The organism is Gordonia sp. G4 (genome assembly GCF_057770005.1).
This window is the reverse complement of sequence record NZ_CM173442.1, coordinates 807,401-864,450: the sequence shown is the minus strand read 5'-3', so window position 1 is coordinate 864,450 and position 57,050 is coordinate 807,401. Positions and strand designations below refer to the sequence as shown.

The window sequence follows — 57,050 nt, the reverse complement described above, 5'->3', positions numbered from 1 at the left end:
CATCGAGGAGGTTGCGGACGGCGTCCTGTGGGTCGACATGCCGGTTTTCGCGGACGGCCAGAAGCTTGGTGTAGTCGGCGGCGTCCGAGGAGAAGGGCTGGTCGAGTCCACCTGCGTGCTCCCAGACCAGAGGCGACCATTTGCCAGATGAGGGGTCGCGGAAGTACACGCGTCGAACATCGCCGCTGTCTATGTGGATTGGCCATTTTCTAGCCTTCGGACCACCGAAGTTGGACTTGCTATTCCGGTAAGGGTTGAGCGCCGCGCCATCGTATCGGCGCCCATCCACTTCTATGCCATAGTGCTGGATCGTGCGCCACTCCACATTGAGAAACTCGTACGCAAGGTCCGGTGAGGACGGGATGGTGAGTCCACCGGCGCGAGCCAGGCCGATCTCGTACATTTCGAGCGGTGATAGCTCGAGGCCGGGCGTCTCAGGGAGACACAAGCCTTCGTGTTTCGACCGGTGGTACACCCGAGCTGTCCACTCGCGAATTATCGACTCAAGCTCGGCGACGTAGTAGAACGCTTGACTCTCAATGTCTTCACCGCGGTGATAGACGTCGGGTCCCTTGTAGCCCGGCAGTTGCTGAAGCAGGCCGAGCCGAATGGTCTTGAAGAAGCGTTCGACAGTTGGCTTGTCTGACGCCTTCTTTACGATCGCAGGCTGAATCGAGATTCCGAGTCGCGCACAGGCGGATCTGACATGGTGCGAGAGGTAGATCTTGCCATGGTCAACAACGATTGACTCGGGTAGGCAGCCTGGGATGCTCGGAGTGGCATCGTCTGCGGTCGGGTCGTCGCGTTCGATTGCGATCGAACTAGGCACGCCGTGAAACGGCCACGCTCCGTCGTCGACCGGTTCTTGGGGCGTGACCGACTGGTGTAACACATTGGCCACGTCGATTGCCTTGGTTGAAATCGGGGTCAGGCGCAGACCGACAATGCAGCGTGTATAGAGGTCTTGCGCCACAGTGAGTTCGACCGGCACCCAACGCAGCGTGATCGGCTCCATCGCGAACACGTCGAGGCGCGTTGTGTCGAGTACGAAGTACTCTCCGGGGCGCGTGGCGCGCAAACGGCCATACGGGGCCTCCGGCCGGTCGGCGGCGATTCGCCGTGCCTTTCCGCTGCCAAATGAATAGCGACCCTTGGAGAGCTCGTCCAGCCAGCGGTAGGCGGTCGCATTGGATGGGGTGGGCGCCAGATCGGCGCCACACCGCTCGGTCAGCAGATTGTTGGCCTGGTCGATTACTATGTTTCTGCTGGGTGTGGATTCGCGTGTGTACCGATTGAGTACGTCGAGGCACGCCTCCCGCCAGAGTGGGTCGATCGGCGAGCGCTGCTTCCTTGCTTCGACGAGGCCGGCTGGTCCTGACTCTTGATACGCCTTCACCCAGCGTTTGACGGTGCGGTCAGACATGTTGTGTGCGAGAGCGACCGTTTCGGAGCTGCGACCGATAGAGTCGCCGCTGTTGTGATGCATCTCCAGTACTGCTTCGACGACGGCGAGCCGTGCGTTGTAAGTCTCTTGCTGTTTCTTCGTAAGATTCGAAAGCAGTTGTCCGGACGTCTCGCAGGGCCTGCGAGGTGCGTCGAGCGGCTGAGAAGACCTCACGAGGTGTGGAGTGCTCACCGCTCGTGTGCCGCGATCCGATTCGACTATCGACCGACTGTCGCTGATCTCGACTATGCGGACCACGGATCCGTCGATCCACACCCGATCGCCAACAGCAAGTCGATAAGTGTTGCTCATACGGCCTCGGCTCGATGGATCAAGGTGTTGTCGCCGAATGGCCGGGTGAGATCGGCCGTGAAGGTGCCCGTCCACAGAAGCTCGAGGACGATGTGTCGAGGCCGTGCAATCCGCTCGGCTGCGAGTGTGGCTTCAGCGTGCGCGATTGAGAGCTCCTCTGGAAATCGTTCGAGCACCGTCTGGAACAGGGCCGCGCGCGACTCGCGGCGAGCCTGAGAAGCGAATCTGATGTTGTTGATCAACGCCGAGTCCTCGCCGGTCCAAACCTCATAATCGGCGGAGAGGCGCTTGGACACCACCTTGGTCCACGTGAACACGGCCTTGACCTCGTCTTTCTGCGCGATTCGTGGATTCTTGACGTCCACGACCAAATATGACCCATCAGCCCGCGTCAGTAGGAGATCGGGACAGTGGCGTCGGCCGGTACCTCTGTCGTCGCCGGTGATCCAGAAAGGTTGCGCCGTGATCCAAACGACTTCGGGATCGAAGTCGGCAAGCAAGATGCGGTCGCGTTCGAGAAGGCTTTCGTAAACCACGTGGTCGGCTGTTGTACGGGTCCAAAAAAGACCTGGATAGTGGCGTTGGCCGGCGTGGGACGGTGGCAGGCGCACTGGCTGGGCTCGGGCCATCGAGCTGATCGAGTGATCCCTGACCTGACTGATGGTCTCGTCACCGGCTTCGGTAACGAAGCGAATCTCGGTCGCACCGATCTGATCAGGCATTTTGCTATCGTGCCGCATGACAGCCCGATGAGAACGATGACACGCCTATGACAAGCCGATGAGAAAATGACACGTTCGGTGAGAAGCTACAGGCCCCGTTCGCTCCTGGCATAAATCGCTCGGGAACAAGATTCCTGCCACCTGGGTTGAGTCGGTCAGACTTAACTCTGGAGGTTTCATGTCGAAGACATATTCACTACCGGTTCTCTTCGTCGCCGACGTCGTCCTGCTGCCCGGCATGGTCGTGCCCATCCCGCTCGACGATGCCGCCCAGGCCACGGTCGACGCCGCACGGGCGAGCGAGACCGGAAAACTGCTGGTCGCGCCGCGTCTGGACGACCGGTATCCCACCTACGGTGTCATCGCCTCGATCGTCCAGGTCGGACGCATCCCGGGCGGCGGCCTCGCGGCTGTCGTCAAGGGTGAACAGCGGGCACAGATCGGGACCGGAACACCCGGCCACGGTGCCGCGCTGTGGGTCGAGGTGACCGAGGTCGACGCCGTAGACGCCACCGACGAAGACCGTGAACTCGCCGGCGAGTACAAGAAGCTCGTGCTGGCGATGCTGCAGCGCCGCGAGGCGTGGCAGCTCATCGACGCCGTCAACAAGATGTCCGAGCCTTCGGATCTCGCCGACACGTCAGGCTATGCGGCGTGGCTGACCGACGAACAGAAGCGCGAGCTGCTCGAGACGCCGGTGACCGCCGAGCGGTTGCGTCGGCTCATCGAATGGACCGGCGATCACCTGGCCGAGTCCGAGGTGACCGAGAAGATCGCCGAGGACGTCCGGGCGGGCATGGACAAGCAGCAGAAGGAATTCCTGTTGCGTCAGCAGCTCGCCGCGATCCGCAAGGAACTCGGCGAGGACGAGCCCGAAGGAGCCGACGACTACCGCGGCCGCGTCGAAGAGGCCGACCTGCCGGAGAAGGTGCGCGAAGCCGCGCTCCGTGAGGTGGGCAAGCTCGAACGCGCCAGCGACCAGTCGCCGGAGACCGGATGGATCCGCACCTGGCTCGACACCGTGCTCGACCTGCCGTGGAACACCCGCACCGAGGACTCCACCGACGTCAAGGGCGCTCGCGAGATCCTCGACGCCGACCACCACGGCCTCGATGACGTGAAGGACCGCATCGTCGAGTACCTGGCGGTGCGTGCCCGTCGCGCCGAACGCGGCCTGCAGGTCGTCGGCGGACGCGGGTCGGGCGCTGTCATGGTGCTCGCCGGTCCTCCCGGCGTCGGCAAGACGTCGCTCGGTGAGAGCGTCGCCCGGGCGCTCGGCCGCAAGTTCGTGCGTGTCGCCCTGGGCGGTGTGCGCGACGAGTCGGAGATCCGTGGTCACCGCCGCACCTACGTCGGCGCGCTGCCCGGCCGGATCGTGCGGGCCATCGGCGAGGCGGGATCGATGAATCCCGTTGTGCTGCTGGACGAGATCGACAAGGTGGGGTCGGACTACCGGGGCGACCCGGCCGCCGCGCTGCTCGAGGTCCTCGACCCCGCGCAGAACCACACCTTCCGGGATCACTACCTCGATCTCGATCTCGACCTGTCCGACGTCCTGTTCCTGGCGACCGCCAATGTCATCGAGAACATCCCGTCGGCCCTGCTCGACCGCATGGAACTCGTCACGCTCGACGGCTACACCGAGGACGACAAGGTCGCCATCGCCCGCGACTACCTGCTGCCCCGGCAGGCCGAGCGTGCGGCCCTGACGCCCGACGAGGTGACCGTCACGGATGCGGCGTTGCGCGAGATCGCGGCCAACTACACCCGTGAACCCGGTGTGCGACAGTTCGAACGGTTGCTGGCCAAGGCGCTCCGCAAAGCGGCGACCAACCTCGCACAAGGGACCGCGACGGCGCCCGTCACCATCGACGAGCCCGAGCTGCGCGACTACCTCGGCCGTCCGCGCTTCACGCCGGAATCGGCGGAGCGCACGGCGGTCCCCGGTGTGGCAACGGGTCTCGCGGTCACGGGAATGGGTGGCGACGTCCTGTTCATCGAGGTCAACGCCACCGAGGGTGAGCCGGGTCTGAAGCTGACCGGCCAGCTCGGCGACGTGATGAAGGAATCGGCACAGATCGCCCTGTCGTACGTGCGGGCGCACGCCGAGCAACTCGGCGTCGATCCGAAGGCGCTCGACAAGACCATCCACGTGCACGTTCCGGCCGGAGCGGTGCCCAAGGACGGTCCGAGCGCGGGCGTCACCATGGTCACCGCGCTGGTGTCGATGGCCACGGGACGCCAGGTTCGCAGCGATGTCGGTATGACCGGTGAGGTCACGCTGAACGGGCGCGTCCTTCCGATCGGCGGGGTCAAGCAGAAACTGCTTGCCGCACAACGCAACGGGCTGAAGACCATCTTCATCCCGCAGCGCAACGAGCCCGACCTCGACGACGTGCCGGCCGAGGTGCTCGACGCCCTCGACGTCCGCCCGATGACGGACGTGGCGGAGATCGTCGCGCAGGCATTGGAAGCCGCTTCCGACGCGCAGTGGACCGCGGCCTGACGGTGCTCGAACGATGACACCCCGGCGGGTGCGTGGATCGTCCACGCGCCCGCCGTTGTGTTGTCGTCCGTCGGAACGGCGGTGGGTCGTCGTCGTGGTTGGTCGCTCGATGGTGGGCCGCCTCCGACCGGGCATGTCGATTCGCTTCGCGCTGTGCCTGGTTGCGGGCACGTTCTTCTCGCCGCTTCGCGTGTTTCGCGGCGGTTCGTTCGGTGATCGTGCGTGGTTGTCGGCCGTGCCGGTCGGGCACGATGACCCGCGGTGTCGGTGGGGCTTTCGCGGCTTGCTCGAATCGGATACGGCGCAGGTTGGGGAAGAGGTCTTCGAGGGTTTCGGCCTCGCCGGGGATCACAAACCCCTCCGGCGTCACGAATTCGGTGACCAGCCGGCCATGCTCGTCGCGATACTGCACGTCAGTCCAGTCACCGTGGGTTTTGTGGAGATGCCCGGCACGACATTTCGCGTTGAGGTTCTCACTCGACGTCGCACCGCCACGGACGGGGCGGGCGTGGTCGTACTCGGCGACGTGATCGACATCGGCGGTGAACGCCGACCGCGTGCATCCGGGTTCGGTGCAGTAGCCGTCGCGCACCCGCACGAACTCCGCACACGCACTGGTCGGCCGATACGGATCACCCGGCAACGCACCCGGGAACACGATCACACTGGCGGCGTCCGGCCGTGGTGCGGCGGCATTCGCGGTCCGCGTGCTCACATCGTCTGCGGCGACGACCCGGGCGGGTGGTGTGCGTACTGGGGTGACCGGAGCCAGGGTGGCGTCGTGCCGGGCGGCGAGATCGCGCACATGCTCATCGCAGATCACCCCGTGCCCGTCGACCCACCCGGGCCCGGACCCACCGGCCAGCGTGGCGGCGTCGGTCACGACGTGAATCACGATCTCGGTGCCCGCCGCCGCGGCGGTCGGGGCAGGAGGTGGTGCGGTGCAGTCGGATTCGCCACATGCACACGCGAACGCAGTTCGGGTCAGCAATGCGCACATGGCATCGGACTTACGTTGACCCAGGGTGCGCCCATCCCGATCACACACCGATGCGGCAAGCGCGCGCACCGACGCCTGGCAGGCCCGAACGTTCTCGGCGGCCATGACCGCGGTGATCTCGGCGGTGCCGTCGCCATGGTTCTCGGTCCACACGCCACGGTTGTCGAGCGCTTCGCGGCGCCGTTCGCGGACCGCGTCGGCATCGTGGCCGAAGACCAGACGGTCGATCATGTCGCGCAGACCCGACGTCGACCACGACCCGCCCCGACCGCGTAGCAAGTCGGCGATCGCTTCGTCGAGAACCTCGATGATCCGGCGACTGTCGGGGTCGTCGGGATCGAGATGGTGATCGTCGGACACCAGGTGGGTTCGGCTGATGATCTCGCGGATCTGGTGCGGGGCGATGATGCCGTCGCGCAACGTTTCCAACACCCGCGGCAGTCGATCACGAAGACACAGCGCGTCGTCGACCAGCGCCGCCGCACGGTAGCGGGTGATGCCCGCTTCGCGGGCCACCCGGGCGACGATGTCGCCGAATCCATCAGAGACGTAACTGGACCCGGTCGGGGTCAACAATCGGTCGCACAGCACCAGGATCGTCTGGTAGCGGCACCACGCCAGATACGACTCCCCAGCCCGGACAGCACCCAGGCGTTGCATGTGTGAGACCGTGTCGGCTTCGGCCGGGCGGGCAGCATCGACCCCGGCGAGGAACTCGCCCGGTAGATCCGTCCACGCCCCCACAGTGCCCCCCAGAGACGCTGCAACCCGATCGAATCGACCGGTCCGACTGAATGCTTCCAAGGTAAACCCGACCACCGACAAGAATGCTTCGCCATCCGCTACGTGAGCCCGCCGGTGCGGGCGGCCTTCTCCGACAACAGGTACAGCGCATAGGCGAAGTACGCCACGATCGCGGCGGGCAGGAGCCACAATGCGGCAACGGCCGCAACGAGACTCGCCGCCCACTGTCGTCCCCACAGCGGTGCGGCGACGAAGATCATCAGCAGTGAGAGCGCGAGCGAGACCGCCGGTGACGACGTCGGCCACGGCCAGCCGAAGAGCAGTGCCCCAGTCGAACCGACAGCCGCCGAGATGCCGACGACGCTCAGCAGCAGCCACACGACCACACTGAGGCGTCGCCATCCGCCGGCGACCCACCGCGTGCGGAGCGCCACCGCCGACCACATGATCCACCGTCTAAGCCAGGGCACGCCGGAGGTCCGCATCATCTCGCGGAAGAAGCGATCGGACAGCGTGTCGCTTCCGAGTGCACCGGAGTTGACGGTGCCCGTGATGAGTTCGTCGTGTATGAGTGCTGCGAGTGAATGTCTGCCGTAAGGGTTTTCGAACCAGCGCAGGAACCGGGGGATCGAGGCGAGGTCGGTCGGGTTGTCGTCGCGGGGGACGAACGTTCGGGCTGTGTCGACGGCCCGTCGTGCGTCGGCACCCGTAGAACCCCGCTCGATCAGCTGTCCGACCATGTACTCCTCGACATCGGGATCGTGGAACCGAAACGCATTGCGCACGAGAAACTGTCGTTCATCGGTCTGTGCGATGTCGACTTCTCCGCGCCCGGTCGGATCGTCGACGACGAAGCCCGATTCAGGTGCCACCCGCCATGACACCCATCGCTCGTCGCCCGATGTGTGCTCGGCCATCACCACCTCCGCGTCGAAGGGATGTATCGACGGTAGCGCTGATGTTCCGCGGGAGGGTGCGGAATGCCCGGCTCACCCGGTGGTGCGGTCGAGCAACGCCTCCACCAACTGCTTCCCGGTCTCGATGGGGGCGGTGGATCGGGCCATCTTCGACCCCGACAGCGCGCCGTCGTAGACCACCTGGATCTGCCGCGCGATCACGTCGGGTTCGGGAGCGCCGAGTGCGCGCAGGTTGTCGCCCAGGGTGTCGAGCAGCCACGCCCGGTGCGCGGCGATGGGTGGTAGGTCGGTGTCGGGGAACTCCGTCGCGGCGTTGGCGTACTGGCAGCCCCGGAAGTTGCGGGTCGGGGCACCGGCGATGGCGAGGTCGAAGAACGCGAGGATGCGTTCGCGGGGGCCGGCAAGGGTCTTGGTGGCCTCGAGCCATCGGTTTTGATCAGCCTGATCCAAATGGTCGAGGTAGGCGACCACGAGCCCGTCCTTGGAGCCGTATGCGGAGTAGAGGCTGGCCTTGGCGACCCCGGACTCGCGCAGGATCTGATCTATGCCCACTGATCTGATCCCTTGTGCCGCAAAGAGTTTGGATGCAACGGCAAGGAGTCGTTCGGCCGGGGTGTTCTTCCCGGTCGCGTTCGACGCGCGCCGGGCGCTCGCTTGGGTGGGAGTGCTCACGTCGCCAAGCGTAGACCACGATCCGACATAGACAGACCGGTCTGTCTATGCCAGGGTCGGTGCGGTCACCAGCGGGCACACCGACGCAGAAAGGCTCACCCATGGCGCTCTTCCTCTACGAACTCGAACCTGCCGACAAAGATGCGGGCAAGGTCGAGGAACTCATCAAGGGGCTCGACGCGCACCTGCGGACCGCGGGCGGCGAACTGATCGAGACGCAGGTGACCGAAGGTGCCGGCCGACTGTTCGTGATCGCGGAGTTCGAGGGGTGCCGCGCCGCGGGACTCGACGACGTCGAGGCGTTCACGGGACTCGTCGCCGCCGGACCGGACGAGGTCCGGCTCGTCGGCGCGGATCTGGAGGAGCTGAAGAAGGCACGCCCGACCGCCGGCTACCTCGTCGAGTGGGACATCCCCGAAGCCATCGACATGGACACCTACCTCGCCCGCAAGAAGGCCAACTCCCCGAAATACGCCGACGTCCCCGAGGTCAGCTTCCTGCGAACCTACGTCCGCGAGGACACCGACAAGTGCCTGTGCTTCTACGACGCCCCGGACGAGGCGGCGGTCCGTCACGCCCGCGCGGTCGTCTCGACCCCGGTGGACCGCCTCCACCGTCTGCAGGGCTGAACGACGTGGTGCCGACGCTGACCGGTGAGCTCGATGAGGTGGTCGCCTCCGTGGCCGATCGCGCCCGCGACCTCGACGCCGGGCACGCCGACACCCGGGTCGACATCACCGCGGCCGGTGCGGCCGGTCTCCTGGGGAGGGGAGTGGTCGACGGTTCGCTCGCGTCGATGATCGAGGTCATCGAACGTGTGTCGTCGGTGAGTCTGTCGGCCGGGTTCTCGCTGTGGGCGCAGCGGATGACGATCGAATACGTGGCTCGGTCACCGGAGCCGTTGCGGGAGAAGCATCTTGCGTCCCTACTCAGCGGTGAGCGGATCGGTGTCACGGCAATGGCGGCGGGTCTGAAGCAGGTTGCCGGGCTCGGCGAGGTGCCCATCACCGGGCGTCGCGGCCGGGCAGGTGTCGTCGCGAGCGGACCCATCCGCTGGGCGTCGAACGTCTACGACGAGTCGCTCATCGTGCTGCCGGTGCGCACCGAGGGCACGACTCTCGTCGCGGTCGTCGACGCGGATGCGCCCGGCGTCGACATCCGTTCTGCGCCGGACCTGATCGGGCTCGGGTCGACCGCATCGACGTCTCTCGAACTCACCGAGGTCACGATCCCGGACGACAACGTGATCTCCGCAGACTTGACCGCGTTCGTCCGGGGGATTCGTCCGGTGTTCCTGTTACTGCAGTGTGCGTTCTGCAGCGGAGCGATCGGCGCCGCCCTCGACGGTGCCGCCGAGTCGCTGGCCGGCGTCAACGAGGTGTTCCGTCCCGAGTTCGACGAGCGAACGGCCGAATTCGACTCGATACGTTCGCGTCTCGCGGTGTACGCCGCCGAGCCGACGACACCGTCGCCGGCCGATCTGATCCGGTTGCGCCTCGATGCTGCCCGAACCGCGGTCGCGGCCTCCCGGCTCGAGGCGACCGTGTGCGGCGGTGCGGGTTATGCGACCGGAACCGCCACCAACCGGCGTTTCCGGGAGACAGCTTTCATCCCCATCCAATCACCTTCGGAAGGACAGCTGCGGTGGGAACTCGCGCAGTTCGAATAACCGGTGGCCGGAAGGCCTTTCGTGGCACGACGGTGCTGTCGGGAATCGACCTCACGGTCGACGACGGCGAGTTCGTCGCCGTTCTCGGGCGCAGCGGCAGCGGAAAGACCACACTTCTGCGTGTGCTCGCCGGTCTCGAGACGCTGAATTCGGGAAGCCTGGAGTGGCAGGACGAATCGGGCGGGGAGCGGCCACACACGGGGGTGGTCTTTCAACGCGCCCTGCTGATGCCGTGGCTGACCGTCGAAGAGAACATCCGGTTCGGCCGACGATTCGCCGCCCACCGTGCGTCGTTCGAGAACGAGTACGCGCTCGGCCTGTTGCGTCGGTTCGGGCTCGACGGTCTCGCCGACCGGTACCCCGATCAGCTGTCGGGCGGTCAGGCGCAGCGAGTGGCGATCATTCGTGCGGCGGCGATCCGGCCCCGGCTGCTCCTGCTCGACGAACCGTTCAGCGCACTGGATCCGGCCGTGCGCGGTGAGTTGCGGGGTTGGCTGGCAGAACTGGCCGGTGAACTGGGGATCACCGTCGTCCTCGTGACCCACGACGTCGACGAGGCGCTCGAACTCGCCGACCGGATCGTCCTGCTGTCCGAGACCGGACGTATCGGCGGGGAATGGGGCACCGGCTCGGGCGTCGATCGAACCGATTCGGAGCGGCGCGCGGAGATCCTGATGCACTTCGGCCGACAGGTGGGGCAGCAGGTGTGAACGCGCCCATCTCACGCCGACTCCTCCTCGCCGGGGTCGGTGGGCTCACCGTGGCGGGCGGCATCGGAGGCGTCGTCGGCCTCGGCCGGGCCGCGACGGAAGCGCCGCCGGGTGCCTCCGATGCGCTGCGGGTCGGTTACCTCCCCATCACCGATGCGGCGCCGCTCCTCGTCGCACATGCCGCCGGACTCTACGACCCGTCTGCGGTGAGCTCGACGAAGCCGGTGCTGTTCCGGAGCTGGTCCTCCCTGGCGGAGGCCTTCGTGACGCGCAAGGTCGACGTCGTCCATCTGCTGATGCCGATGGCGGTGGCACTTCGGTACGCGATGAAGAGCCCGGTGCAGGTGCTGGGCTGGAATCACACCAACGGATCGGCGTTGACCGTGGCGCCCGACGTCGTCGACCTCGAGCAGCTCGCCGGCGCGCAGGTGGCCATTCCGGCGTGGTGGTCGATCCACAACATCATCCTGCAGCGGATGCTGCGCACCCACGGATTGCGACCGGTCATCCGTACCGGGGCATCGCGTGGCGACAAGACCGTCGAACTGGTCGTGATGAGTCCCTCGGACATGGTGCCGGCGCTGGCCAACGGATCGATCGGCGGCTACGTCGTCGCCGATCCGTTCAACGCGATGGCCCAGGTGCGTGGGATCGGCCGCATCCACACCTTCCTCGGCGACGTCTGGCGCCAGCACGCGTGCTGCGCGCTCCTCGTCCACCAGTCGGCCATCGACGAACGCCCGGCCGCGGTGCAATCCCTCGCCGACTCCGTGGTCGCGGCCCAGCATCACATCGACCTCGACCGTCCCCGGGCCGCTGTGGAACTCGCCGGCGGGTACCTCCCGCAGCCGAAACCGGCCATCGCCAAGGCGCTGACCTACGACCCGGCCGACTTCGCCGTGAGCAACGCCGAGTGGCAACCGCAGCGACTCGGATTCCAGCCCTTCCCGTTCGCGAGTTTCACCGAGCGGCTCGTCACCGAGATGGACAACACCCTCGTCGACGGCGATCGCCGATTCCTCGCGCGCCTCGACCCGGCAACCGTCCATGCCGACCTCGTCGACGATCGATTCATCCGTAGCGCCATCGGATTCCGTGGTGGCGCAGCCGCTCTCGGACTACCCGCCGACCTCACGAGAACCGAACAGGTGACGTCATGACGCTGCTGACCCAGGACGAGACCGCGACGGCCCCGCGCCGGCGATCCGGTTCTGCCCTCGCCCCGCCGCTGGTCGCGATCGCGGTGCTGGTCGCGATCTGGTGGGCGACGACGACAGTCGTCCCCGCCGAGGACTCCCTCGCCCGCCAGTTCGCTCCCCAGCAGGTGTTCCCGGCGATGTGGGAACTCCTCGACCGCGGGGTGTTGCTGCCCGACATCGGACTGAGCCTGTGGCGGTTGCTGATCGGTCTGCTGATCGCGGTCGTGCTGGGCCTCCCGCTGGGTCTGCTGATCGGTCTGAGTCTCACCGCGGAGCGCGCCGCGAATCCGATCGTCGCCTTCTTGCGGATGATCTCGCCGCTGTCGTGGGCTCCGGTCGCGGTGATGGTGTTCGGCATCGGCAACGAACCGGTCATCTTCCTGATCGCGATCGCGGCGATCTGGCCGATCGTCATCAACACGGCCGCCGGGGTGAAGTCGATCGACCCCGGCCTCGTCGAGGTCGCGCGATCGTTCCACGCCACCCGTACCGAAGTCCTCACGGCCGTGGTGATCCCCGCGATCCGCGGCAACGTGCAGACCGGTGTCCGCGTGGCACTCGGGATCGCCTGGGTGGTCCTGGTACCCGCTGAGATGCTCGGCGTGCGCTCGGGCCTCGGCTACCAGATCCTCAACGCCCGCGATCAGCTGGCCTACGACCAGGTCGCCGCCCTGATCGTCGTGATCGGCATCCTGGGCTTCCTGCTCGACGCGGCAGCCCGCTTGTTGCTCACCCGACGACGGTGAGCACTGGTCCGTGACGTCGGTCACCTGGGTAGTTCCTGGTGAGCGGCTGATGATCCGTATGACGGTGCGCCCGGAATCCGGGCACACCGTCATACGCATCTGTGGTCTCGTCGGGACTGAGCGGCATCCGCTCAACTTTTTTCGACGACCCGGGAACAATCCGCCGATGAGGCCCGTTACACACTTCGAGAAACCTGAGTGATGTGGACTCAAGTAGGTTTGACTCGGACCCACTTTTTCAGTAGGACATGAGTCGGACGCACTGAAGTCCGGTCCCGCAGAGTTTCGCCACGACATCCCCGCGGTCGCGAGACCTCGGGACAAGGACTCGGGTGCACACCCACAAACTAGGAGGAAGCCAAACATGTCTCGTGCTGTTGGAATCGACCTCGGTACCACCAACTCGGTGGTCGCCGTGCTCGAAGGCGGCGAAGCCGCCGTCATCGCCAACGCCGAAGGCGCGCGGACCACGCCGTCGGTGGTCGCGTTCGCGCGTAACGGCGAGGTGCTGGTCGGTCAGCCCGCGAAGAACCAGGCGGTCACGAACGTCGACCGCACCATCCGCTCCGTCAAGCGCCACATGGGCGAAGGCGACTGGACCGTCGAGATCGACGACAAGAAGTACACCCCGCAGGAGATCAGCGCGCGCACGCTCATGAAGCTCAAGCGCGACGCCGAGTCATACCTGGGTGAGGACGTCACCGACGCCGTCATCACGGTGCCCGCGTACTTCAACGACTCCCAGCGTCAGGCCACCAAGGAAGCCGGCCAGATCGCCGGCCTCAACGTGCTCCGCATCGTCAACGAGCCGACCGCGGCCGCCCTGGCCTACGGCCTGGACAAGGGCGAGAAGGAACAGACCATCCTGGTCTTCGACCTCGGTGGCGGTACCTTCGACGTCTCGCTGCTCGAAATCGGCGACGGTGTCGTCGAGGTCCGCGCGACCTCCGGTGACAACCACCTCGGTGGTGACGACTGGGATCAGCGCGTCGTCGACTGGCTCGTGGAGAAGTTCAAGAGCCAGAACGGCATCGACCTGACCAAGGACAAGATGGCCCTGCAGCGTCTGCGTGAGGCCGCCGAGAAGGCCAAGATCGAGCTCTCGAGCTCGCAGAGCACCTCGATCAACCTGCCCTACATCACCGTCGACGCCGACAAGAACCCGCTGTTCCTCGACGAGCAGCTCTCGCGCAGCGAGTTCCAGAAGATCACCTCTGATCTGCTGGAGCGCACCCGCGCACCGTTCCAGGCCGTCATCAAGGATGCGGGCATCTCCGTCGGCGACATCGACCATGTCGTGCTCGTCGGTGGTTCGACCCGTATGCCGGCCGTCACCGACCTGGTGAAGGAACTGACCGGTGGCCGCGAGCCCAACAAGGGCGTCAACCCGGACGAGGTCGTCGCCGTCGGCGCCGCACTGCAGGCCGGTGTGCTCCGCGGTGAGGTCAAGGACGTGCTGTTGCTCGACGTCACCCCGCTCTCCCTCGGCATCGAGACCAAGGGCGGCGTGATGCACAAGCTGATCGAGCGCAACACCACGATCCCGACCAAGCGGTCGGAGACCTACACCACGGCCGAGGACAACCAGCCGTCGGTGCAGATCCAGGTCTATCAGGGTGAGCGCGAGATCGCCTCGCACAACAAGCTGCTGGGCAGCTTCGAGCTCGGCGGCATCGCCCCGGCACCGCAGGGTGTCCCGCAGATCGAGGTGACCTTCGACATCGACGCCAACGGCATCGTGCACGTCACCGCGAAGGACAAGGGCACCGGCAAGGAGAACTCCATCCGCATCCAGGACGGTTCCGGCCTGAGCAAGGACGAGATCGACCGCATGATCAAGGACGCGGAGGCCCACGCCGACGAGGACCGCAAGCGCCGCGAGGAGGCCGAGACCCGCAACCAGGCGGAGTCGCTCGTCCACCAGACCGAGAAGTTCCTCAAGGAGAACGAGGACAAGGTCCCGGCGGAGGTCAAGGAGAAGGTCGAGGCAGCCGTCTCCAACGCGCAGGAAGCGTTGAAGGGCACCGACACCGCCGCGATCAAGACCGCGATCGAGAAGCTGTCGGAGGAGTCGCAGGCCCTCGGCCAGGCGATCTACGCCAACGCCGCGGCAGAGTCCCCCAACGGTGAGGCTGCCGGCGCCGACAGCGATCCCGACGTCGTCGACGCCGAGGTCGTCGACGACGCTGACACCAAGGAGAACAAGTGACCGCAGGATCCCATTCGACGAATGGGTCCGGCGAGGAGCCGGTGACGGTGACCGACCGTCGTCGCATCGACCCGGAAACGGGTGAGGTGCGCGACGAGCCGGCCGCCGGACCCGGCCCGGCCGACGCCGGACCGGTCGTCGACGAGTCACAGGTCGGCGAGGAGCAGGCCGACGCCGCACCCGACGAACCGGATGCACGCGTCGCCGAACTGACGGCCGACCTCCAGCGTGAACGCGCCCAGTTCGCCAACTTCCGACGGCGTGCCGCCGAGGAGAAGCAGGGCTCGGTCGCCTACGGCAAGCAGATCCTGATCGACAAGCTGCTGCCGGTCATCGACGACCTCGACCGTGCCCGCGAGCACGGCGATCTCGACAGCGGGCCGCTGCGTTCGGTCGCCGACAAGCTGGCCGGTGTGCTGGCCGCCGAAGGTCTCGTGGCCTTCGGTGCGTCGGGTGACGAGTTCGATCCCGAACTCCACGAAGCCGTGCAACACGACGGCACCGGAGCACATCCGGTGATCGGATCGGTGTACCGATGCGGCTACCGCCTGGGCGAGAAGGTGATCCGCACCGCGATGGTGACGGTCACCGATCCCGCTCCCGCGGGTGACCAGACCGGTGCACAATAGAGCGAACACCGATCCCTGAGGTGCGAGGAGCGCAGACCGCGAACCTCGCACCTCAGGTTCTTCGCAAGACATTCATCCAGACAACAGAACTCAGAGGAGGTGACGTCTGGTGGCACCACAACGTGAGTGGTTAGAACACGACTTCTACAAGGACCTGGGCGTTGCTTCTGACGCTTCGGCTGAAGAGATCAAGAAGGCCTATCGCAAGCTCGCGCGCGAGCTGCATCCGGATGCCAATCCGGGTGACACCGCGGCCGAGGAGCGCTTCAAGCGGGTGTCCGAAGCCCACAGCGTGCTCGGCGACTCCGAGAAGCGCAAGGAATACGACGAGACACGCGCCATGTTCGCCGGCGGACGATTCCGCGGCGGCGGCAACGGCTTCCCGGGCGGATTCCCCGGCGGCGGAACGACCTACACCACCGGCGGTAACGACTTCGACCTCGGCGATCTGTTCGGCGGGGCGCAGACCGGCGGCGGCGGGGGCGGTTTCGGCGACATCTTCGACGGACTGTTCAACCGCGGCGGCGGAACGCAACGTACTTCGACGGCGAGCCGTCCGCGTCGCGGCAAAGACCTCGAGACCGAGACGACGCTCTCGTTCTCCGATGCCGCGCTCGGCACGACCGTCCCCCTGCGGGTGACCAGCCCGTCCCCCTGCACCACCTGCCACGGTTCGGGCGCCAAGCCCGGAACGAGTCCGCGTGTGTGCGCGAACTGCAACGGTTCGGGCTTCGTGAGCCGCAACCAGGGCGCGTTCGGTTTCAGTGAGCCCTGCCAGGACTGCCAGGGCACCGGTTCGCGGATCGACGATCCGTGCACCGACTGCGACGGAAGCGGAGTGAAGGTCCGCGCACGCACCATCAACGTGCGGATTCCCGCCGGCGTCGAGGACGGACAACGCATCCGGCTCGCCGGACAGGGCGAGGCCGGGCGGCGTGGGGCCCCATCGGGTGACCTGTACGTCGTCGTGCACGTGACCCCGCACAAGCAGTTCACCCGCAGCGGCAATGACCTTCGGGTGCAGTTGCCGGTGCGGATCTCCGAACTCGTTCTCGGAGCGACTGTCTCGGTCCCGACGCTCGAGGGCTCGGTAGGGGTGAAGATCCCGCCGAACACCACCGACGGCCGCACCCTGCGGGTGCGTGGTCGCGGTGTGCCCAAACGGTCCGGCGGTGCGGGCGACCTGCTCGTCACCGTGAAGGTCGCGGTGCCGAACAAACTCGACGAGGCAGCGGTCGAGGCGATGCGCGCCTACGATCAGGCCGAGCGGGCAAGCGGTTTCGACCCGCGGGCGGACTGGGGGCGATGAGTGATGGCCGGTCAGAAGAACTTCGACGCCGACGGCGCGACCTTTCTGATCTCGGTCGCCGCCGAACTCGCCGGCATGCACGCGCAGACCCTGCGGACCTATGACCGTCTGGGGCTGGTCACCCCGCAGCGGACGAGTGGTGGCGGTCGCCGCTACTCGTCCCGAGACGTCGAACTCCTGCGGGAGATCCAGCGTCTCTCGCAGGAGGAGGGCGTCAACCTCGCGGGCATCAAGCGCATCATCGACCTGAGCAATCAGGTGGAGGCTCTCCAGCACCGGGTTCGCGAGCTCACCGACGAGGTGCAGGCGTCGCGGACCCGCCGCGGTGGCGAACTCGTCCCGGTGCCGCGCACCAACGCCCTGGTCGTATGGCAGCCGCGACGTAAGCGCACCACCGACTGACTCATCACACCCCTCGCCGGGCCCGACATCCGATCGGGCCCGGCGTCGTGGCGCCCGGGCGCAGTTTTCGACGCGAGCCGGTCGACGTGCGTAACGTTGACCGCATGGCTTCCGAACCCGTCACCACCGTCGACTCCGGTCCCCACAAGGTCTCGCGTCGGGTGGTGGTGAACGCCCCGGCCGCCGATGTGTTCGCGCTCGTGTCGAACCCCCATCGCCATCCCGAACTCGACGGCTCCGGCACGGTGCGCGACACCCCCGTCAGCGGGCCCGAGACATTGACCCGCGGCGCGCGTTTCAGCGTCGGGATGAAGCAGTTCGGCGTGCCGTACAAGATCACCTCGACCGTCACCGACTTCGAACCCGACCGGGTCGTCGAGTGGCAGCATCCGATGGGCCACCGCTGGCGGTGGGAGCTCGAATCGACCTCGCCGACCACCACCGCCGTCACCGAGACGTTCGACTACTCGACACTCCGGGTGCCGAAGGTCATGGAACTCATCGGCTACGACAAGAAGAACGGCAAGGGGATCGAGGGCACGCTCCGGGCGCTGGCGGCCCGGTTCGCCTGAACCCCGGCCGCAGATGGACTCCTCCGCCGACTCGCCGGCTCAGCCCGTCGTCGTCCTCGGCATCGTCGGAGCGCCCGGCCAGGCCATCGGTCTCGCGCGCAAACTCGTCGATGACGGTCTGACCGAACACGTCCAGACGACGTTCCCGGGCGCCCGATGGCAGATCGAACTCGTCGAGGCCGGACTCGTGCAGCCGCCGGCCGGCGACGCCGAGATCGTCGATGCCACGAGAGACCTTCTGCTCGAACGTGAATGGGACCTGGTGGTCCACCTGACCGACCTTCCGCTGCACGTCGGCAAGCGCCCGGTCGTGGCGCATGCCAACGCCGTGCACGGCGTCGCGGTCCTCTCGGTGCCCGCGCTCGGCGCGACCGGCGTGCGACAGCGGACCCGCGCGATCATCACCGGACTCGTCGGGCAACTCCTCGGCGCCGACGCCGACGACCTTCGCGAACACCAGAAGTCGCCGGCGCGATCGGCGTTGCGCCACCGTGTCCGTCAGCTCGGGACCGACGTCGACGACGAGGGCACCGCCTTCACCGCGCGCGTCCTGACGGGCAACCTGCGCCTGCTCACCGGCATGGTGCGGGCCAACCGCCCGTGGCGTCTCGCACTCGGCCTCACCCGCGCGCTCACCGGAGCGATCGCGGCCGGGGTCTTCGCGTTGGTGACCGCCGACATCTGGCTGCTCGCAGACACTTTCGGCGGGATTCGACTCACCGGTGTCGCGCTCGGATCCATCATCGCCATCACCGCGACGCTGATCATCGGTGCCGACCTCTGGGAACGCGGCTGCTCTCGACAGACGCGAGAACAGGTGGCGCTGTTCAACATCGTCACCGTGATCACGGTGGCCCTCGGTGTCGCAGCCCTCTACGCGGCACTGTTCGTGCTGTCCGCGCTCGGCGCGATGTGCCTCGTGGTGCCGGAGGTGTTCAGTTCGACCCTCGGACACCCGGCCGGCTTCACCGACTATCTGGAGGTCGCCTGGCTGACCTGCTCACTCGCGACCGTCGGAGGAGCCCTGGGGGCGGGCCTGGAAACCGACGAGGCGGTCCGCGTCGCCGCCTACACCCAGCATGCCGCCGAGCCGATCTGAGCAGTACACCGGACACGGTCGGGTGCCCCCCTCTACACGCCAGCCGCTAGGCTAGCGGGTCAGGACGCCGCAGCAGGCCGGCGACGGGAGGTGAACCATGTCCGAGGTACCGGGAACCGGTCCGTTGCCAGGGTTCGTGGTTCTGGGCATCTCCGTCGTCGACGACCAGATCAGCTCGGTGGTTCGTGACGCCGACGGACACATCCTGGCGAGCAACCTCGTGGACCTCCCCGACGCGTCGGCCGCCGGTGCCGAGGCCGCCATCGTCGAACTCGTCGACTCCGTCCCGGTGGAGGTCGATCGGATCGGCATCTCGGCGTCGCGTGCGGACGTCCGCGATCATCTGGCCCGGGTCTTCGCGCCGGGCGCGGCCACGGGGCCGTCCTGGAGCGACAAGGTCGTCGTCACCGGATACGCCGCGGCACTGGCCGAGATCGCCTGCACCTACTCGACCCGCGGCGGTGTGGTCGCCGTCGTCGACCTCGATCGCAACGCGGCACCCGCGGCCGGCACGACGCTGGCGACCGTCGACACCGCGTCGGGCGCGGTCCTCGGCACCGCCGACTTCGCGCCGGGTGAGATCGCCTCGGTCACCGACCCCGACGCCGCGTCGCGGCTCGCGACGACGGTCAGCGGGCTGCCGCGTGGTCGAGACGTCACCTCGGTGATCGTGGTCGGCCCGGGTGCGCAGCTCCCCGGGATCGCGCCGGCGTTCGAGTACGCGGCGCAGCGCCCGGTCACGGTCGCGGACAACCCGTCTCTCGCCTCTGCCCTCGGCGCGGCCGACGCCGCGGTGGTCGCGCCGGCCACGGCCGTCGCCACCCGGACGTCGACCGGTCGCCGCTGGTGGTTCGTCGGCGCCGCGATCGGTGCCGCCGTGTTCCTGGGTGCCGTCGGGATCACCCTGCTCCTGACCGCCGAGTCGAGCATCGCCGAACCCGCCGCCCCCGTCACGGTGACCGAGACGCCGGCGGCGGTCACCTCGACCGAACAGGCGACGGTCACCGAGACCGAGACGGCGACCGACGTCCGCACGACGACCGTGACGAGCACTCCCCGCCCGGTCACGCGGACGGAGACGGTGACCGAGTCGGCTGCCGAGACGGAGACCGTGACCGAGACCGAGACCGTCTACTCGGCTCCGGCCGGTGGCGAACCGAGTCTCGAAGTCCCCTGAGCGGCCCTAGAACACGGGGTCGTGCTGGATGCGGCTGGCCCGCACACCGGCGATGATGAGGGTGCGTCGGGTGTTCTCGATCATCTGGGGTGACCCCGCGATCAGGACCTGGCGGTCCTCCCAGTTGCCGGACCGGGCCACCGCGTCGGCGAGTGTGCCGATCTCGTGGTCGACACCGAGTTCGGCGGGCGTCGCCACCGCGTTGATCCACCACGGATCGGTCTGCTCTTCGGACACGGCGGTGACGCGCAGCCACGGATTGGTCGACGCGATGCGGCGCAGCACCGTCAGGTCGTACAGCTCGCCCGGGTAGCGCATCCCGTAGAAGATGTGCGTCTCCGGCGAGTCGGCGCGTGCGGACATCTCGATCAGCAGTGCGCGCAGGGGAGCGAGTCCGGTGCCGCCCGCGACCATCAGGACCTTGCTGTCGCGGTCGACGTGCAGCGTGCCGTGCCCTTGGGCGAGGGTCCACACGTCGCCGACGCTGGTCTCGCTCACGATCGCGGTGCTCACCGTTCCCCGGGGGACCGCGCGGACGTGGAACTCCAGTTCGCCCGCAGGGTTGGGCGGGATGGCGGGGGAGAAGTTGCGCCACTGCTTCGGCCACTGCGGGGTGTGCACCTCGAGGTACTGGCCCGTGTTGAACGTCAGCGGCGAATGGGCGAGGAGCCGGACGACCGCCAGGTCGCGGGTGATCCGGTACTTCTCGACGACTTCGGCGGTCCAGCGCGCGGGATGGGTCGCGCTCTCGGCGGCGCCCCGCATCACCCCGGTCACCAGCATCATGGCCTGCGAGATGGTCTGTTCGGTCTCGGCGTCCCAGTAACCGGCCATGAGGCTGCCGAACTCGCCCATCAGGGCCGCGTACATCACGTGGTAGTGCTCGGGCTCGACCCCGAATTTGCGATGGTCGCGTCCGAGCTGCGCGAGGAACTCCACGAGTTCGGCATGACCGGACTCGGCCGGGATCGCTTCGAGGACATGGTCGATGACGCGATGGAAGGCTATCCGCTGGGCGGCCATCGACACACCGAACAGCTCCCGCAGGTCGGGGTCGATCGCGAACATCCGGGTGTAGACGTTGGTGACGAACCGGTCGGGCTGCCGATTGACTGCCGTCCGCAGCTGATGCAGCGCATGGCGCGAATGTGTCGCCATATCGAAAAGATCACACCTCCGTCGCGGCTCGTTTCCCCACCCGGTTCAAGAGACCCACACTAGTCCTTCGGTGCGTCCGAATTCAGGATCCGGCATCGTATGTCGAGCGGTTGTGAGGTGTGGCAAGGTACCGGTATGACGTCCCTCGAAGGGGTCCTCACGGGCATCGTTGATGCCCATGTGCAGCACTGGAACCCGCGGCGCACCCCATGGGCGGCCACGCGCGCGTCGAGGCTGTACGGGTTCGTCCCCACATTGGGCGACCGGGTTTTCCCCCTCATCGTCTCCCGCGCCGACCGCGAGTACATCCTGACCCCGCGCACCGTCGCCCGGGCCTACGAGCCGCGACAGTACGCCACCGACGCGGCGCTGGTCCCGACCGTGGTGGGAGTGCCCATCGACACGGTCGTCCACGTCGAGTCGCATTGGCGTCGCGAGATCCCCGACGCCACGGGGCCCCCGGTGGACAGCACCGCGGTGGAGGAGACGCGGTACCTGGAGAGCCTGCCTTTCGGCCAGGCCGGCACCCCGCGTCTCGGCGCGATCATCTCGCACGGCGACCCGCGGACCCGGACTTTCGCGGACATGCTCGACGAGCAGTTCGCGGCGTCGTCGCGATTCCGCGGCATCCGCATCGTCGCGTCTCGGCATCCCGATCCACGTGTCCGCGACGGCGGGGACACCGACAACCTGCTGTCCTCGACGTCGTTCCTGGAGGGATTCGCCGAGCTCGCGAGCCGCGGTCTCGTCTTCGAGGCCTCGGTGTACTCACACCAGCTCTACGACGTCATCCTGCTGGCGCGGGAGTATCCGGAGACGACGATCATCCTGGACCACTTCGGCATACCGGCCGGGGTCTTCGGCCCGGTGGGTATGCGGACCGGCGCGACAGCCGCTGCGCGCGCGGACATCTGGCGGCTGTGGCGCGAACGGATGACGACCCTCGCGAACTACCGCAACGTGGTGGTCAAGCTGTCCGGTCTGGCGATGCCCATCCTCGGCTATGGCCACGAGCGGTGGGGCAACATCGGTGGTCAGGCCACTCTCGCCGAGATGATCGGTCCGTTCGTCGAGCACGTCATCACCCATTTCGGGTCCGATCGCATCATGTTCGGGACCAACTACCCGATCGACCGGCCCAACGCCGCGATCGACGTCCTCGTGGGCGCACTCCTCGACTGCGTGTCCCAGTGGGGGTCCGAGGCGTTGCGAAAGGTGTTCCGCGACACAGCGGTTCGCGTGTACGCGATCGACGGTCCGAGGAGCTGACCGCTCATCGGGTCCGTGGCCACCACGCCGAGCGCTTCTCCGGTTCCGGCACGGGCACGTCGCGCATGAGCCGGTTCAGGATCTCCACGAGTTCCGTGCACGAGGAGTACCGGTCCTCGGGAGACTTCGCCAGGGCCTTGGCGAAGATCGAGTTCATCGCCGACGGCAGCCATGGCCGGCGTCGGGTGAGTTTCGGCGGGTCGTCGTTGAGGTGCGCATAGGTGATCGCGAAGGCGGTGTTGCGTGGATACGGCGGTGTACCGGTGATGAGTTCGACGAGCGTGCAGGCAAACGCGTAGAAATCGGTTGCCGGCGTGAGTTTCTGCGCCTGCAGGAGTTCGGGCGAGGCGTAGCCGATGGAACCCTGTACGCGGCCGTTGCGCGCGAGTGGCCGCGTGTCGTCGAGGAATTGGGCGATCCCGAAGTCCGACAGGTAGGCGTCGACCGGACCGGCGCCGTCCGATCGTGGGCCGGGGGTGCGGGACAGGAGGATGTTCGCGGGTTTGACGTCGCGGTGCAGGATGTCCTGGGCGTGCGCATGGTCGAGTGCATCGGCGATCTGCGCCGCCACACGCAGGACGGTGTCCATGTCCGGCTCGTCGCCACGTTCCGGGATGAGTGCGGTCGCGGCCGGTCCGCCGATGTACTGCATGGTCAGCCACATCGACGGCAGGTGCCGCGGGCCGAGCGATCCGCGCGGTGGCTCGATCTCACCGTGCGAGAGCATGCGCACGATGTGGGGATGGTCCAGCAGCGACGCGATGCCGAATTCTCGCTCGAAGCGCTCGCGGACCCGCGCGTGGTCGGAAGCGTTCGGGTGCAGGACCTTCAGCGCGACGGACCCGTCGCGTCGGTCGTGCCGAAGGTCCGACGGGTCCCCGTCGCTGCCGGTGCGATGGACCCGGAACACATCCGCGCTCGCCCCGCCACCGAGGAATTCGTCGATGGTGAAGCCGGCCACGCTCTCGCCAACCTCGAACACGCTTCTCACAGTAGATGCGTCGACGGACCCGCGGCGGGAACCGGCGGGGTCAGCGAGCCGGTGTCAGGCGGAAGATCGGGAATCGGCGGCCCTGAGCGGTCTCGGTGTACTTCAGGAACTGCTCGGAGGCCTCGATGAACTTCTGCCACGCCGGTTCCCAGTCGTCGCCTTCGACTTCGCTCACCGCGGTGTCCAGACGCTCGATGCCGTTCTCCGACGGTGCCTCCACGGCGACCGACTCGGGGTGGGCACGGAGATTGTGCACCCAGTCCGGGGTCTTCGGCGAGCCGGCGAACGACCCGATGATCAGCCAGCTGTCGCCGTCGGGAAGCGCGAACAGAGGACTGATCCGCGGCTCGGCGGATTTGGCGCCCAGCGTGTGCAGGAGCACGAGATTCTTGCCGAAGCCGGCGGTCTCGACATGGCCGTTGTTGGATCGGAACTCGTTGATGACGGTCGCATTGAAATCGTTCACGACGTCCATTGTTCCGGTACGGGGTGAGTCCGGCCATGTTTCCCAGTGCAAACCGTGGTCGTCGGCCCGGCGAATACTCTGAACAGATGAGTGCCGACCCGAGTTCGCTCGCCGATTCCCTCCCCGACGGCATGGTGGTCACCGACGCCGACATCCTGGCCGGCTACCGGCAGGACCGCGCCGCCGACCCGACGGCGGGCACTCCGCTCGCACTGGTGCGGCCAACGACCACCGAACACGTACAGATCACCGTCCGCTGGTGCGCGGCCAATGGTGTCCCGATCATCACGCGGGGTGCCGGCACCAGCCTGTCCGGAGGATCGACGGCGGTGGACGGCGCGATCATGCTCTCGACCGAGAAGATGCGCGACATCGAGGTCGACCCGGCGACACGGACCGCGGTCGTCCAACCCGGCCTGTTCAACTCGGAGGTGAAGGCGGCGGCCTCGGCTCATGGGCTCTGGTACCCGCCGGACCCCTCGTCGTTCGAGATCTGCTCGATCGGCGGGAACGTCGCCACCAACGCCGGCGGGCTGTGCTGCGTGAAGTACGGCGTCACCACCGATTACGTCCTGGGTCTGCAGGTGGTGCTGGCCGATGGACGCGCGGTCCGGGTCGGGGGCAAGCAGCTCAAGGACTCCGCAGGCCTGCCGCTGACCAAACTGTTCGTCGGGAGCGAAGGGCTCCTCGGGATCATCACCGAGGTCACCCTGCGGCTCCTGCCGCCGCAGGGTCCGGCGAGCACCGTTGTCGGAGTGTTCGGTTCGGTGCACGAGGCCAGCCGGGCCGTCTTGGCAGTGACCGCCGAGATCCGTCCGGCGATGCTCGAGTTCATGGATTCGGTCGCCATCAACGCCGTCGAGGACCTGATGCGGATGGGCCTCGACCGAGAGGCCGGCGCCCTTCTCGTCGCCCAGTCCGACGCCCCGGGTGCCGCCGGCGCGGCCGAGGTCGAGTTCATCCAGAAGGCTTTCGAGAGCAACGGTGCGGGGGAGGTCTTCGCGACCGACGATCCCATCGAGGGCGAGGCATTCACCGCCGCCCGACGTGCGGCGATCCCGGCCGTGGAGAAGCTGGGATCGTTGTTGCTCGAGGACGTCGGCGTGCCGTTGCCGTCCCTGCCCGATCTCATCGACGGCGTGGCGGAGATCGCCGCCGACAATCGGGTGATGATCTCGGTGATCGCCCACGCGGGCGACGGCAACACGCATCCGCTGATCGTGTTCGACCCCGCCGACCCGGCCGAGGCGCAACGCGCGCAGGTCGCGTTCGGCCAGATCATGGACCTCGCGATCCGGTTGGGCGGCACCATCACCGGCGAGCACGGTGTGGGACGCCTGAAGAAGGGCTGGCTGCCCGACCAGGTGGGATCCGACGTCATGGAACTGACGGCGCGGATCAAGCAGGCTCTCGACCCCGACGGTCTGCTGAATCCGGGGGTGCTCCTGTAGCCGGCCCGAAGGTGGGGCGGCCCGCCACCACGTAGGTGCCGCGCCCAGCGGCCTTGGCGTCGAACAGCGCGTCGTCGGCGACCTCGAACTCGTGCCGGATGAACGCGTTGGCGTCGGCAGAGGACATGTGGCCCGCCGGGGTGACACCGACGGCGATGCCCAGGCTGACGGAGGCCGTCGCGCCTTTCCGGGTGGTGATGAGCTGCGTGCGGATGCGTTCGGCGAGAGCCCGCACCGAGGTCTCGTCCGCGAGCGCCGCGATCGCGAACTCGTCGCCGCCCAACCGCGCGACGATGGCCTGTCCGTCCGTCGCCCCCTGCAGGATCGCCGCGACGCGCTCGAGGACGTCGTCGCCGGTCGCGTGGCCGTGCTCGTCGTTGATGCCCTTGAATCGGTCGACATCGGCGGTGAGGAGGGCGAACGGGCGGGCGGGGCTGCGTCGGAGCATCGTCGCCGTCGCGTAGAGGAATCCGCGGCGATTCAACAAACCGGTCAGCGAATCGGTGTTCGCCATGATCAGCTGATGTTTCAGCGAGCGCTGGAAGTCGGAGGTGTAACTGCGATGAAGAGCCGTCGTGCCATTGGTGACGACCAATAGCGCAAGCGTCGTGAACACCACACTGAGAATGGGGGTGCCATTCGACCACGAGAGGATTCCCAGGGCGCCGACGGCAATGCTCGAGTAGATCATGTGCGCGTACGCGACCGGGCTCCGTACGAAATGAGCCACATATGAACCGACGACCGCGAAGATCGCCGCGCAGAACTGGGCGAGGGTGATGTCGGTGATGGCGAGGAGGGCCACGGTCAGCACGGCGTCGGCCCACAGGACGAATGCGGTGTTGAATCCTCTGAGCGAGGACTGCTTGGTCCACCAGATCACCCCGAGGTGGACCCGGCTGACGGCGAAGGCCATCGGGATCGTCGTGGCCACGGCGATGCCGAGCGCGATCGAGCGCGGGGCGGAACCCTGCGTGCCGCTCGGTGTGAAGAGCGCGATGGTCCCGAGAATCCCGCAGACGGCGACCAGCACGGAGATGGTGATCCGGACGTGCCGTTCGCGCATTCGCACCTGTTTGAAGACGTGGTCGGCGTCGTCGTAGAGGTGGCGGTGTCCGGTGATCTCGCCGGTCATCGGCCCGTGCCGAAGTGCCCGGAACCGCACTGTTCGGCGCGCGTCGGGCCCCTCGTGTTCCGGGTGGTCGATGGCCGCGTCCTCTTTCTCACTCACGACGCGCGTGTGCGCGCCTGTGTGCGAGGCAGAAATCACCGGACACACGTTACGGAGTTTAGAGGACGATTAAAGATCGTTTCATCTCCCGAATTCCGCGATATGACCCGACGGAGTGAAAGATGTAAGAATCGGCAGAATCGCCGTCGATCTGATGTGCGCTGAGAAGGCCATGCCAATCGGGCCCGATCGGCCGCTTCCTGCTGGGGTCCTCCCGTCCCCTCCGCGGGAGGGACCCCAGCAGGTAGTCCATGTGCGATGTGGCCGGCGCACTCGCGGCCTCGCAGGAATCAGCATATGGGCTCGATGGTCAACCTACAATCACATCAATCGGGATAACTGACAGGAGATGGTTGATGAATGGTCCCGGGGAGCCCGGACTACGCGATATCGACCTCCGACGACTGCGAATGTTCGTCGTGGTGATGGAGGCACCGAGTCTTCGTGTCGCCGCGGATGACCTGTTCATCAGTCAACAAGCGCTCTCGTCGGCCATCCGCGAACTCGAGCGCCACCTCGGTGTCGAGCTCTTCTCACGGTCACGTCGGAGCCTGACGCCGACCCCCGCCGGGGAGGCGCTCTACCGCGGGGCGGTTCCGTTGCTGGCCGGCGGCGAGCAACTCGCGACCCAGGTCAGGCGGGTGGACGCCGGTGCACCCGCCCCGTTCGTCATCGGACATGCGCCCGACCTTGCGCCCTCAGAGGTGTTCCGGATCATCGAGCCGGTGGTCCTGGCCGACTCGACGGTGCCGATCACCGTCCGGCCGGTCTTCGCCGAGCTGATCCGCGACGAGCTGCTGTCGGGGGCGATCGACATGGCCCTCGGCCGAGGAGTGGCCGCGCCGCCGGACATGGCGACGACCATCGCCACGCAGCACGAACTGCGCCTCGCGGTGCGGGCCGACCATCCGCTCGCCGAGCACGACCGGGTCGACATGGCGGACCTCGCCGACTACGACATCGTGGTGTGGGGTCCGGAGCACGAGTACGAGTACACCGACATGCTCGTCGGCATGTGCCGGCGCGCGGGATTCGAGCCGCGCATCATCCTGTCGACCCTGCTGGGAACCCCACCGCACACCGCGGTGATCGCCCATCCCAAGGCATGCGCCTTCGTGACCAACGAACCGGGATGGATCTACGTCAACCGCATCCGGATCGTCGAATTCAACGACCCGCCCTTCGCGCCGGTTCGCGCGATGTGGTTGCCGAACACCTCGTCGACGCTGCGGCGCCAGATCCTCGCGGCGGCCGAGAACTCGCTGTGAGTGAGTAGCGCGCCTGTGGGGGCCGCCTCAGCCGTCGGCGGCAACTCAGTGCCGCCTGAGGATCGCACCCAGGTCGGCGCCGGCAGGAAGGGCGCCGTATTCGAGGCTGCGGTCGGGCCCCAGGCGCGCGGCGATGAACGCACCGGCGACCGCGGCGGGGCTGTGCCGGACGAGAAGTGACGCCTGCAGGGCCAGGGCCATGGCCTCGACGGTGGACCGTGCCCGCCGCTGGGCGTCGGCGGGTTCCATACGGGAGAGTTCGCGGAGCTGGTCGCGCAGGTGGTCGAGATGGGCGTCGAGGGTGCGATCCGCGCCGCGCGCGAGCGAGATCTCGGCATCGAAGGCGGCGATGGACTCGGGTTCGCGAGTCATGGCCCGCAGGACATCGAGGGCGATGACGTTGCCAGAACCCTCCCACACCGCCATCACCGGCTGCTCGCGGTAGCGCATGGCGAGCGGGAAGTCCTCGGTGTAGCCATTGCCACCCAGGCATTCCAGGGACTCGTAGGCATGATGGGGGCCGCGTTTGCAGATCCAGTACTTCGCTACGGCGGTGGCGAGTCGGCGGAAGGCCCGCTCCTGCGGGTCGGCGTCCTCGTCGTGCGCGCGAGCGAGTCGGATCGCGGTGGTGGTCGCGGCCTCCGATTCCAGTGCGAGATCGGCCAATACGGCGGTCATCGCGGGCTGATCGGCCAGTGTCGCGCCGAATGCGCTGCGGTGCCGCGCGTGCCAGACCGCCTCGGCCACGGCCTGGCGCATGCCCGCAGCCGAACCGAGGACGCAGTCGAGTCGGGTCTGCGCGACCATCTCGATGATGGTGCGCACGCCGCGGCCGGGCTCGCCGATCATGATCGCGACTGTCCCGTCCAGTTCGATCTCGCTCGACGCGTTGGATTTGTTGCCCAGTTTGTCCTTCAGGCGCTGGATGCGGAAGACGTTGCGGGTGCCGTCGGGCAGGATGCGCGGGAGCAGGAAGCACGAGAGCCCCTCGCCACCCGCGCCCTGCGCCTGTGCGAGGACGAGGAAGGCGTCCGACATCGGGGCCGAGCAGAACCACTTGTGCCCGGTCAGCAGGTATTCCGCGCCCGGGCCGCCGGGGCCCGCCGGAATCGCGACCGTCGTGTTGGCGCGCACGTCGGAGCCGCCCTGCTTCTCGGTCATCGACATGCCGAAGATCGCCGAGCTCTTGTCGGCGGACAGGTCGGGGGAGTAGGTGCGCGACAGCGCTTTCGGCACCCACTGGGCGGCGACGTCGGGCTGCAGCTCCAGCGACGGGATCACCGCGTGGGTCATCGACACCGGGCAGGCGTGACCCGGTTCGATCTGGCCGAAGAGCATGAACGCCGCGGCGCGTACGACGTGCGAACCCGGTTGCGGGTCCGCCCAGCACCGGGTGTGGGAACCATGGGCGATCGATGCGGAGATGATGCGGTGGTAGGCCGGGTGGTACTCGACCTCGTCGATGCGGTTGCCCCATCGGTCGAAGGTCCGCAGCACCGGGGTGACGGTGTTCGCGAGATGGGCGTCGTGCTTGAAGGATTCGCTTCCGACCAGCGCTCCGATCTCGCGGAGCTCGGCGTCGCCCCACGCCGCGTCGTGGCGCGTGACCGCTTCGCGGAGCACGGTATCGAGTTCGTACTCGTTGACGTCGACCCGCGGGGCCGACTGGTTGAACACCTCGTGGGTGAGATGCGGTTGCGGCCGAACGGAACTCGCGGACCGGGTCATCATGCCTCCTGTGCTGCGTGTGATGTCGTGTCTGTGCCGACCGGGCGGAGCGGACTGTCCAGGACCTCGTCGGGGATCTGCAGATTGGTGAAGACGACGGCGACGGCGTCGGTGAGGCGATAGCCGAAATCGACACCGGTGGCGGACTTCTGGACCGCAAGGCCGAAGATCGCCGACCAGAAGGCCCGGGCCTCGACGTCGATCCCGGCGCGCAGTTGCCAGCCGGTGCGGACGAGCGTGGACAGCAGGGCCTCTTCACCGCGCTCATGGAGCAGGGTGAGGGTGTCGGTGATGAGCGGACGCAGGTCGGTGCGCCGTGCGACGAGGAGCATCGCGGTGGCGAAGAGTTCCACGTCCCGTGCGCACGGACCGAGCAACGTTCCCACGAGCGTGTTGGTGTAGTCGCGGACCGTGGCGGCGCCGGCTGCCGCTTCCTCTGCGCGTCGGCCGGCCCGGAGTACGCCTGCGCTCGCGACTTCGACGAACAGCTGCTCTTTGGAACCGAAGTAGTACGTGACCTGATTCGGGTAGGCGTCGGCGCGTTGACAGATCTGCGCCACGGATGCCGACTCGCCGTGCTCGGCGAACACCTCGGCGGCAGCACGGAGCAACGACTTGCGCGTGGCCTTGCCGGCTTCTCGCGTGGCGCGTCCGGTGGTGGGCATTCGCATCCTCGTCGTCTGGCAGTGTTTGTATGACAAACAATAAAGTGTCGACCTGGGTCCAGGCAAGGGTTTACCTGCTGGCGGCCGCGGCGGCGGGGATGGCCTCAGCCGCCGTCGAGTGTGCTGACCTGCACGTACGACTCGACGCCGGGTCGCGAATGGCTCTCATCGTCACCGCGAAGCGGCCGTGCCGCTGTGCGAAGAGGATCTCCGACGGGCGGTGGGTCACCACGGTGAGCCCGTCTCGGTGCGCGTGCTGACCGACCGTGCTGCCGACCTCACCGGCGTGGTGTCCGGTCTGCAGGCTCGAGACGCGCATCGTCGACTCCGACGGCCGCCACGCACTCGATCGCGTCAGGCGTGTCGTTCCATGGCGGTACAGTACATCGACTTTCGACGTGCTCCGCGTAATGTGTGCTGGTCGGCAGGCGCGTGAGCAGAGGCGGGATGACATGGAAACAACAAGTGCGGCAGACACACTCCGTCGGTGGGCGCTCGACGAAGAGCTGAAGTCCCGAGTCATGGCCGATCCCGCGCTCGCCGAAGGTGCGCGGCGGATCGCCGAACGGTACACCGCGGGAGAAGATGTCGACTCGGCGATCCGCGCCGGGGAGCGCGCGGTGGAACGCGGACACCTGGTGAGCATCGAGTACACGGGTGAGAGCGTGCGCGACGCCGCCGAAGCGACCGCGGCCACGGAGGTCTTCGTCTCCGTCGCCGAACGCATCGGTCGGACCGGTCTGCCGTCGACGGTCTCCGGCGACCTGTCGCACATCGGACTTCTCGTCTCCGGAGATCTGGTGCGGGACAACGCTGCCCGTTTGGCAGAGGCGTGCGCCGCGGTCGATTCCGTCTTCATGATCTCCGCCGAGGGATCGGACCGGACCGATCGGGTTCTCGAGGTCTACGACTGGCTGTCGCATCGGTACGACAACGTGGGCATCACCCTGCAGGCCAGGCTCCATCGTTCGGACGAGGACGTGGATCGACTACTCGCCGCCGGCGGCCGGGTCAGGCTCGTCAAGGGTGCGTACCTGGAGGCCGAATCGGAGGCCCTGCCCCGGGAGGACCCGGAGTTGCCCAAGCGTTTCGAACGACTGGCGCGCCGCATCGTCGACGGCGGTGGCTCGCTCACCCTCGCGACGCACGACGACGCGCTGTTGACTCATGTCCTGGGGTCTGTGGACGCCGCCGAGTCCGTCGAGGTCGAGATGCTGATGGGTCTGGGGACCGACCTGCTGGACCGGTTGGCGACGGACGGGATCGCTACGCGCGAATACTGCATCTTCGGCTCGGAATGGTGGTTGTACGTGCTGAACCGCATCGCCGAAGACCCGACGCGGGTCTTTCAGGCTCTCGTCGACCTCGGACGCGGGCCGATCAGCCCGCCGGCCAGCGCTCGGTGATGAGCTCGACCATCTGGTCGACCCAGGCGTCGTCGAGTGCGGCGTCGCTACGGATGAGGATGCGGAAGATCGCGGTGCCAGCAACAACCTCTGCGAGCATCGGCAACCGGTCATCGTCCCGGCGTTCCTGGCCGAAGCGGGACTCGAAGGCGGTGAGGTCGCCGGCGAGCCGGGCGATCATCTGACTGTGCACCTCGGGTGAGGCGACGGTGTCGGCGATCAGGCCGGGGAGTGCCACGCGCACCTCGGGCCGGTTGAACATCGCGCGCACGATCTCGACGAGTGCCCGGATGTCTTGGCGGACATCTCCCGAACCTGTTGGCGGATCGAGTGTCTCGGCCGACAGCACCGCCTCGTGCACGAGCTCGGCCTTGCCCGACCATCGCCGGTAGATGGCGGCCGTCGTCGTACCCGCGCGTGCGGCGATGGCCGACAGGGACAGCGCCGGATAACCGGTCTCGAGGATCAGCTCGCGGGTGGTCGCGATGATCGCGGCGTCGATCCTCCCGTCGCGGGGCCGCCCGGGCGTCGAGGGTTTGCGCCTCTTGTCTTCCCTGTGCCCATCTGCTGTCATGAGATACATCCTAATTTCAATACAGTGTGCATCGTATTTGAGGGAGAGTTCGTGAAGCTGAGTCCGCTCGACGAGTACCCGATCCATCAGACACCGGCCCCGATCACCTGGCCGGCGAGCTCCGACCGCAATGTCTACGACCGTTCGTACTTCAACGTGCTGGACCGCGAGGGCCGCTTCATGGTGCTGACCGGCATCGGGTATTACCCCCGGCTAGGGGTCAAGGACGCCTACTTCGTCGTCCGCCGCGGCGACACTCAGACAGCGGTGCACCTGAGCGACGCCATCGACGACGACCGGCTCCACCAGCACGTCAACGGCTATCGCCTCGACGTGGTCGAGCCACTGCAGGAAGTCCACCTCACGCTGTCGGAGACCGAGGGCATCTCCGCCGACCTGACCTGGCGCGGACTCTTCCCCGCGGCGCTGGAGAAACCGCACGAGATGCTGACCGAACGCCGGGTCACCTTGGAGGCGTGCCGGTTCGCGCAGGTCGGATCGTGGCAGGGGTGGATCGACATCGACGGCGAGCGCCTGAGCGTCGATCACGACAGCAGTGTGGCGAGCCGGGACCGGTCCTGGGGCATCCGTCCCGTCGGTGAGCCCGAACCGGCCGGGAGGCCGGACGCCGCATTCCGCGGAATGTGGTGGCTGTACCTGCCGCTGGCCTTCGACGACTTCCAGTTGTTCCTGATCCTGCAGGAGGATCCGGACGGGCATCGCAGCCTGTACGACTGCACGCGGCGCTGGCGGGACGGTCGCGTCGAACATCTCGACGGTGTGCGCGTGACCATCCATTACACGCCCGGGACCAGGATTCCGCACGGTGCACACATCGACTTCCTCAACCGCGCCGGGGACCGGACAGAACTCGACGTCGAGTCGAAGTTGTTCGCTCCCATCGCCTTCGGGTCCGGTTACGGTGGTGACTCGTCGTGGGCGCACGGCACATGGAAGGAGGGCGCGTTCGCCGAACGCGTCACCTTCGACCTCACCGACGACGAGGTCATGGCCCGTGCACCCTTCAGCCTCATCGATCACGTCGGATCGGCTGTGTGCACCGAGCCCGACGGCACCGTCCGACAGGGGGCCGGATTGTTCGAGCACGGCGTCATCGGCCCGCACCACCCGTCGGGATTCTCCGACTGGACCGACGTGGTCGGATAGGGCGCCCGATGAAGGTCATGACGGCGTTGTTCAACCCGACCGGTGCGGTCGATCGCGCGAGGGCGCTGCAGGAGGCCGGCGCGTCCGGTGTGTTCACCTTCGAAGGTCCGCACGACGTGTTCACCCCGCTCGTGCTGGCGTCGGCGGTGGAGGGCCTGGACATCATGTCCAACGTCGCGATCGCGTTCCCGCGCAACCCGATCCAGCTCGCGCACCAGGCGAACGACCTGCAGCTGCTCAGCGAGGGACGCTTCATCCTGGGGCTCGGCACGCAGGTGCGCGCCCAGATCGAGAAGCGCTACGGCGCCGAGTTCGACCGTCCGGTCGAGCGGATGAAGGAGATGGTCGGCGCCCTGCGGGCCATCTTCGCGACCTGGAATGACGGCGAGCGCCTGGACTTCCGGGGTGAGTACCACCGGCACACCCTGATGACCCCCACGTTCGTCCCGGGGCCGAATCCGTACGGACCCCCGCCGATCTATCTGGGCGCGTTGGGTCCTCGGCTCACCCGGGCCACCGCCGAGGTCGCCGACGGCCTGCTGGTGATGCCGTTCGGGTCGAAGCGGTTCCTGCACGGCACGACGCTGCCCGCCGTACGCGACGGTCTCGCGGCGGCCGGTCGCAGCGAGGACGACTTCGAGGTGGTGCCCGAGATCATCGTGTCCGTGGCGCCGGGCGCCGGGAGCGCAGCGAGCGGGCCCAATGTGTCGGGCGCCGGGAGCGCAGCGAGCGGGCCCAATGTGCCGGGCGCCGGGAGCGCAGCGAGCGGGCCCAATGTGTCGGGCGCCGGGAGCGACGACCACGCGTCGACACGGATGCTGTTGGCGTTCTACGGTTCCACCCCGGCGTACCGTCCGGTGCTCGATGCGCACGGATGGGGAGACCTGCAGCCCGAACTCAACGCGATGTCCAAGCAGGGGCGCTGGCAGGAGATGGCCGGACTCATCGACGACGAGATGCTCCACACCATCGCGGCCTGTGGCACGCCGGCCGAGATCGCCGCACACATCCGCGACCGGGTCGACGGTGTGTCGGACCGGATCTGCCTCTACCAGCCGGGCCCCATCGGCGTCGAACCGCTCGCCGAGATCGTCGACTCCCTGACCGGTGGCGCGAGATGAGTTCGGCGACGGTCGAGTTCGAGGACATCACCGACGACCGGTACGGCGGCAAGGCGGCCGGTCTCGCGCGCTTGCGACGACTGGGACTGCCGGTGCCCGCAGGCTATGTCATCACCTGTGTGTCCTCCGGGACGCGCGACGTCGACACAACACGATTCGACGAGATGGTCGCCGCCGGATCGACACCGGTCGCGGTTCGGTCCTCGGCGGTCGGGGAGGACGGGGCGGACCAGTCCTTCGCCGGTCAGTACGACACCGTACTGGGAGTCGACTCCGTCGACGCGCTCGTCGCCGCGGTCCGCGCCTGCGCCGACTCGGTGCACTCACGACGCGCATCGTCGTACAGCGGGAATTCCGCGGCCACCATGAACGTGGTGGTCCAGCAGATGGTCGATGCCCGCGCCGCCGGGGTGGTGTTCACCGCGGACCCGACGTCCGGGCGCCGGGATCTGATGGTCATCGACGCCGTCGCCGGACTCGGCGAGTCGCTCGTCGACGGGACAGCGGCTCCCGATCACTTCGTGCTCGATGTCGGCGGTGCCGTCATGGTGCAGGAAACTGTTGCGGCGCCGGTCTTGTCGGCCGCGGAGATCGGCGACATCCGTGCCGGTGCCCGCCGGGCGGAGCAGGAGTGGGGCCGGCCGATGGACCTCGAGTGGGCCATCGACGAATCCGGGGAACTCTGGTGGCTGCAGGCACGGCCGATCACGACGCTGCCCGGGGACCTCGACGAGATGGACTCGCCGGTGGCCGGTGCCGACCACGTCTACACACGATGCAACATCGGCGAGATGATGCCGGGCGCCTTCTGTCCCCTGACCGCGTCGGTCTCCGGCTTCGCGATCGACTATGCGATGCAGATGGTGCAGGTGGTCGCGAGGGCACAGGAGAGCTACGAGAAGCCCTGGCTCCAGGTCGGCTACTTCTACGGGCACATGTTCCTGAACCTGACCGAGGGCACGGCACTGAGCTCCGGCATCATCGGCAACTCGCTCGAACAGTTCTCCATGTCGATCTGCGGCCGTGTGATCGACGAGCTGACACCCAAACCGCCGCAGCCGTTTCGGCGGAAGCTCGGGAACACGATCCGGCTCACGTCACATGCCCTGTCGGTGGGCCCGGCGATCCGGCGGCTGCCCGCTGAGATCGCGGCGTTTCCGGTGCCGACGAGCCGCGATCCGCGGGTTGTGTTCCAGCAGCTGGAGGCCGGTGTCGAGCAGTACTGCGATGCGACGTTGACCCATGTGCGCTCGTCGTCGCGCGCCGCGGTGGCGGCCAACGTCCTCGAGAGTGCCCTGGTCCGACAGGCGGTGAAGGACGGGCGCACCGAGGATGACGGCAAGGCGCAGGCCGCGCGACTCATGGCCGGTGCGTCGGAGGTCGAGAGCGCCATGATGCTCGCGGAACTCGACGCGGTCGTCCACGCCATCGCGGCCGACCCCGCGGTTGCCGGGGAATTCCTCGCTGCAGTACCGGATGACGCGGTGATCGCCCTGCGGTCCGCCTCCGGTGACGCCGGTCACGCGCTGCGGCGTTTTCTCGAACGGCACGGTCACCGCGGATACCGCGAACTGTGCATGCGCGACCCGTCCTGGGCCGACGACCCCGGCGGCCTGGGCGCGATGATGCAGGTGATGGTGCGGTCTGCGCTCGACCCCGTCACTCGGAAGTCGGCCCCGACCGCCGTCGACGAAACGCCGCCCGCCGCGATCAGGCTTCTCGCCCGCCTGGCACAGGGCGGTGCACGCGGGCGCGAGGAGACGAAGTCGCGGATGGCGCTGATGGCCCATGCGCTCAAGCGGGGCTACCGTCATCTCGGCCGCGTCCTGACCGAGACCGGCCGGTTGCCCGACGCCGACCTCGTCTTCTTCTTCGACCGCGCCGAGCTGAAGCTTGTCGTCGGGACCGGCGACATCGCCGACCTCGTGCAGCGGGCCCGAGGTCGTCGAGAAGCGTTGTCGTTCCAGGACTCCCTCGAGTTCGACGACGTGTCCGTGGGACGACCGTCCCCGCGCGTGGCCGCTCCGCCGCGCGGTGGCTCCGGCGACCGGATCGTCGGCCGACCCGCTGGGCGGGGCAGCGTCGAAGGTTTGGTGCGCGTGGCGAAGTCGATCGTGGAGGCGCGCGAGGTCCAGCGTGGCGAGATCCTCGTCGCGCCCGTCACCGATGTCGGTTGGACACCGTATTTCACCGTCATCGGCGCGCTCGTCACCGACATCGGTAGTTCGGTGTCGCACGGTGCTGTGGTTGCCCGCGAGTACGGGCTGCCGTGCGTCGTCAACACCCTGGTGGCCACCCAGGTGCTGCGGACCGGCGACCGGGTGCGGGTCGACGGCGATCGCGGAATCGTCGAGCGGATCGAGAGTCGTTGACTGCCAGGGACACGCGGGGGATCGCGACCCGCCGGACGGTTCAGCGGCATCGCGCCAGGTTGGTGTGTGAGTCCTTTCGGTTGCCACCGAGACCCCGGCCGGCCCCGGTGATCCCGCCCGACGGTTTCATAGCGTCACGTCAAAACAACGCCAGCCGCGTCCCGGTGTGAACGAAGCCGATCTGCCTGGTCCATGCTGAGGCGAATTGCGTTCTGCGCGTTGGGTGGCAGCTTCGGTAGCAGCTCAAGCACGCGTTCGCGGTGACGGGCGATCGCCTTGCGTTCGGGCATACCGGGATTGGGCTGCACCTGCGGGATGATCTCGGTGAAGTCCTCCTTGGTACCACCACCGGAGATACCCGCGGCCTGCATCGCCTCTTCCTGCTTCTGGACCGCCTCGTCCTTCTCCTCGGACATACCGATCGGACCGAACCGATCACCGGAGAGGAACTGCTTGACCACCGGCTGCTCCGAGGTCAGCAACTGCTCACGCGGACCGAACATCACCAACTCCTTACGGAACAACATCCCGATGTTGTCCGGAATCGTCCGCGCGATGTTGATGTTGTGCGTCACGATCAGAATCGTCGCATCGATCTGCGCATTGATGTCGATCAACAACTGGCTGATGTAGGCCGTACGCACCGGATCCAGACCCGAGTCCGGCTCATCACACAGAATGATCTGCGGATCCAACACCAACGCCCGCGCCAGACCGGCACGCTTGCGCATACCGCCGGAGATCTCACCGGGAAGCTTGTCCTCGGCACCGGTCAGACCGACCAGGTCGATCTTCTCCATCACGATGTCGCGGACCTCGTTCTCCTTCTTCTTCGTGTGCTCACGAAGCGGGAACGCGATGTTGTCGAACAAACTCATCGACCCGAACAGCGCACCATCCTGGAACAACACACCGAACAACTTGCGGATCTCATACAGTTCCTTGGCCGAACACTGCGTGATGTCGGTGCCATCGATGATCACCGACCCCTGCTCGGGATGCAGCAAACCGATCAACGTCTTCAAAAACACCGACTTACCGGTACCCGAAGGACCCAGCAGCGCCGAAACCTCCCCCTCCGGCAGGGTCAGCGACACATCACGCCAAATGTTCTGCGAACCGAACGATTTCGTCAGATCTGCAACACTCACTTCGACACCCATGGATGAACCTCCGTCGATCGGGAGTACGGTATCCGCAGCGCGATGAACGGCAACGACGTCGTCTCGCAATCGTGCGTCCGGACGAAAGTAGCAGCTGCCGAGGCGGGCCGGAAGAGCCGTGACTCGGCGCCCTGGCGTCCCGGCGTTCCGACGAAATTGCAGTTCACGCGCCATATCTGCAGTTTGCAGCAGTAGGTGCGGGCCTGGATTTGCCTCCGGCTCGGGGGACAGAATCACCCGCCGTGGTGACGCGCGGGGACCTCGGCCGGACGAGACTCGTCACGGGGATCTCGATGTCCGTGGGGTGGTCGCCACGCCCCGGCGCCCGCTGTGCGGATCGAGATCGTGTCGGCCTGTACCAGCGAGCGGAGTGACCATGATGCAGAATTCACCGGTGGCGTCGGAGCGCCCGCTCGTAGTCGTCGGAGCCGGCCATGGGGGGGCCAATTTGGTTGCGCTTCTGAGGCAGAACGGGTTCGCGGGCGAGATTGTGATGATCGGGGATGAAGAGCACACGCCATACCACCGGCCGCCACTGTCCAAGAAGTTCATGGACGACTCACTGCAGCAACACCTGCGTCCGCTGGAGTTTTACCGCGAGAATGCAATCGACCTTCGGCTCGGTTCCGTCGTGTCCTCGATCGACCCTGCGGGCCGAACGGTTACCACTTCGGCCGGCGAGCGCATCGCTTACGCGTATCTCGTTCTCGCCACCGGTTCGCGGCCGCGGTCGTTGACCATTCCCGGCGCCGATTCGGAGAGTGTGCTGTCGCTGCGTACCCTTGGCGACGCGGGTCACCTGCGTCGCGCCATCGAGGGTGGTGGCCGGCTGGTCATCGTCGGCGGTGGGTATATCGGCCTAGAGGTTGCCGCACACGCACGCACCCACGGGGTGGAGGTGACGATCCTCGAGCGAGAAGCGCGCGTGCTCGCTCGTGTTGCCAGCCCCGGCTTTTCCGAGTTCCTGACCGGCCGCCACCGGGCTCAGGGCACCGACATCCGTACCGCGGTTGACGTCGTCGAGTTCGTGGAGAAGTCCGGCTCGGTTGTCGCGGTCGACCTGGCCGGTGGCGAGCGAATCGAGTGCGACTCGGTGCTCGTCGGGGCCGGGGCGGTCGCGAACGACGTCATCGCCCGCGAAGCCGGAATCAACTGTCATGACGGAATTTTGGTGGACGACCACGGTCGTACGAACCTGCCCGAAATTTACGCGATCGGCGATGTCACCTGCCGACCACTCGGGGATGGGTTCCTGCGGTTCGAGAGCATCCCAAGTGCTCTAGAGCAGGCGAAGAACGTTGCCGCACACATCGTCGGTTCGCCTGCGCCGCGCCCCGAGGTTCCGTGGTTCTGGTCGGACCAGTTCGATTTGAAACTGAAGATCGCCGGCCATGTTCACCGTGGGATTCGCGCAGTTTGGCGCGGTAGCGGGGCCGATGGGAAGGTCGGGATCTTTCACCTCGATGCCACCGACCGCGTGATTGCCGCCGAGACGGCCAACGCCCCGGCACTGTTCATGGCGGCGAAGAAGTTCATCACCAGCGGTGCAGTGCTTGACCCCCAGCGATTGGCTATCACCGGGTGCGATCTGCGGGACTGTGTCGTTCAGGGTTAGGCGAGACTGGCTGTTGGAGACCGCCTGCCATTCAACCCTTGTCGAGGTAGAGCGAAATCGCCTCGGATCTGTTGACGGCGCCGATCTTTCGTAACACCTTCTTCACGTGTGACTTGACCGTCTCAATCCCGATGAAGAGGCGGTCGGCGATCTCGGCGTTGGACAACCCTTGCGCGATGAGGCGCATGACCTCGGTCTCCCGACTCGTGAGGCAGTTCTCGATCTGTAGGTTGACGGCCGGGCCAGCCAGCGGCGGTGGATGTACCTCCGACGGGACTTCGGCACCGATGTCGAAGTCGTCGGCGGTGACCCGGATCGCGTCCTCGACGATGGTCTCGGCGGCTCGTCGAACCGCGGCATGGTGAGCGATGGCAATATCGGACCAGGCGTCGCGCGAGAACGCGGCACTCGCGGCGCCCTGGTAGGCCGCGAGGCATTCGAGATCGTCGTCATCGATCGCGAGTAGTGCCGCCGGTGCGACGTGGACGACGGCAGACACGGACGACGACATTGTGATCGGCGCTACCGCGTATGCGTTGGTGGCGAGCAGCTTTGCCATCCTCGGATCGGCTTCGGCGCTCTCGGCTCGCCGGGGCCCGCCGGCCGTCGCGATACACGCGTGTTCGACTGAGCCTTCCGCGACCTCGCCCCGCAGGTCCTCAGCGAACTCGATAGATTTGACTCCGTCGCCGATGGCCGTCGCGCCGTATGTTGGCCGAAGTATGCCTTCGCACACCCCGGAAAACACCGCACGCCCGAACCCCGCTGTCGAGACTAGCTCTACGCACAGCGCCCGGGTCATCGTCCGATCGTCCACACCGATGAGCCGGCGGAGCGAGGACGGCAGCGCCCGCATTGCGGCGGTGCGTCGTTCAACGAGGAACTTGTGCAGCGTCAGTTGCAGCGACAGCGATCTCGAGATCAGGGCGGCGTCAACTACGGCGGCTTCCGAATCCACCCGTACGGCACACGCGATCGTGTGCCGGGCATCGCACAGTATCGACTGCAGGGACACCGGCTCGGACCCCGGTGGCAGATCCAGCGATACGCGAAGCTGCCGGTCGAGATCGGATAGGGCGTGTCCGGCTCGAACGGCGCCGGCGGAATTCATGCCTCGTGGATGGACGATTGGTGGGTGAGTTGCGCGAAGCGAGCGACCGCCGCCGACCGCGTCGTGGTGCCCAGCTTCTTGGAGATCTGCTTGAGGTGGGACTTCACGGTCTCCTCGGAGATCACCAGGGCTCGGGCGATCTGAGCATTTGTGGCACCGGTGCTGATGTGGGCCAGAACCTGTCGCTCGCGGGGCGTCAGGAACGCGGGTGCGCCGGACGTCTTTTCCGGCCGCGCGTCGAGGGCCGGCGCAGACCACTCCTCGGTGGCAGGCCGCCGGTGCGGGAAAGTCGCTACGTCGCCCAGGTGCGAGATGATACCCCCGAACACACGGTCGACGTGTGCGGCGCTGACCTCGAGTCGCTCCTGAAGCAGGGCGCGTTCGAAGATCGACGAGAGACATTCTCCCAGGGCGCTGACGACGGTGAGATCTCCCGCGCACACTTCCGAGCGGCCGTGCGGGCGATCGGCGTGCAGGATGCCGATCGTGCGACCCCGCGAGACGATCGGTGCGGCGACGTACCCGTCCGAGCGGGACACCGCGACGAGTTCCTTGAAGGTCCGTTTGTCGTTCGTCGCGCGTTCGGTCATCGTCGACGTGCGGGTTCTAACGATCTCGGTCTCGAGCGGCGCGTGAGACAACGGGATGTGTGCGCCGTCGACGTAGTCCAGGAAGGTGTCGTTCTCCGGACTGTCATCGGTCTCGATGTGCAGATGACGGGGGACCCACACGGCGGATCGGATGGAGGAGATCATCGCCCGGCCGAAGGCCAGGTCGCGACACATCCGCACCGGGATGTCGGCAACGATCTTATCGGAACTCGAGTCGAGCAGGTCTTCGATGACCTCACGAACCTGGCCGAGGGTGTGTGCAGTCCGTTGCGATTCGCGCGCCAGGAGCGCGGACTGATCGTTGTGGACGTCGAACAGCAACCGACATGCGTCGACGCGTCGTCCGTCAGCAATCTCCGGCCGGGTCACGAACCGTTCCAGGCCGGTGCGGACGGCGGCCAGCATGTCCGCCAGATCGGATGTCGGTTCGGGCGGTGGCGGACCGAGGAAGTCCAGCCCGACGTGCACGTGGTCCCAAGCGCGCTCGATCAGCCAGCTGTCACTCCGAACCCCGGTGCAGAGTGGATCGGGGGTTGTCTGATTCGAAGCCGGGCAGTTGCTCACAGCGCCCCTTCCAATGAGATGCAAGTCACTCTGACGATCCATGGTGCCCTACAACCCACATCTGGGTCAAATGGTTAGACCAACAAGTCGGGTGGGGCGACTCACCCTGCTTTGGGGGTAATCGGGGGATGTTGGAGGGAAACGAACCGGTATTCCTCGTCACAGCTGATGGGTGTTCCTAGTGTCGGACAGTGTCGGCGAGTCGAGGAGCTCGCGGGGTGTCAGGGGCCGCGCCGACTCCACACGCCTAATCGGCGGGTTGCGGACTCGCGCGCTGCCGACAGATCGTCGAACCAAGGACGTAAGGATCACGCATGACTAATGCAACAGAGCACGACAGCTTGTTCGTGGGCGGGGGATGGCGGCCGCCGGCTGGTACCGGCCGAATCAAGGTGGTGTCGCCGAACACCGAGGAGGGGCTGGGCTCGGTGCCTGAGGGCACCGAGCCTGACATCGACGTCGCGGTCTCCGCGGCACGTGCCGCATTCGCCGACCCGAACGGTTGGAGCGGATGGAGTGCTGCGGCACGTGCCGATGCGATGGAGCGACTCGCCGACGAGTTGGACAAGCGGTCCGAGGACATCGCGCGAGCGGTCAGCAGCCAGAACGGGATGCCGATCGCGGTCGCGCAGCAGCTGGAGGCGGTGTTTCCGCAACTATTGCTGCGCTACTACGCCGGCCTGGCCCGCGAGTACCCGTTCGAGGAGACCCGGCCCGGTTTGCTGGGCGGGTCGACACTGGTGACCTCGGAGCCGATCGGCGTCGTCGGTGCGATCGTGCCGTGGAACTTCCCGCAGGCCCTGGCCGCCTTCAAGTACGCGCCGGGACTCGCGGCTGGTGCGACCTTTGTCATGAAGCCGTCCCCGGAGACCGTCTTTGACAGCTTCATCCTCGCCGACGCCGTTGCCGCGGCCGGTATTCCGGAGGGCGTCATCAACATCGTCCCGGGGGGCCGGGAACTTGGTGCCTACCTGGTGTCACACCCGGGGATCGACAAAGTGGCGTTCACCGGGTCGACCGCTGCGGGTCGGAGCATTTCGGAAACCTGTGGTCGGCTGCTGCGACCGGTCACTCTCGAACTAGGGGGCAAGTCGGCGGCCATCATCCTCGATGACGCCGATCTCGACCTGAGCAAGATCGGTGAACAGCTCTTTGGTTCCACTCTGCTCAACAACGGGCAGACATGCTTCCTGGGAACGCGAATCCTTGCTCCCTGCAACCGATATGACGAGGTCGTCGAGACACTCACCGGGTTGGCCGCGTCGCTGCAGGTGGGCGATGCCCTCGACCCGTCCACCCAAATTGGGCCGATGGCGACATCGCGCCAGCGCGACCGAGTCGAGTCCTACATCGCCAAGGGCAAGGGCGACGGGGCCCGGTTGACCACCGGTGGCGGACGTCCCGAGGCCGCCGATCGCGGGTGGTTCGTCGAACCGACGGTCTTCGCTGACGTCGACAACAACTACGCCATCGCCCAGGAGGAGATCTTCGGCCCGGTCCTCTCAATCATCTCCTACGACGGCGACGACGAGGCGGTGGCGATCGCGAATGCCAGCGACTACGGACTCGGCGGATCGGTGTGGACCTCCGATCACGATCGCGGCGTGGCCCTCGCGCGCCGGATCTCCTCGGGCACAGTGGGAATCAACGGCTACCTGCCGGACCCCACGGCCCCGTTCGGCGGAATCAAGGCGTCGGGGCTGGGTCGTGAACTCGGGCCGGAGGGACTCGCGGCCTACCTGGTCCCGAAGTCGATCTATCTATAGACACTCCTGACTCCCAGCCGTTCTGAACCCCAACGGTCGGCGCGTCGTCTCGACGATGCGCCGACCGTTGGCTTTGTGCCCTCGTCTGACGCGCCGCGCTGTGGTGATTGCCGGTCCCTCTCCGAGGGACCTCAAAGTACCCAGCAGGGGTGATGTGCACCACCCCCGTTCTGACCAGACTGATGTCAGGGACTCCGGACCCTGAATCTTTCGACAGCTCAAGAGGAGTAGGAATGACTTCAACGACGAGTGCGGCACGCGCGACCACGGTGCCGAAGGAGATCGCCGAGCAGATTATCCTGCCCGAGGGTCATCGCGACGAGGTGGCGCTCTTCAATGCATACCGGTGGTTGCGGGACAATAATCCGTTGGGCGTCGGTGAGGTCGAGGGTTACCAGCCGATCCACCTGGTCAGCAAGCACGCGGACATCATGGAGATCGAACGGCAGCCGGACATCTTCACCAGCGGTGGTGGTGAAAACAAGGGGTCGGAGAATCCCATCCTGAGCAACGTCGCCGGCGACGAGTTCACCAAGTCGATCAACAACGGCAGCCTGCGCATCCTGGAGACGCTGACCTATCTTGACCCGCCCGAGCACACCGTGATCAAAGATATTGCGGCCGACTGGTTCCGGCCGAACAAGCTCAAGCAGTGGGAAGACACCATCCGTGGCCTTGCCCAGGAGTCGGTGTCCAAGCTCGTCGCCGGCAACGGACGACTCGACTTCGTCAAGGACTTCGCCACCTCGTATCCGCTGCACGTCATCATGAGCCTCTTCGGTGTACCGGAGTCCGACGAGCCGCGGATGATGTCACTGACCCAGGACTTCTTCGGCACCGCTGATCCCGACGCCGTCCGGGAGGACGTGACGCCGATGTCGCCGGAGGCCGCAGCCCAGCAGTGGGCAGCGACCATCGCCGACTTCTTCGCCTACTTCGAGGTGTTGCTGCAGGATCGGCGCGCGAATCCTCGCGACGACCTGGCCACCCTGATCGCCACTGCGCGCAACGAAGACGGCGAGTACTTCCCGCCGCAGGTTGCCTACGGCTACTTCATCGCCATCGCGACTGCCGGGCACGACACCACGTCGTCGACGCTGGCAGGCGGTGTGCACGCACTCTCACAGGACCCGGCACTGCTTGCCCGGGTGAAGGGCGATCTGTCCCTGGTGCCCAATCTCGTCAACGAGTCGCTGCGGTGGGCGTCGCCCGTCAAGCACTTCATGCGCACCGCGTTGGAGCCCTACGAACTCCGTGACCGCCACATCGAACCGGGTGACCGGTTCATGCTGCTGTACCAGTCGGGTAACCGCGACAGCGACGTCTTCGTCGATCCAGACGTGTTCAACATCGACCGTCGCCCCACCAAGCACATCGCCTTCGGCTATGGCCCCCACATGTGCATCGGCCAGCACCTGGCGAAGATCGAACTGCGCATCATGTTCGAGGAGCTGCTCCCTAAGATCGGCGCCATCGAGGTGACCGGAGACACCAAGGTCATTCAGACCAACTTCGTCGGCGGCCTGAAGAACATGCCTGTCGCGATCGACTTCGTGTCGTAGGCACCGTCTCGCCTCAGACCAGCAGCGGCCGGCCGATTCACCCCGACCCGGCCGCCGCTGGTCGATTCTTCCCGCCGGCTGAGATGCACGAGCACGGCGGCATTGGCTGTCCCCATCGCGCGTCGCGGTGGTCACCCGAAGCCGTGTCTTGACAAGCCTTTCGAGGCTCGCCGCTAGGGCGTGTCTGACAAATGGATCGCGTGGCGGGATCTGCCGGAGGTGTTCGGGAAGGTGGCAGACGGTGGACGTGGCATCACCGCTTGTCCGCGGAGGGCACGTGGGACAAGGTGCTTGCCACGCTCACCGCTGCCGCTGACGAGGGGGTCTGTCGACGAAGATCCATCAGCTCGTCGTCGCAACGGCCTGCCGCTGGTCGCGCTGCTGACCGCGGGCAGGCCGGCGACTCGCCGATGTTCCTGCCGCTGATGACGCACCTGCGCGTCGCCCGGACCGTCGGGCGTCCGCGCACTCGTCCGGACGCGGTCCGGGGCGACAAGGCGTACTCGTCCCGCGCGATCCGCAGACACCTGCGCTCCCGCGGGACCAAAAGGCCGTGATCCCCGAACCATCCGATCAGCAGGGCCACCGCAAACGGCGCGGATCACGCGGCGGCAGTCCGGTCGGCCTCGACGCCGCCGACTATCGGAACCGCAACGTCACCAAGCGCCGCTACTGCCACATCAAGCAGTGACGAGGACTCGCCACCCGCTAGGACCGTCCCAGGACTCCATTGACCCAAACCCTCATAGGCTGCTCAGTGAGCACACACTGTCGGCGCGTCGACGGATCAGGCTCAGGGTGGGAGGAATCGTCGGCGAGTCTTCTCAGCCAGCCGAGCGCTTTTGAAGTTCGATGACACAAACAGCATTGGCCGACCACACCTCGTGGTCGGCCAATGCTGTCTGGTCACTGGCGGCTCGGATCGCCGGCATCGGGTCACACCGGTTGCAGGCCGCCGATCTTCCACTGATTTCCCGATCGGACCGCGGTGATCTTGACGCGGCTACCGTCGAGCTGTGGTGCGGGGTCCTCTGAGCTCGTCGTGGTCTGGTTGATGAACATCAGGACGCTGACGGAGTCGTCGGCGGACGAGATGACGCCGGATTCGGCGATCCTTGCGTTCGTGACGATGCGGTTCGCGGCGGCGGCCGGGATGATCGAGGACTTCGTCAGGGTGGTGAAGTCATCCCGGAACTTGCCGGTTAGCAGGTTGTACTTGGCGGCGAACTCCTGGTTCAGGTCATTGTTCCCGTTGTAGGACAGAAGCTTCGGGACGTTGCTTTGCATCGCGGCAAGGGCTTGGGCACGGTCGTCGCGTTGATTGTCCTGAAGACGGACCTGGTGGGTGATGTACCCGGTTGCCGCGATGGCCACCACGCCGAGCAGACAGATCGTGGCGAAGGCGATCCGGGCTCGCCGGGCCGGTACCCGGTTGATTCGTTGGACGAGCTTGGAACCGATGCGACGGAGCGGCGACAGGGACGTGATGAGCTTGTTCATGAGACGAACTCCACGTTGGAAACGAGCCAGCGGTCGTCGACATGGGTGAGTTGCAGTTTCATTCGGTACACCCGCGGTTGACCTTCCGGCGCCTCGGAGTTCTTGACCTGTGAGGTCACCGCCGCGATCACGGTGGCGGCCTTGTTGTTCGACGACAGTATCGCGACCTCGTTGGCCTCGCCGGTCGAGTCGACCTGCCCCTGTTTGAGTACGGCAGCAAACCCTCCGGTGGTGTCACCGATCTGGTTCAGAAACTCGCCGGTCGCCCCGTCTCGGATCCGTTGCACGTCGGCATCTGCGGAGCCGTGACGCAGGGTGACGAGGTTGGCCACCACCTGACGGGCAACGGTGGTGATGTCGTTGTCGCGTGCGAGCGCCGCATCATTTGTCGTGTAGGTCCGGCCGAGCGTGACTGCCGCGATGATAGCGGCCGCCGCCACGATGACACTTGCCGCGAAGTAGATGGTTCGGCGAACTCTGAACGCCTCGGCGCTGCTCTCGGCGACGGAATCGTCAGCTCCGGAATCCGCACCTCCCGAGTCGTCGTCGGGCGCGTCGCCGGTGTCAGTGGAGCCAGCGTCGGGGGAGTCGGTGTCGGGGGTCTGCCCGGCGACCTGCTCGCTATCCACGACCGGCTCGGTCGGTGCGGTGGCTTCTTCGCTGATCGGGTCATCGTGCTCGGACTCAGCGGCGCCTGAATCCGAGGCTACCGTGGGAAGAGTTGTTGCCATTGAGTTTTCACTCCTTTGTCATTCGGTGCCATGATCAGATTTCCGATCTGGAACGTGGTTCCGTCCGGGGTGCGGAACCGTCCGGTCTGCGGGTCATAGGGGATCGCGACCGTCGACGAGTTCTGCCGCCGACCGCTCGTCCCGGGTTGTCGGTCCGGCGGACCGGCGACCCCGGTGGGCCGGGCCAGCATCTGCCGCCAGGTAGACGGCAGGCCGCCGGGGCACTGGCGCAGATCGGCGGTGCGCACACTCGGATCGGTGGCACACGGTGCATTCCGGATTCCGCGAGCCACCCGCGGATCATCTTTCGGCAGGGTGCAGTATGCGGTGGGGGAGGGATTCACCGGACTCAGGTCGCTCGGATCGCGGCGGCGGGTCTCCTGATAACCCTGTGTACAGGACGGGGGATTGCTGCTGTTGCCAAGCTTGATGTCGAGGTTGCCCTGCCCGGACAACAGGTCGTCGGGACGCTGGATGCCACGCTGCATCGCGTTGACCGCTGTCGCGACGGCAGGATAAACTACCAGGATATGTCGTAGGCCGGGGACGTTGACCCGCAACACTTCTCCGGTCGACTGCAGATTGGCGAGCAGGATCGGCAGGGACGGCGTCAGGTCGCGGAGCGTGCCACCGAAAGTGTCGAAGAACGGTGCGCCGGTCCGCAACACCTGTGCGATGGAGGCGTCGCTGAGCGTGAGCTGACGGGTGAAGCTGTCAAGGTCGGTGGCGATCGACGAGATCTGCGGCCCCGCGGTGTCGAGCCTGCCGAGAATGGGGTTGAGATCGGTGACGAGACGCGTCGTCATATCGAGGTTTCGATGCGCCTGGTCGACGAGCTGGCTCGCTGCGATCGACGCCCTGTTCAGCTCGGGGCCGACGCCGTTCAAGCCGGCCGACGCCTCGTCGACGACAGTCCGCAGCGAGTCCTTGGGTACGGCTTCGAGCAGGCCGTAGACCTTCCGGATGACCTCCGTCGCCGGGATCGGGATGTTGGTGTTGCTCTGCTGAATCCGTGAGCCATCAGCCAGATCCAGTCCGCCGGGACCCGTGGGGACCAGGTCGATGAACTGCTCACCGGCGACCGAGACGCTGCGCACGTAGGCCTTGCTGTTGGCCGGGATGTGGGTGTGGGACTTGATCTGCAGTCTGGCCGACGCGCCGTTGATCCCGGCATCGAGAGCGGTGACCACGCCGACGTCGACCCCGCGGTAGGTGACCAGGGCGTTCGGGTAGAGTCCGCCGGCGTCGGACAGGTCGGCGGTGACCGTGTAGGTACCGATTCCGGTGTAGCGCTGGAATCCGCCGTACGCGTACCCGGTGTAACCGACGGCGCAGATCGAGATGATCGCGAAGACGGCGAGCTGGACCTTAACCAGACGAGATCTCATCGGTGGGAGTCCTTCTGTATGCGCAGAGGCGCGCGTAACGGATCGGAGATCCCCTGCGTCGGTGCCTTGTTGGGCGTGCGGGTGATACTCGGGATGACGACCTTCGCGAGCTTGTCCGCGCTGATGTCAAGAGTGAGAAACAGATTCATGTAGTCCCCGCGCAATCCTCTGGACGCGGTGGTGACCGGGAACGGGATTGTGAGGGCGATCTTCAGAGCCTCGGTGAGGTTGCGGCCGGAGTTCGCCAGCTGCCCGAGAATCGGTGGCAGCGCCGAGATGTCATCCAACAGGTCGTCGCGACTACGGTTGAGTATCCCAGTTGCCGCATCACCGAATTGACCGAGCGAACCCAGCATCTGCACCAGCTGGCCCTCCTGCTCGTTGAGGATGTCGAGCGCGGGCTGGATGGAGTCGATACCGGCCGCGATGGTCTGCTTCTGGTTCTCGAGTTCATCGCTGAGTTGGGCGAGGGAGTCGAGGGCGCGTTGAATGTCACGGCGCTGGTCGGACAGGCCCGACACAAAGGTGTTCAGTCTGGTCACCAGACTTCGGGTGGTGTCCTCCCGGCCGTTGACCACACGGTCGAGTTGACCGGTGATGGTACGTAACTGTTGGAGGCCGGAACCGTTGAGCACCAACGACAGCGAAGACAACACCTCTTCCACGGCGGGGTATTCGGACGTGTTCTCGAGCGGGATGGACATGCCGTCGCGCAGTCGTCCGCGGGCTGGTTGGTCGCGCGGAACGACGAGTTCGATGTACTGCGAGCCGAATAGGCTGGTCTGGACCAGGTTCGCGCCGACGTTGGCTGGTATCTGCGAGTTGTCGTCGATCTCGAGAACAGCTCGCGCACTCCAGCCGTCCCGGGTGAGCGAGCGGATGTTGCCCACAGTGACGTTCTCGAACTTCACCGGGGAGTTGCCGACAAGGTTCTGCACATCGGCGAACTGAACACTGACCTCATAGGTGTCCGAGGTGGCGGTGTTGCCGGGCAGTGCCCACGAGTTGACGCCATCGAAAGAGCATGCGCCGCAACTGGTCACAATGATCAATGCGCACGCGGACGCGCGGAATCGGGGCAACGTCCGTCTCACCGGTGTCCACCTCCGTGGGTGCCGGTGCGCGTCGTGGCGGCCGCGGCGTTGCGATGTAGTCGCGTCATGGTGCTGTGGCACTGGTCGGCCGGCGCATTCACAGTCGTGAGCAGTGCACAGATTAGCGAACGCGGATCCGGGATGTCGGGAATGCCCAGCGCACCCGTCAGCGAGTTCGCCTTGGGGTCATAGATGTTGTAGAAGTCCGACAACGAGGTGGGCAGCCCGTGCATTATCTCGGCCAGGGTGTCCATTCGCTTGACGAGCAGACCGGTGATGGTGTCGGCTTTGCCGACGTCACGCAGTAGCGCGGCCCGGTTGGTGTCGAGAAGCGCCTTCACCCGGTCGAATGTGCCGTTCAGACTGGTCAGCAGGGAGGCCAGTTCGGCGCGGTTGTCGGCGAGGACGGTGGAGAAGCCGGCGAGCTGATTGGTGAAAGCTGCTATCTGCTCGTCGGATTGGGCCAGCGAGGAGGTGACGGTGGAGAGGTTGCGCACTGTGGCGAAGAGGTCATTCCCGCCGTCGTTGAGGGTGGTGGTCGCTTTCGACAGCTGGGTCAAAGCATCGCGGAGCAGCAAGCCGTTCCCTTTCAGGGTGGAAGCGCTGGCATCAAGGAACCGGTTGAGCGAGCCCTGCTGATCGGTGGTGGATGGACCGAGGTCGGCGGACAACTGCACCAGCTGTTGCTTGATCTCGTCGAACTCGACCGGGGTTGCGGTGTTCCCGACCGAGATCGACGAACCGTCAGCCATCTGTGGCCCACCGGTGTAGGCGGGGGCCAGCTGAACATACCGCCCTGACACCAGGGTCGGTGCGATGATCGCGGCCCGGGCGTCGGCCGGAACTGGGTAGCCGTCCTCGACGGTGACATCGACGTGCACGCCGTCGGGTCCGGGTTTGATTGCATCAACGGTCCCCACCGGAACCCCGAGGATCATCACCCGGTCACCGACGTAGAGACCCGCCGAATTGCGGAAAGTGATAGACAGAATGGTGGAGCTCGTGTGTGCGTTGTACATCGCCGTGACACCGGCCACGACGGCGATCGCCACCAGCACAACCAGCACCTTGCCCGGTAGAGGGCCGGCCGCCGAGGTGGCCGATCGTCTCGCTCGGCTTGCCTTGTGTCGTTCGATCATCGCGGGGCTCCTGGGCTCAAGGGTGTCTGCCCGGTGAGGGTGGCGGGCACGATGTTCTGGAGGAGGACGTTGAAAAAGGGGCCGGTGCCCACCGCCTCACCCAGCTGGAAGGTGAAGGTCTTCAGGCCGGAGATCGACCGGTCGATGTTCTGGTAGTTGCGGTTGAGCAGATCGAGAACCGAATCGAGTTGATCCAGCGTCGGCTTCATCGACAGCCGCACATCGGCGGAGAGGCCGTCGAGGGCGTCGGAGATTTGCTGGGCTTGCACGATGACTCGGCGAATCGTGCTGGCTCGCTGGTTGAGCGCCGAGAACAGGGCTGCACCCTGGCCCATCATCGCCGAGATCTGGGTATTGCGGTCGGCGAGGACGGAGGTCGTCTGGGCGGAATTCTCGAGTAGGCTGCGCAATTCCTGGTCGCGGGAGGCGATGGTGGTGGACAGCCGGGTGACACCCTGTAGTGAACTGCGAAGGTCGTCGGGCAGCGCGTCCTGGATGCCGCTGAGCTGATCGAGGGCGTCCGACAACGTCTCCTTGTCGGTGCGCGACACCCGTTGGGTGAGTTCCTGCAGGCTGGTAGTGATGTCATAGCCCGAGGCGGTGCGGTCCAGCGGAATGACCGCGCCGTCCGCCAGCGACCCCGATCCGGCGGGGGTGAGATCGACATACCTCTGGCCGAGAGCGGTCTTCACTCGAATGGCGGCTGTGGTCTCGGTGCCGAGCCGCTGCTGGTCGGTGTCGACGTGCATCGTCACCGCCACCTTGTTGCCGCTGAGCCCGATCCTGCTGACCGTGCCGATCTCAACTCCGGCGACGCTCACCGAGTCGCCGGTCATCAGCCCGCTCGCGTCACCGAACTCGCCGATGATGGTGTCATGAGAGTTGACGACCGGCAGGGATCGGAAGTTGAAGGAGAGAACCAGAATTCCGATTATCACGAGCGTCCCAACCACACCGAGCGTGACAGGGTTGCGCTCGGTCATGGCCTTGTGGATGTCGATCACGGTTGGCACCTCGTAGCGGGAGCGGTGAACATCGGAGTCTGATCGGCCCTCCCAGGCCCGTACTTGATGGCCAGACCGCACACGAAGAAGTTGACGAAGCTGCCATACGACGACGCCCGCGCGGTCAGGCGGTAGGTCTCGGGCAGCGAACCAAGGATCATCGACAGCGTGTCGGCACTGGTGTTGAGGTTGCCGGACAACCGGCCGAGATCGTCCACGCTGGCTGCCAGGTCCGATCGGACCGAACTAGCGATGTCGCCGAGCGCGGCGGTGAGACCGTCGATCTTCACCAGCGATCCGCTGATCGATCCGCGGTCCCGGGACAAATCGCGAACCAGGGTGGCCAGTCCGTCGATGAGGTCGTCGAACCTCCGGTGACGACTGTTGACAGTCACGAGCACCTCATTGAAGTTGGTGATGATCTGGCCGATCGACTCATTGCGATCGGCCAGGGAGATGGTTAGGACCCTGAGCTGGTCGACGAGAGTCGAGACGGCCGTCCCCTGGCCGTTGAGGACCGCGATCAACGAGGTCGCCAGGCTGTTCGCCTGGTTCGGATCCAGCCCCTGCAGAAGGGGTTTGAATCCGTTGACCACCTGGTCGATGTCGAGGGCGGGGGTGGTGTTGGCCAGCGGGATCTCCTCGCCGCGATCAAGCCACACCATGTCGCCGCTGCCCTGACGCAGTTCAAGGAAGCGGTCACCGATGAGATTCTTGTAGCGGATCAGCGCCTGGGTGCCGCGGGTCAGGCGGACATCCTCGTCGACGTCGAATGTGACGACGGCATAACCGGACCCGTCGAGTTCCACACCGTCGACCGTTCCGACCGGCACGCCGGCGATCCGGACCTCCGAGCCACCGGAGATCCCCGACGCCGTACTGAACACGGCGCGGTAGGTCTGCGTCGGTCCGAACCGCAGGTTGCCGGCCAGGATTGCCACGAAGGCCCCCGAGATCAGGGTGACGACGAGAAACACGGACAGCTTGAGCAGGATGGCGGTGAGTTTCATCGGCCGACTCCGTACAGCATCGTGGCCAAGGGATTTCCGATCAGGTCGTCGGGACTGTCGATGGGCCGGTAGGCGTCGCTGCCGTCGTCGAAGGCGATGTGCGGGGTGGGCGAGGCTGAACTGGCGTGACAACTCGGCGACGTACCGGACAGTCCGACCTTGGGGAGGTTCTCCGGATAGGTATAGGGCGGATTGCCCATCAACAGTGTGCCGACCACGTTCAGGCCCGGCCGGGCGCTGCCGCCGACGGTCCGTTCGAGATAGCGGTTGGTCAGCGCCAGGTTGGACAGGAAGCACGGGTAGATCGGACTGAACTCGGACAGCAGGTTCAGCGGCGCGTTGAGTGAACGTGCGGCTCTCTGCAGCGGAACCCCGCCACGGACGAACAGTTCCCGGCCCGCCTGACCGAAGTCGCTGAAACTCAGCACGAAGGCAGTGAATTGCGCCTGATTGCGCGTCAGAGTCCGTGCGGTGACCGACGCCTGACGCACCGCGGACATCAATTCCGGGGCGGCCGAGGCCAACCGGTCGGCGACGCTGGCGCCGAGCCTCAGGTCGGTGCGTAGCTGCGGGAGGTAGGGGTTGAAGTCGCGTAGATAGCTGTCAAGCTGGTCGACGAGAGTGCCGACCTGGTCGCCGGTACCTGCGAGGGCTGTCGACAGGTTGGCCGTGGTGGTGGAGACCTTCTCCGGGTTGATCTCCTTCAGCACACTGACGAGCGACGCCAGCAAGTCGTTGACTTCGGTGGTGACGGTCGTCGTGCGGATCAGCTCTCCACCAGTGAGATGGGTACGGGCTGCGTTCTGGGGGGGTACCAGTGTGACGAACTTGCGGCCGAGCAACGTCGTCGGATCGATAGCGGCCGTGACGTTGGACGGGATGCGCAGCGCCTGACCGGTGTCCAAGGCCAACGCCATGTGGACCTGGTTGCTCTCTAGCGAAATGTCTCTGACCCGGCCGACCACGACACCGTGCAGTTTGACGTCGCTGCCCTTTTCAAGCATCAGGCCCGACCGGTCAGTCACGAGCGTGACGCCGATGGTCTTATGGAATACGCCCTTGTAGAGGCTAATCGAGAGTGTGACCGCACCGACGATTGCAACGATCAGCAACACACCCAGCGCCACATTGGCGCGTCGACTTAGTTCCGCGAAATGATTCATCAACCGGACACCTTGACCGCGCCGGAGGGGCCGCCGTAGACGGCTAGACCGACGAGAAGGTCGATGAGCATGACGGCAATGAGCGAGGTGCGCACCGCCCGCCCGACCGCGACCCCCACACCGGCTGGACCGCCGTGGGCGTTGTAACCGTGATAGCAGTGCACGCACATCACCACGACCGCCATAATCAGCACCTTGACCGCCGACCACAGCACGTCTTTGGGGATCAGGAACACGCTGAAGTAATGCGCATAAGTGCCACTGGCCTGCCCGTAGAGCACCACCGTGACGAATTGTGTTGCGGCGTAGCCGACAATGAGTGACACGGCATAGAGCGGGATGACGGCAATCGTGCCGGCGATGAGTCGCGTGGTGACGAGGAAGGGCAACGACGGGATGGACATCGTCTCAAGAGCGTCTATCTCCTCACTGACCCGCATCGCGCCGAGCTGTGCGGTGAAACCGGCACCGACGGTGGCGGTCAGCGCGATACCGGCGATCGCTGGGATCGCTTCGCGCGTGTTGAAGAAGGCCGAGATGAACCCGGCGAACGCGCCAAGTCCGATCCGTCCAAGTGAGGACGCGCCCTGCTGGCCGACCTCATAACCCACGGCGGTCGACAACATCGCCACGATCACCACGGTGCCGCCGATCACCGCCAATGCGCCGCTGCCCATGGACACTTCAGCGAGAAGCCGAAGCACCTCAAGGCGGTAGCGATGGATGGTGCGGGGGACCGCGGCGACGGTCTGGCCGTAGAACGAGAGCTGCTTGCCCATGCCGTCAAGCGCCCCGACGGGAATCTCGGTGGCGCGTTGTGTCACCCCGACGATCCGGCCGCGGATGGGACGGCTCTGTGTCGTAGTCATTCGAGTACTTTCGTTTGGTCCGGTCAGTGCAGTGCGATCGTTGTGATGACCGAATTCGCAAGGAAGAGAAGAAGGAAGGAGAAAACTACAGTCTGGTTCACGGCGTCTCCGACGCCTTTGGGTCCGCCTTTCACGTTCAGGCCCAGATGACAGGCCACGAGTCCGGCAAGGAGGCCGAACACCCCGGCCTTGATCTCGCTGACGAAAAAGTCGGGCAGACCGGTGATCACGGAGATGCTGGTGATGTACTGTCCGGGCGACGCGCCCTGCAGGTAGACCGTGGAGATGTACCCTCCGACGATACCGACCGCCGACACCAGTCCGTTCAGCAGAATGGCGACCAATGTGGACGCGACAACCCTTGGAACGCAGAGACGTTGGATCGGGTCAATGCCGAGGACGCGCATAGCGTCGATCTCCTCGCGGATAGTGCGGGAGCCCAGGTCCGCGCAGATGGCCGTCGATCCCGCGCCGGCGACCACGAGAACCGTGATGACCGGCCCGATCTCACGGATGATGGCGACGCCGGCCCCGGCACCGCTGAGGTCCACCGCGCCTACCTCGGCGAGCAGGATGTTGATCTCGTAGACGAACATCATGCAGAACGGGATCGACATCGCCAGCGCCGGGAAGATTGATATCGAGGCGATGAACCACGCCTGCGCGAGGAACTCGCGCGTTTGAAATCGCGACGTCACCAGATAGCGCAGCGTCTCCAACGAGGTGGCGTAGAAGCCGCCCACCGCCTTGGGCAAGACGGTACTTCCTGTTCGAAGCGCACGCATCCTGCGAGACGCCACATCGACGACGGTCACACCACACCTCTTCTACGACTGCTCCCGGGACCGGGCGATACATCCCCGCTGGGCTGAGCGACACGACTGCGCGTGGGCGAAAGATGTGTGCCGGTTCACAAGCGCTCCCGGCAGTGATGTCACGCTAGCCAGCGACGCACTGATGCGGGAACCCCCGCTCTGGGGATATCGGTGCTCCCCCTGCCGGGGGAGCGGGGCGGCGCCCATGCCCCGGCACGGCCCGTCGTGGGTCGGGTCCACTCACTCGGTGGGGGAGCAAGGAACCCCCGCTAGGGTGATGTGTGTCACCCCCGGGGCTGCCACCCTGATTGCAGGCAGCGGGTGGGGTTTCGTTCTCCGCTGCCGCGTTCTCACAGCCGGTAGGTGTCGGCGGGGACGAGTTCACAACACAAGGAGTTCCTCTATGAAGACGCGCGGAGCGGTGCTACGTCAGGCGCCCGGGAAATTCGAGATCACCGACCTGGTCCTCGACGACCCGCGGCAGAACGAGATTCGGGTGAAGATGGTCGCGTCGGGTCTTTGCCACTCCGACGACCACATGGCCACCGGCGACCTGCCGGTTGCGGTCTACCCAGTGTGCGGTGGGCACGAGGGGGCGGGAATCGTCGAATCCGTGGGCCCCAACACCCCCGGATTCAAACCGGGTGACAAGGTCATTTTCTCGTTTCTGCCGGCCTGCGGTAAGTGCCGGTGGTGTTCGTCGGGGCATCAGAATCTCTGTGACCTGGGTGCGAATGTGCTCGTCGGCTCGAGGTGGGAAGACCCCACCAGTTTTCGCCTGCAGCTCGAGGACGGGAGCCCGGTCGGACAGGCCTTGGGGATCTCGACCTTCTCCGAATACACAACGGTAGCCATTGATTCGGCCGTCAAAGTGCCCGACGACACTCCGCTGGAGAAGGCCTGCCTACTGGGCTGCGCCATCGGTACCGGCTGGGGTTCGGCGGTGCGAACCGGTGAGGTCAGCGCGGGCGACACCGTGCTCATTTTCGGTGCCGGCGGCATCGGATCGGCCGCCGTACAGGGCGCCGCCCACGCAGGTG

General features: G+C 66.3%; 49 protein-coding genes and 2 pseudogenes (2 of these 51 running past the window's edge). 25 read left to right on the top strand and 26 right to left on the bottom strand.

The window, feature by feature from the left end:
- Together AC3B5T_RS03635 and AC3B5T_RS03630 are read right to left on the bottom strand one after the other, a co-directional pair.
- Positions 1–1,756 carry the 5' portion of a helix-turn-helix domain-containing protein gene (locus tag AC3B5T_RS03635; RefSeq protein ID WP_079931101.1) on the bottom strand. It extends 254 nt beyond the left edge of the window, so 1,756 of the gene's 2,010 nt are visible here — the first part of the coding sequence; the start codon lies at positions 1,754–1,756; the stop codon falls past the left edge of the window.
- The gene (locus AC3B5T_RS03630; protein WP_006369927.1) at positions 1,753–2,478 is read right to left on the bottom strand and encodes a TnsA-like heteromeric transposase endonuclease subunit; all 726 of its coding nucleotides are present in this window, start codon (positions 2,476–2,478) and stop codon (positions 1,753–1,755) included. The genes AC3B5T_RS03635 and AC3B5T_RS03630 overlap by 4 nt, the downstream gene beginning before the upstream one ends.
- 178 nt (positions 2,479–2,656) lie before the next feature.
- Here AC3B5T_RS03630 and lon point away from each other — a divergent pair, with 178 nt between their 5' ends.
- Positions 2,657–4,984 carry an endopeptidase La gene (lon, locus tag AC3B5T_RS03625; RefSeq protein WP_055477313.1) on the top strand — a complete coding sequence of 776 codons (2,328 nt, stop codon included), beginning with the start codon at positions 2,657–2,659 and terminating at the stop codon, positions 4,982–4,984.
- 73 nt (positions 4,985–5,057) lie between these two features.
- Here the strand turns inward: lon and AC3B5T_RS03620 are convergent.
- The 3 genes and pseudogenes from AC3B5T_RS03620 to AC3B5T_RS03610 all read right to left on the bottom strand — a co-directional run.
- Positions 5,058–6,728, bottom strand: a pseudogene (locus AC3B5T_RS03620) (HNH endonuclease signature motif containing protein); the annotation flags it as partial.
- A gap of 98 nt (positions 6,729–6,826) precedes the next feature.
- Positions 6,827–7,645 (bottom strand): DUF1353 domain-containing protein, encoded by an 819-nt coding sequence (locus tag AC3B5T_RS03615; RefSeq protein WP_055477121.1) that lies wholly within the window; start codon positions 7,643–7,645, stop codon positions 6,827–6,829.
- Between the two features lie 72 nt (positions 7,646–7,717).
- The gene (locus AC3B5T_RS03610; RefSeq protein ID WP_055477120.1) at positions 7,718–8,317 is read right to left on the bottom strand and encodes a TetR/AcrR family transcriptional regulator; all 600 of its coding nucleotides are present in this window, start codon (positions 8,315–8,317) and stop codon (positions 7,718–7,720) included.
- Between the two features lie 101 nt (positions 8,318–8,418).
- On the opposite strand from AC3B5T_RS03610, the gene AC3B5T_RS03605 reads away from it, so the two are divergent.
- The 12 genes from AC3B5T_RS03605 (at position 8,419) to AC3B5T_RS03550 (ending at position 20,038) form a co-directional block, all read left to right on the top strand.
- A complete protein-coding gene (locus AC3B5T_RS03605; protein WP_055477119.1) occupies positions 8,419–8,946 on the top strand; it encodes a DUF4242 domain-containing protein in 528 nt (175 codons plus the stop codon).
- Positions 8,947–8,951: 5 nt separating this feature from the next.
- Entirely contained in the window at positions 8,952–9,986 is a 1,035-nt protein-coding gene (locus AC3B5T_RS03600) for an acyl-CoA dehydrogenase family protein (protein ID WP_055477118.1), read from the top strand.
- Positions 9,962–10,696, top strand: coding sequence for an ABC transporter ATP-binding protein (locus AC3B5T_RS03595; RefSeq protein ID WP_055477117.1), 735 nt, complete (start codon positions 9,962–9,964; stop codon positions 10,694–10,696). Before AC3B5T_RS03600 ends, AC3B5T_RS03595 begins: the two co-directional genes overlap by 25 nt.
- Positions 10,693–11,856 (top strand): ABC transporter substrate-binding protein, encoded by a 1,164-nt coding sequence (locus AC3B5T_RS03590; protein ID WP_055477116.1) that lies wholly within the window; start codon positions 10,693–10,695, stop codon positions 11,854–11,856. The genes AC3B5T_RS03595 and AC3B5T_RS03590 overlap by 4 nt, the downstream gene beginning before the upstream one ends.
- Positions 11,853–12,641 (top strand): ABC transporter permease, encoded by a 789-nt coding sequence (locus AC3B5T_RS03585; RefSeq protein WP_055477115.1) that lies wholly within the window; start codon positions 11,853–11,855, stop codon positions 12,639–12,641. Before AC3B5T_RS03590 ends, AC3B5T_RS03585 begins: the two co-directional genes overlap by 4 nt.
- A gap of 364 nt (positions 12,642–13,005) precedes the next feature.
- Positions 13,006–14,850, top strand: coding sequence for a molecular chaperone DnaK (dnaK, locus tag AC3B5T_RS03580; RefSeq protein WP_010842653.1), 1,845 nt, complete (start codon positions 13,006–13,008; stop codon positions 14,848–14,850).
- Positions 14,847–15,479, top strand: coding sequence for a nucleotide exchange factor GrpE (gene grpE, locus AC3B5T_RS03575; RefSeq protein WP_010842654.1), 633 nt, complete (start codon positions 14,847–14,849; stop codon positions 15,477–15,479). The genes dnaK and grpE overlap by 4 nt, the downstream gene beginning before the upstream one ends.
- Positions 15,480–15,588: 109 nt before the next feature.
- Positions 15,589–16,788, top strand: a complete 1,200-nt coding sequence (gene dnaJ / locus AC3B5T_RS03570; RefSeq protein WP_055477113.1) for a molecular chaperone DnaJ — start codon at positions 15,589–15,591, stop codon at positions 16,786–16,788.
- A 3-nt stretch (positions 16,789–16,791) separates the two neighbouring features.
- Positions 16,792–17,190, top strand: coding sequence for a heat shock protein transcriptional repressor HspR (locus tag AC3B5T_RS03565; RefSeq protein ID WP_010842656.1), 399 nt, complete (start codon positions 16,792–16,794; stop codon positions 17,188–17,190).
- Positions 17,191–17,294: 104 nt separating this feature from the next.
- Positions 17,295–17,762 carry an SRPBCC family protein gene (locus tag AC3B5T_RS03560; RefSeq protein ID WP_010842657.1) on the top strand — a complete coding sequence of 156 codons (468 nt, stop codon included), beginning with the start codon at positions 17,295–17,297 and terminating at the stop codon, positions 17,760–17,762.
- Between the two features lie 13 nt (positions 17,763–17,775).
- Positions 17,776–18,861: a hypothetical protein gene (locus AC3B5T_RS03555; RefSeq protein ID WP_055477112.1), complete on the top strand. Its 1,086-nt coding sequence runs from the start codon at positions 17,776–17,778 to the stop codon at positions 18,859–18,861.
- A gap of 97 nt (positions 18,862–18,958) precedes the next feature.
- Positions 18,959–20,038 carry a hypothetical protein gene (locus AC3B5T_RS03550; protein ID WP_010842659.1) on the top strand — a complete coding sequence of 360 codons (1,080 nt, stop codon included), beginning with the start codon at positions 18,959–18,961 and terminating at the stop codon, positions 20,036–20,038.
- A gap of 6 nt (positions 20,039–20,044) precedes the next feature.
- Here AC3B5T_RS03550 and AC3B5T_RS03545 read toward each other — a convergent pair.
- A pseudogene (locus AC3B5T_RS03545) lies at positions 20,045–21,205 on the bottom strand (FAD-binding oxidoreductase); the annotation flags it as partial.
- A gap of 126 nt (positions 21,206–21,331) precedes the next feature.
- Here AC3B5T_RS03545 and AC3B5T_RS03540 point away from each other — a divergent pair.
- A complete protein-coding gene (locus AC3B5T_RS03540) occupies positions 21,332–22,465 on the top strand; it encodes an amidohydrolase family protein (protein WP_055477110.1) in 1,134 nt (377 codons plus the stop codon).
- 4 nt (positions 22,466–22,469) lie between these two features.
- Here the strand turns inward: AC3B5T_RS03540 and AC3B5T_RS03535 are convergent, their stop codons facing one another.
- Complete coding sequence (locus AC3B5T_RS03535) at positions 22,470–23,447, bottom strand: serine/threonine-protein kinase (RefSeq protein ID WP_055477109.1); 978 nt, start codon at positions 23,445–23,447, stop codon at positions 22,470–22,472.
- A 49-nt stretch (positions 23,448–23,496) separates the two neighbouring features.
- Positions 23,497–23,922, bottom strand: coding sequence for a nitroreductase/quinone reductase family protein (locus tag AC3B5T_RS03530; RefSeq protein ID WP_014928212.1), 426 nt, complete (start codon positions 23,920–23,922; stop codon positions 23,497–23,499).
- A gap of 86 nt (positions 23,923–24,008) precedes the next feature.
- On the opposite strand from AC3B5T_RS03530, the gene AC3B5T_RS03525 reads away from it, so the two are divergent.
- On the top strand, positions 24,009–25,373 hold the full coding sequence (locus tag AC3B5T_RS03525) for an FAD-binding oxidoreductase (protein WP_055477108.1): 1,365 nt from the start codon (positions 24,009–24,011) through the stop codon (positions 25,371–25,373).
- On the opposite strand, the gene AC3B5T_RS03520 is transcribed toward AC3B5T_RS03525, so the two are convergent.
- Positions 25,321–26,508, bottom strand: a complete 1,188-nt coding sequence (locus tag AC3B5T_RS03520; protein ID WP_035717362.1) for a GGDEF domain-containing protein — start codon at positions 26,506–26,508, stop codon at positions 25,321–25,323. The two genes, AC3B5T_RS03525 and AC3B5T_RS03520, sit on opposite strands and share 53 nt — an antisense overlap.
- 452 nt (positions 26,509–26,960) lie before the next feature.
- Here AC3B5T_RS03520 and AC3B5T_RS03515 point away from each other — a divergent pair, with 452 nt between their 5' ends.
- Positions 26,961–27,872: a LysR family transcriptional regulator gene (locus tag AC3B5T_RS03515; protein ID WP_035717363.1), complete on the top strand. Its 912-nt coding sequence runs from the start codon at positions 26,961–26,963 to the stop codon at positions 27,870–27,872.
- A 45-nt stretch (positions 27,873–27,917) separates the two neighbouring features.
- On the opposite strand, the gene AC3B5T_RS03510 is transcribed toward AC3B5T_RS03515, so the two are convergent.
- The 3 genes from AC3B5T_RS03510 to AC3B5T_RS03500 all read right to left on the bottom strand — a co-directional run bounded on the left by AC3B5T_RS03510 (position 27,918) and on the right by AC3B5T_RS03500 (position 30,584).
- A complete protein-coding gene (locus AC3B5T_RS03510; RefSeq protein WP_055477107.1) occupies positions 27,918–29,600 on the bottom strand; it encodes an acyl-CoA dehydrogenase family protein in 1,683 nt (560 codons plus the stop codon).
- Positions 29,600–30,265 carry a TetR/AcrR family transcriptional regulator C-terminal domain-containing protein gene (locus tag AC3B5T_RS03505; RefSeq protein WP_055477106.1) on the bottom strand — a complete coding sequence of 222 codons (666 nt, stop codon included), beginning with the start codon at positions 30,263–30,265 and terminating at the stop codon, positions 29,600–29,602. The genes AC3B5T_RS03510 and AC3B5T_RS03505 overlap by 1 nt, the downstream gene beginning before the upstream one ends.
- A 70-nt stretch (positions 30,266–30,335) precedes the next feature.
- Positions 30,336–30,584, bottom strand: a complete 249-nt coding sequence (locus tag AC3B5T_RS03500; protein ID WP_055477105.1) for a hypothetical protein — start codon at positions 30,582–30,584, stop codon at positions 30,336–30,338.
- A 133-nt stretch (positions 30,585–30,717) separates the two neighbouring features.
- Here AC3B5T_RS03500 and AC3B5T_RS03495 point away from each other — a divergent pair, with 133 nt between their 5' ends.
- The gene (locus AC3B5T_RS03495) at positions 30,718–31,671 is read left to right on the top strand and encodes a proline dehydrogenase family protein (protein ID WP_055477104.1); all 954 of its coding nucleotides are present in this window, start codon (positions 30,718–30,720) and stop codon (positions 31,669–31,671) included.
- Here AC3B5T_RS03495 and AC3B5T_RS03490 read toward each other — a convergent pair.
- A complete protein-coding gene (locus AC3B5T_RS03490; RefSeq protein WP_055477122.1) occupies positions 31,646–32,245 on the bottom strand; it encodes a TetR-like C-terminal domain-containing protein in 600 nt (199 codons plus the stop codon). The genes AC3B5T_RS03495 and AC3B5T_RS03490 overlap by 26 nt on opposite strands.
- A gap of 51 nt (positions 32,246–32,296) precedes the next feature.
- Here AC3B5T_RS03490 and AC3B5T_RS03485 point away from each other — a divergent pair, with 51 nt between their 5' ends.
- Genes AC3B5T_RS03485 through AC3B5T_RS03475 form a run of 3 tightly spaced genes read left to right on the top strand, consistent with a single transcriptional unit; the run spans position 32,297 to position 36,905 of the window.
- Positions 32,297–33,412: an Rv3169 family protein gene (locus tag AC3B5T_RS03485; protein WP_055477103.1), complete on the top strand. Its 1,116-nt coding sequence runs from the start codon at positions 32,297–32,299 to the stop codon at positions 33,410–33,412.
- Positions 33,413–33,420: 8 nt separating this feature from the next.
- Positions 33,421–34,533, top strand: coding sequence for a TIGR03617 family F420-dependent LLM class oxidoreductase (locus tag AC3B5T_RS03480; protein ID WP_055477102.1), 1,113 nt, complete (start codon positions 33,421–33,423; stop codon positions 34,531–34,533).
- Positions 34,530–36,905, top strand: a complete 2,376-nt coding sequence (locus AC3B5T_RS03475) for a PEP/pyruvate-binding domain-containing protein (RefSeq protein ID WP_055477101.1) — start codon at positions 34,530–34,532, stop codon at positions 36,903–36,905. The genes AC3B5T_RS03480 and AC3B5T_RS03475 overlap by 4 nt, the downstream gene beginning before the upstream one ends.
- 134 nt (positions 36,906–37,039) lie before the next feature.
- Here the strand turns inward: AC3B5T_RS03475 and AC3B5T_RS03470 are convergent, their stop codons facing one another.
- A complete protein-coding gene (locus AC3B5T_RS03470; protein WP_488358741.1) occupies positions 37,040–38,068 on the bottom strand; it encodes an ABC transporter ATP-binding protein in 1,029 nt (342 codons plus the stop codon).
- 379 nt (positions 38,069–38,447) lie between these two features.
- Between AC3B5T_RS03470 and AC3B5T_RS03465 the strand changes: the two genes are divergently transcribed.
- Positions 38,448–39,683 (top strand): NAD(P)/FAD-dependent oxidoreductase, encoded by a 1,236-nt coding sequence (locus AC3B5T_RS03465; RefSeq protein WP_055474561.1) that lies wholly within the window; start codon positions 38,448–38,450, stop codon positions 39,681–39,683.
- Between the two features lie 31 nt (positions 39,684–39,714).
- Here the strand turns inward: AC3B5T_RS03465 and AC3B5T_RS03460 are convergent, their stop codons facing one another.
- Together AC3B5T_RS03460 and AC3B5T_RS03455 are read right to left on the bottom strand one after the other, a co-directional pair.
- The gene (locus AC3B5T_RS03460; protein WP_055474529.1) at positions 39,715–40,794 is read right to left on the bottom strand and encodes a helix-turn-helix domain-containing protein; all 1,080 of its coding nucleotides are present in this window, start codon (positions 40,792–40,794) and stop codon (positions 39,715–39,717) included.
- The gene (locus tag AC3B5T_RS03455) at positions 40,791–41,873 is read right to left on the bottom strand and encodes a helix-turn-helix transcriptional regulator (protein WP_231632622.1); all 1,083 of its coding nucleotides are present in this window, start codon (positions 41,871–41,873) and stop codon (positions 40,791–40,793) included. The genes AC3B5T_RS03460 and AC3B5T_RS03455 overlap by 4 nt, the downstream gene beginning before the upstream one ends.
- Before the next feature lie 410 nt (positions 41,874–42,283).
- Here AC3B5T_RS03455 and AC3B5T_RS03450 point away from each other — a divergent pair, with 410 nt between their 5' ends.
- The 3 genes from AC3B5T_RS03450 (at position 42,284) to AC3B5T_RS03440 (ending at position 45,988) form a co-directional block, all read left to right on the top strand.
- Complete coding sequence (locus AC3B5T_RS03450; protein ID WP_055474527.1) at positions 42,284–43,735, top strand: aldehyde dehydrogenase; 1,452 nt, start codon at positions 42,284–42,286, stop codon at positions 43,733–43,735.
- Between the two features lie 233 nt (positions 43,736–43,968).
- Complete coding sequence (locus AC3B5T_RS03445) at positions 43,969–45,297, top strand: cytochrome P450 (protein ID WP_055474526.1); 1,329 nt, start codon at positions 43,969–43,971, stop codon at positions 45,295–45,297.
- Positions 45,298–45,850: 553 nt separating this feature from the next.
- The gene (locus AC3B5T_RS03440; protein ID WP_197282725.1) at positions 45,851–45,988 is read left to right on the top strand and encodes a hypothetical protein; all 138 of its coding nucleotides are present in this window, start codon (positions 45,851–45,853) and stop codon (positions 45,986–45,988) included.
- Positions 45,989–46,233: 245 nt separating this feature from the next.
- On the opposite strand, the gene AC3B5T_RS03435 is transcribed toward AC3B5T_RS03440, so the two are convergent.
- From AC3B5T_RS03435 to AC3B5T_RS03390, 10 genes are read right to left on the bottom strand one after another with little or no spacing between them, the layout of a single operon-like run.
- A complete protein-coding gene (locus AC3B5T_RS03435) occupies positions 46,234–46,797 on the bottom strand; it encodes a hypothetical protein (RefSeq protein WP_055474525.1) in 564 nt (187 codons plus the stop codon).
- On the bottom strand, positions 46,794–47,528 hold the full coding sequence (locus AC3B5T_RS03430; protein WP_055474524.1) for a hypothetical protein: 735 nt from the start codon (positions 47,526–47,528) through the stop codon (positions 46,794–46,796). Before AC3B5T_RS03430 ends, AC3B5T_RS03435 begins: the two co-directional genes overlap by 4 nt.
- Positions 47,504–48,916 (bottom strand): MCE family protein, encoded by a 1,413-nt coding sequence (locus AC3B5T_RS03425; RefSeq protein WP_055474523.1) that lies wholly within the window; start codon positions 48,914–48,916, stop codon positions 47,504–47,506. Before AC3B5T_RS03425 ends, AC3B5T_RS03430 begins: the two co-directional genes overlap by 25 nt.
- Positions 48,913–50,010 (bottom strand): MCE family protein, encoded by a 1,098-nt coding sequence (locus AC3B5T_RS03420; RefSeq protein WP_055474522.1) that lies wholly within the window; start codon positions 50,008–50,010, stop codon positions 48,913–48,915. The genes AC3B5T_RS03425 and AC3B5T_RS03420 overlap by 4 nt, the downstream gene beginning before the upstream one ends.
- The gene (locus AC3B5T_RS03415; RefSeq protein ID WP_055474521.1) at positions 50,007–51,149 is read right to left on the bottom strand and encodes an MCE family protein; all 1,143 of its coding nucleotides are present in this window, start codon (positions 51,147–51,149) and stop codon (positions 50,007–50,009) included. Before AC3B5T_RS03415 ends, AC3B5T_RS03420 begins: the two co-directional genes overlap by 4 nt.
- Complete coding sequence (locus AC3B5T_RS03410; protein WP_055474520.1) at positions 51,146–52,153, bottom strand: MCE family protein; 1,008 nt, start codon at positions 52,151–52,153, stop codon at positions 51,146–51,148. Before AC3B5T_RS03410 ends, AC3B5T_RS03415 begins: the two co-directional genes overlap by 4 nt.
- Positions 52,150–53,163: an MCE family protein gene (locus AC3B5T_RS03405; protein ID WP_055474519.1), complete on the bottom strand. Its 1,014-nt coding sequence runs from the start codon at positions 53,161–53,163 to the stop codon at positions 52,150–52,152. Before AC3B5T_RS03405 ends, AC3B5T_RS03410 begins: the two co-directional genes overlap by 4 nt.
- Positions 53,160–54,326 carry an MCE family protein gene (locus tag AC3B5T_RS03400; protein WP_055474518.1) on the bottom strand — a complete coding sequence of 389 codons (1,167 nt, stop codon included), beginning with the start codon at positions 54,324–54,326 and terminating at the stop codon, positions 53,160–53,162. The genes AC3B5T_RS03405 and AC3B5T_RS03400 overlap by 4 nt, the downstream gene beginning before the upstream one ends.
- Positions 54,326–55,195 (bottom strand): MlaE family ABC transporter permease, encoded by an 870-nt coding sequence (locus tag AC3B5T_RS03395; RefSeq protein ID WP_055474517.1) that lies wholly within the window; start codon positions 55,193–55,195, stop codon positions 54,326–54,328. The genes AC3B5T_RS03400 and AC3B5T_RS03395 overlap by 1 nt, the downstream gene beginning before the upstream one ends.
- Positions 55,196–55,218: 23 nt before the next feature.
- The gene (locus AC3B5T_RS03390; protein WP_055474516.1) at positions 55,219–55,980 is read right to left on the bottom strand and encodes an MlaE family ABC transporter permease; all 762 of its coding nucleotides are present in this window, start codon (positions 55,978–55,980) and stop codon (positions 55,219–55,221) included.
- 433 nt (positions 55,981–56,413) lie between these two features.
- Between AC3B5T_RS03390 and AC3B5T_RS03385 the strand changes: the two genes are divergently transcribed.
- Positions 56,414–57,050, top strand: the 5' portion of a protein-coding gene (locus AC3B5T_RS03385; RefSeq protein ID WP_055474515.1) for an NDMA-dependent alcohol dehydrogenase. 482 nt of this gene lie beyond the right edge of the window; 637 of the gene's 1,119 nt are visible here — the first part of the coding sequence; its start codon is at positions 56,414–56,416; the stop codon falls past the right edge of the window.

What these genes read in the sequence shown, in the direction of transcription:
- AC3B5T_RS03630 (WP_006369927.1), bottom strand. Translation starts at nt 2,478, where the DNA reads ATGCCTGATCAGATCGGTGCGACCGAGATTCGCTTCGTTACCGAAGCC.
- lon (WP_055477313.1), top strand. Translation starts at nt 2,657, where the DNA reads ATGTCGAAGACATATTCACTACCGGTTCTCTTCGTCGCCGACGTCGTC.
- AC3B5T_RS03615 (WP_055477121.1), bottom strand. Translation starts at nt 7,645, where the DNA reads ATGGCCGAGCACACATCGGGCGACGAGCGATGGGTGTCATGGCGGGTG.
- AC3B5T_RS03605 (WP_055477119.1), top strand. Translation starts at nt 8,419, where the DNA reads ATGGCGCTCTTCCTCTACGAACTCGAACCTGCCGACAAAGATGCGGGC.
- AC3B5T_RS03585 (WP_055477115.1), top strand. Translation starts at nt 11,853, where the DNA reads ATGACGCTGCTGACCCAGGACGAGACCGCGACGGCCCCGCGCCGGCGA.
- dnaK (WP_010842653.1), top strand. Translation starts at nt 13,006, where the DNA reads ATGTCTCGTGCTGTTGGAATCGACCTCGGTACCACCAACTCGGTGGTC.
- AC3B5T_RS03565 (WP_010842656.1), top strand. Translation starts at nt 16,792, where the DNA reads ATGGCCGGTCAGAAGAACTTCGACGCCGACGGCGCGACCTTTCTGATC.
- AC3B5T_RS03560 (WP_010842657.1), top strand. Translation starts at nt 17,295, where the DNA reads ATGGCTTCCGAACCCGTCACCACCGTCGACTCCGGTCCCCACAAGGTC.
- AC3B5T_RS03555 (WP_055477112.1), top strand. Translation starts at nt 17,776, where the DNA reads ATGGACTCCTCCGCCGACTCGCCGGCTCAGCCCGTCGTCGTCCTCGGC.
- AC3B5T_RS03550 (WP_010842659.1), top strand. Translation starts at nt 18,959, where the DNA reads ATGTCCGAGGTACCGGGAACCGGTCCGTTGCCAGGGTTCGTGGTTCTG.
- AC3B5T_RS03540 (WP_055477110.1), top strand. Translation starts at nt 21,332, where the DNA reads ATGACGTCCCTCGAAGGGGTCCTCACGGGCATCGTTGATGCCCATGTG.
- AC3B5T_RS03525 (WP_055477108.1), top strand. Translation starts at nt 24,009, where the DNA reads ATGAGTGCCGACCCGAGTTCGCTCGCCGATTCCCTCCCCGACGGCATG.
- AC3B5T_RS03520 (WP_035717362.1), bottom strand. Translation starts at nt 26,508, where the DNA reads ATGACCGGCGAGATCACCGGACACCGCCACCTCTACGACGACGCCGAC.
- AC3B5T_RS03515 (WP_035717363.1), top strand. Translation starts at nt 26,961, where the DNA reads ATGAATGGTCCCGGGGAGCCCGGACTACGCGATATCGACCTCCGACGA.
- AC3B5T_RS03510 (WP_055477107.1), bottom strand. Translation starts at nt 29,600, where the DNA reads ATGACCCGGTCCGCGAGTTCCGTTCGGCCGCAACCGCATCTCACCCAC.
- AC3B5T_RS03505 (WP_055477106.1), bottom strand. Translation starts at nt 30,265, where the DNA reads ATGCCCACCACCGGACGCGCCACGCGAGAAGCCGGCAAGGCCACGCGC.
- AC3B5T_RS03500 (WP_055477105.1), bottom strand. Translation starts at nt 30,584, where the DNA reads ATGCGCGTCTCGAGCCTGCAGACCGGACACCACGCCGGTGAGGTCGGC.
- AC3B5T_RS03495 (WP_055477104.1), top strand. Translation starts at nt 30,718, where the DNA reads ATGGAAACAACAAGTGCGGCAGACACACTCCGTCGGTGGGCGCTCGAC.
- AC3B5T_RS03490 (WP_055477122.1), bottom strand. Translation starts at nt 32,245, where the DNA reads ATGACAGCAGATGGGCACAGGGAAGACAAGAGGCGCAAACCCTCGACG.
- AC3B5T_RS03480 (WP_055477102.1), top strand. Translation starts at nt 33,421, where the DNA reads ATGAAGGTCATGACGGCGTTGTTCAACCCGACCGGTGCGGTCGATCGC.
- AC3B5T_RS03475 (WP_055477101.1), top strand. Translation starts at nt 34,530, where the DNA reads ATGAGTTCGGCGACGGTCGAGTTCGAGGACATCACCGACGACCGGTAC.
- AC3B5T_RS03470 (WP_488358741.1), bottom strand. Translation starts at nt 38,068, where the DNA reads ATGGGTGTCGAAGTGAGTGTTGCAGATCTGACGAAATCGTTCGGTTCG.
- AC3B5T_RS03465 (WP_055474561.1), top strand. Translation starts at nt 38,448, where the DNA reads ATGCAGAATTCACCGGTGGCGTCGGAGCGCCCGCTCGTAGTCGTCGGA.
- AC3B5T_RS03460 (WP_055474529.1), bottom strand. Translation starts at nt 40,794, where the DNA reads ATGAATTCCGCCGGCGCCGTTCGAGCCGGACACGCCCTATCCGATCTC.
- AC3B5T_RS03450 (WP_055474527.1), top strand. Translation starts at nt 42,284, where the DNA reads ATGACTAATGCAACAGAGCACGACAGCTTGTTCGTGGGCGGGGGATGG.
- AC3B5T_RS03445 (WP_055474526.1), top strand. Translation starts at nt 43,969, where the DNA reads ATGACTTCAACGACGAGTGCGGCACGCGCGACCACGGTGCCGAAGGAG.
- AC3B5T_RS03435 (WP_055474525.1), bottom strand. Translation starts at nt 46,797, where the DNA reads ATGAACAAGCTCATCACGTCCCTGTCGCCGCTCCGTCGCATCGGTTCC.
- AC3B5T_RS03430 (WP_055474524.1), bottom strand. Translation starts at nt 47,528, where the DNA reads ATGGCAACAACTCTTCCCACGGTAGCCTCGGATTCAGGCGCCGCTGAG.
- AC3B5T_RS03425 (WP_055474523.1), bottom strand. Translation starts at nt 48,916, where the DNA reads ATGAGATCTCGTCTGGTTAAGGTCCAGCTCGCCGTCTTCGCGATCATC.
- AC3B5T_RS03415 (WP_055474521.1), bottom strand. Translation starts at nt 51,149, where the DNA reads ATGATCGAACGACACAAGGCAAGCCGAGCGAGACGATCGGCCACCTCG.
- AC3B5T_RS03405 (WP_055474519.1), bottom strand. Translation starts at nt 53,163, where the DNA reads ATGAAACTCACCGCCATCCTGCTCAAGCTGTCCGTGTTTCTCGTCGTC.
- AC3B5T_RS03400 (WP_055474518.1), bottom strand. Translation starts at nt 54,326, where the DNA reads ATGAATCATTTCGCGGAACTAAGTCGACGCGCCAATGTGGCGCTGGGT.
- AC3B5T_RS03395 (WP_055474517.1), bottom strand. Translation starts at nt 55,195, where the DNA reads ATGACTACGACACAGAGCCGTCCCATCCGCGGCCGGATCGTCGGGGTG.
- AC3B5T_RS03390 (WP_055474516.1), bottom strand. Translation starts at nt 55,980, where the DNA reads ATGCGTGCGCTTCGAACAGGAAGTACCGTCTTGCCCAAGGCGGTGGGC.